The organism is Floridaenema fluviatile BLCC-F154 (assembly GCF_041929135.1).
Classification (GTDB): domain Bacteria; phylum Cyanobacteriota; class Cyanobacteriia; order Cyanobacteriales; family Aerosakkonemataceae; genus Floridanema; species Floridanema fluviatile.
Genome location: NZ_JBHFNS010000050.1, coordinates 1 through 54932, shown reverse-complemented (window position 1 = coordinate 54932; position 54932 = coordinate 1). Strand labels below are relative to the sequence as shown.

The following is a 54932-nucleotide window of genomic DNA, read 5'->3' as shown; positions in this document are numbered from 1 at the left end:
TAAGTTGTTTTTCCGAAAATTTTAGTTTGTTTTAATCATCAGAAACTATGTCACACTTTAGCCAAATTAAAACTCAACTCCGTAACCTTGCTTCCCTGGAAACTGCTTTGACAGATTTAGGGATTGATTGGAAACCAGGCCCTTGTCCAGTGCGTGGTTATCGCGGTCAAAGTATTAATGCTGAGATTGCGATCGAACAGGAAAATGGTTACGACATTGGCTTTAGATGGAATGGCAACGAATATGAATTAGTTGCCGACTTACAGTATTGGCAGCAACCTATCACTGTAGATCGATTTTTAAATAAAATCACTCAGCGTTATGCTTTCCAAACTGTGTTGAGTGAAACCGCTAAGCAAGGTTTCCAAGTTGCCGAACAACAAAAAAATGAAGATGGTTCGATTCGCTTAGTAGTACAACGTTGGAGGGGCTAATGTCCGACTTTTCTCCCGGTTTAGGAGATAATGACGGCGTAGCTCGATCGGGTCTAGAACCAGAGTTAGGTGGTTTTTTAAGAGATGAACCCGAACGCTCTGGTTTTGAGCCAGAACTTGGTGGTTCAGTCCGGCAAAAGGGTGTTTATGTAGATGAAGTTACCTGCATCGGTTGTAAGCATTGTGCTCACGTTGCCCGTAATACCTTCTATATAGAACCTGATTATGGTCGATCGCGAGTGGTGCGACAGGATGGCGACTCGGAAGAGTTGGTTCAAGAAGCAATTGATACCTGTCCTGTCGATTGTATCCACTGGGTAGACTACACAGAGTTGAAAAAACTGGAAGCAGAACGCCAATACCAGGTTATTCCAATGGTAGGGTTCCCAGTAGATCCGGCAATGGTTACAGCCAAAAGCCGTCAACAAAAGCGCAGGTCAAAAAAGCACTAAACTTTGTTTCTCCTGCTTTCTTGGTTGCAGAATATAGTAATTAGGGCTGTTTTGAGCAGCCTTTTTTGTTGAAAGCAGAAGGCAGAGGAGAAGAAAGGGGGAAGGGGGAAAGTTTTCCTATTGCCAGCAGCTTTTTAGGAATTTGGTATAAGATATTTTTGGAAATAGTAAAGTCTAAAATCTAAACTCTAAAATCCAAAATCTAAAATCAAATGGGTATTAGTTTTGAAATGCGAGTTTCTGTACCGGAAGATGTTTTAATTCGGGAATTGGATGGGGAGTCAGTGATTCTAAATCTGAAGAGCGAACGTTACTTTGGTTTGGATCGGGTGGGGACTCGGATCTGGGAGGTGCTTTCTAGTTCGGAAACGATCGCCGCAGCCTATCAAACTCTACTATCAGAATATAATGTAGTTCCTGAGAAGCTAGAAACTGATTTGTCTAATTTGCTCGAACAACTGGTACAGCATGGGTTAATTAATGTTAGCAATTAATAGTTGGCGTAAGTTAAAATCACTTTCTTGGTCAGAACTGATATTGCTGATCCAGGCATTTTTGTTACTGCCATTGGTAGCTTTTGGGATTAAATGTTTTGGGTTTAGACGGTTGTATGAGAAAATTGCTAATTTTAGCTTTAGTCAAACTCAGGTAGAAAAAAAAGATGGTATTAAGCAAGCTAGGGCGATCGCTAAAATCATAGAAGTTGCTAGCAGATATGGATTATACAAACCTAATTGTTTACAGAAATCTTTGCTGCTTTGGTGGTTATTGCAGCAGCGAAATATAGTAACTGAATTGCGAATTGGGGTGAGGAAAAAAGCAGAAGTTTTAGAAGCTCATGCTTGGGTAGAATATCAAGGTTGTGTTTTGAACGATCGCAGCGATGTTGACCAAGTTTTTGCACCTTTTGCTGGGGCAATTCTGCCAGTTGAGGTAAAAACATTATGAGTGGTATTGTGGGAATTATTAACCGCAATGAAACCGCAATTGACCGGGATTTGTTGCAGCAAATGACCGAATTTATGAGCGATCGGGGGCCAGATGCTCAAGAAATTTGGCTGGATGGCAATGTGGGTTTTGGTCATACAATGCTGCAAACTACTAGAGAGTCTTTAGAGGAAAAACAACCTTTTAGTTTAGATGGGAAAGTTTGGATTACTGCTGATGCTAGAGTTGATGGTCGAAGCGAGTTAATTGAAAAGTTAAGGATTAAAGATAACATTACCGATGTAGAATTGATTCTGCGTGCTTATTTGGTTTGGGGGGAAGATTGCGTTCAATATTTGTTAGGTGATTTTGCTTTTGGGATTTGGGATGAACGAGAGCAAAAGTTATTTTGTGCTAGAGATCATTTCGGGGTAAAACCTTTTTATTATGCGGAAGTTGGGCAGAGTTTAATTTTTAGTAATACGCTGAATTGTTTGCGAGTTCATCCGGGGGTGTCGGATGAGTTGAATGATTTGGCGATCGCAGATTTTTTACTATTTGGTTATAATCAAGAACTGGCGACAACTAGTTTTGCAGATATCCAACGTTTACCGCCAGCGCATTACTTGATTTGGTCACGGGAAAGACTACAAATTAAACGTTACTGGACATTGCCCACTGATGGTTATATTCGCTATAAACGAGCAAGTGATTATGTAGAACATTTCCGAGAATTGATGGAAAGGGCGGTGAGCGATCGACTTCGCACCAATCAAGTTGGAACGTTCATGAGTGGAGGAATGGACTCCTCAACTGTGGCAGCGGTGGCAAAAGAAGTATTGTTAAAACAATCTCAATCTTTTGATTTTAGAGCTTATACTGTTGTTTATGATAGGTTAATTCCCGATCGCGAACGTTACTATTCAGGATTAGTAGCCGAAAAATTGGACATTCCAATTAACTACTTAATTGCTGATAATTACAAACTTTTTGAGCGTTGGGAACAACCCGAACTGCATCTACCCGAACCAAGTTTGGCTCCTCTTTTAGCCCTTTCTAGGGATCAATTCCGACAAGTAGCCACACAAAGCCGAATTGTGCTTGATGGTAACGGAGGCGATCCAGTTCTCTATGGTTCAAGTTCCTACTTTTTTATGTTGCTCAAGCAACTACAATTAGTTGAATTAGTAACAACTGTGGGGCAGTATTTCTGGTTTCACAAACGTTTCCCTCCCATTGGGTTACGCACTCAACTAAAGCGAAAGTTAGGAATGTGGCATCCTTGGCAACCTCCCTATCCGCAATGGCTTAACCCTGAATTTGCTAAGCATTTAGATTTATCTAGTCGTTGGGAAAAGCACTATTGCCAAAAGGAAACGGTGCATCCATATCGTCAAGAAGCTTACCAAACTTTAATGTTACCTACCTGGACATTATTGTTTGAAAGTTGCGATCCGGGAGTAACATTAATACCTGTGGAGGCTCGATATCCATTTTTCGATTTACGGTTGATTAATTACTTGTTGGCAATTCCCCCGATACCTTGGTTTATTCATAAACATTTGACAAGGGTAGCGATGCAGGGAATTTTGCCGGAAGCTGTAGTCAAACGTCCCAAAACACCTTTAGCTGGCGATCCTTTTGCGGTACTTTTAAAACAATCGAATTCAGAATGGATAGATCGGTGGAAAATAACACCAGAGATGTCTAAATATGTGGTTCGAGATGCTGTACCCAAAATTGCGGAAAAGGAGGATTATAGTAATGAAGTTTGGCTAAATTTGCGTCCCTTAAGTTTGGCTCATTGGTTACAACAACTAAAACCTGTCAAAATGAAATCAGTAACGGAGGATTATTATGAAATCTCATCAGGAAAACTTCACTAAAAAAGACTATTCCAGCCCTAAATTAGTTTGCTATGGTGACATTCGCCAACTGACTAGGGGAGGACAAGACGCACCTGCTTTTGATAGTCCTAGAACAAATCCACCTGTGGCTGGTAGAAGTTCTGGTGGTACTTAATTAAAACTTAATTAATAGACTTATTGTGGCGTTTTTTTATTGTGCCTTTGGGTTGTATTTAAGCTGCAATCAACCCATTCCTGGCTTAGTTGCTTTACCTGTTAATTTGCGGAAAGATGTGCAGGTATATTTGGGTTTTTTGCCGCCTTGGTTGAAGCAATTCCCGGAAGAAGAGCAGCAAGTGTGGTCTGTGAGTCAGTACAAAGATGAGCACGATCGACCTATTCTTAAAGTTTGGTTATTAGCTGATGGTGCTTATTTCCGATTGCTTTATCACGATCGCACAGAGTTTATTATCGATCGAAAAGGTAGCGAAGTTTGGGCAGTTTGGTCTGATTCTTCAAGTTTAGAGGATACTGCTACTTATTTGTTAGGGCCAATTTTAGGTTCTATTTTGCGGTTGCGAAATGTGGTTTGTTTGCACGCTAGTGCTGTGGCGGTTGGGGATAAATGTTTTGCGATCGCAGGTGCTTCAGGTGCAGGAAAATCGACTACGGCGGCGGCTTTTGCTGAAGCTGGATTGCCGATTTTATCTGATGATATAGTGAGTTTATGGGAGCAGGAAAAAAGTTTTTTGGTGCAACCTGCTTATCCGAGATTGCGTTTATGGTCTAGTTCGGTGCAAACTTTATATGGTAAGTCGGATGTTTTGCCTTGTTTAACACCAAATTGGGATAAACGCTATTTAGATTTAACTCAGCAAGGTTATAAATTTCAGCAACAAGCGTTACCTTTGGGTGCTATTTATATTTTGAACAGTCGTACAAATAACCCAACTGCACCTTTTATAAATACTGTTCCGGCTCATCAAAGTTTAATTAAGTTGTTGGCAAATACTTATGCTACTAGTTTTTTAGATAAACAGTTACGCGCTCAAGAGTTCGATGTATTAGGAAGAGTTGCCGCTAATCTGCCAGTAAAGTTAGTAACTCCCCACACAGATAGTAAATTTTTGGGTAAACTTTGCGATTTAATCTGGGAAGATTTTCAAAGTATCGATCGTTGATTTAATCAATCTAAAATCAAATGGCTAGTAACTGGAAAGTTTTCCGGCAAAAATTAGGTAATAGTTGGAGTCAGTTGCCTTATTTGGGGCGATCGCTCACTTTAGTTTGGCAAGCTGCGAAAAAATGGACAATTGTTTGGGCAAGTTTGTTAATTATTCAGGGTTTATTACCAGTTGCTACTGTTTATTTAACTCGGCAATTAGTTAATAGTTTGGTAGCTGCTTTAGATGTTGGTGTTTCCAGGGAAAATGTAATTCCAATTTTAATTTTAGTTGCGTTAATGGGGGGAGTTTTATTATTAACGCAAGTTTTGGGAAGTTTTTTAAATTGGGTGCGTGTTGTTCAGTCGGAATTAGTTAAGGATTATATTAGTGCTTTGATTCATAAAAAGTCGATGGAAGTTGATTTTGCTTTTTATGAATCTGCGGAATATTTCGATCGCCTACACCGCGCCAGACAAGATGCCTTTTTTCGTCCAACTGCGTTATTAGAAAATAGCGGAAGTTTGGTACAAAATGGTATTACTTTAATGGCAATGGCAGCAGTTTTAACTCAATTTGGTGTTTGGATACCTGCGGCTTTATTAATTAGTACTTTACCCGCTTTTGCCGTAATTTTAAATTACAGTAAACAGAATTATAACTGGTGGATGAAAGCAACTGCTGATGAAAGACGTAGTTGGTATTATTATTGGTTATTAACCGAAAAAGATTCAGCAGCGGAATTAAGGATTTTTGAATTAGGCGATTATTTTCAATCTGCTTATCAGAGTGTACGGCGTAAGTTACGATCGGAAAAAGTTAAGTTAGCAAAGAATGAAAGTTTAGCGAATTTGGGTGCTGGTGCGATCGCTCTTTTAATTACCGCCATTGCTTTAACTTGGATGCTCTGGCAAGTATTACTAAAACGGCTAACTTTAGGAGATTTAGCCTTATTTTACCAAGCTTTTAACCAAGGTCAAACATTAATGCGAAACTTGCTGCAAAACTTAGGTCAAGTTTACAGCAATATGCTATTTTTAGGCAATCTTTTCGAGTTTTTAGACTTATCGCCTCAAGTAATAGATCCTCCGACACCAAAGTTAGCACCCACAAACTTAAACCAAGAAATTAAATTTGAAAACCTTTCTTTCTGGTATCCAGGTAGCAACAAAGCCGCTTTAGAAAATTTTAATTTAACTATTCCATCGGGAAAGATTGTGGCAATTGTCGGCGCAAATGGTGCGGGTAAAAGTACCTTATTAAAACTGCTTTGTCGCTTGTACGATCCGCAACAAGGAAGAATAACTTGGGATGGAATTGACTTCCGCGATCTGTCAATTCAAAACTTACGAAGATTGATTACTGTTTTATTTCAAAAACCAGTTGATTATAATGCTTCTGTTGCTGAAAATATTGCTTTGGGTGACTTGTTAGCTATTGCTAAATTGCCAGAAATAAGTAATGCTGCTGAAGCTGCGGGAGCAGCAGAAATTATCGATCGTTTACCTGAAAATTACCACACACTTTTGGGTAAATTATTTACAGGTGGTGTGGAACTTAGCGGTGGTGAATGGCAAAGAATTGCTTTAGCAAGGGCTTTTCTCCGTCAGGCTCCTTTAATTATTTTAGATGAGCCAACTAGCGCAATGGATTCTTGGGCGGAAGCAGATTGGTTAGAACGTTTTTGTCAATTAGCTAACGGAAGAACCGCGATTATTATTACTCATCGCTTTACTATTGCTAGACGTGCTGACATCATTCATGTTATGTCAGATGGTGAAATTGTCGAATCGGGGTGTCATGATGAGCTATTAGCTCTTGGATGTCGATATGCTCGATCGTGGAAAACTCAAATGCAGGTAAATTAAAAATTAATGAAAAATCTAAATGCCGAACTTAAAACTTCTTTAGCTATCAGTTCTCCGCCTTTAATCACTTTAATTTTACGGGGAAGATGGGATAAAACGGCTTTACAAGTGGCGCGAGAAATAGTAATAAATACTGATTTTGAGTGGGATAATTTCAGGAGATTTGTAGATAATGAATCTTTGACTCCGCTGCTTTATCGAATTTTGCGAAATGAAGATTGGTTGCCGGAAAATATACAAACGGAATGGCGAAATGCCTATTATAAAAATGCTTGCCGCAATACTTTGTTACTACGAGAATTGGGTAAGGTTTTGCAAAGTTTGGCTGATGTGGGAGTAGATGTAATTGTTCTTAAAGGTGCAGCTTTGGCGGAAAAAGTTTATGGTGATATTGCTGCTAGACAGATGGTAGATTTGGATTTACTAATTAAACCGGAAGATTTAGCAATTGTTAGACAAGTTGTGGCGAATTTGGGTTATAAACTTGCGGGTGTGGAAATGCAATCTGGGTTTAATGAAGAGTTTCGCAATGAGGAAATTCATTGGAAGCAGGGATTAATAAATGTGGTTTTAGATTTGCATTGGAAATTAGTTAGTCCTGCTTATTATCAACGGACTTTTTTAACTGATTGGTTTTGGGAAACGGCAATAAAAACTAAAATTAGTGGTTCTCCGGCTTTGATTTTAGGTAATGAGGCGCAAATTGTTTATTTATCTGCTCATTTAATGTTGCATCATGGGGGAAATAGTTTGCTTTGGTTCCATGATATTGCTGAGGCGATCGCTTTTTCCCCTACAGCAATCGATTGGGATTTAGTTATTAAGAAGGCACAAACTTACAATTTAGTATTATCAGTTCAACAAGTTTTGTTGCGGATAGCTGATGAATGGAAAGTGGAAATTCCGGGAAAAGTGCGATCGCAATTAGCTATTTTAAAACCATCTTGGGCAGAAGTTAGAGCCTATTCTTGGCAAAATCAAATAATGGCTTTACGTTTATTTGATGATTTAGCAGGTGCAAAAGATTGGCTAACTCGTTTACATATTGCTTGGGATACATTATTTCCCAGTCGCGCTTATATGCAGCATCGTTACCAAATTCCTCATCCTTTATTAATTCCTTTTTATTATCCCTATCGTTGGTTACGAGGTTTAAGAAAAGTTTCTAGTTAATTTTTTTTCTAAGTTTGTTGTTAAGACTTAGGGTATCATCCCATTATTAACGAGTAGGGTGCGTCAGACGGTAAAGCCTATGTAGAACGGAAAATATCTAAATCTGACGCACCCTACAATATGACTTTTAAATGCGTAACAGCTTACTCCCGGACTTTAGTCGTTTTCTTTAAGCTGAGTAGGACTAAAGTCCCTACAACAAACGAGATTAAGATTACTTGAGTGGGTGGTGTTCTGTTAATATTTTTTCTACTCTGGCTTCATCGATTCTGGCTGTTAGTTTTGTGGCTTCATGATTGTCTCTTGTGGTTTTAGCTAAGGTAAATGTGGAACCGATCGAAAATAGTAAACCCATCCCCATATAACCTTTTACCCAATTGTTAACTGGTAAATAAATTATCCCGATTGTGGTTGCGGAAAGAGAAAGAATAAAGGAAAGCCAAACTTGAATAATCCAAGCGGTTGTATCTTTTTGATTGTTAATTGGTTGTTGCATAATATCTCCTCTAATTATGATGAAAATTTCGCTTAATCTGCTATTATTTAGATCCTGTAATTAGTTTGTGACATGAATAGATTTGCAGTGACAGTTTGTTAACTGGATGTAATAAAGCAGAACTTATTAACAGTAAATCAAGGTTTTATCAGCTAACTTGCTGCTAAAAATTGGGACAGTTCTATAACTGACACAGGAATCAAGAATTTCTTAGTTATTTGTTGCGAAAAACATATTTTTGTAAAGAAAAGCAATTTCTTGTAGATAATTTTGGAGAAGAGAGGCGATCGCACCAAATTCATTTTACTAATAAGGTATTTTCTCCTAAGTAATTATGAGGAAAATTGTCTTACACTATATAGTAGTCTGTCTTTTGGTTGCAAATATGATTACTTACTTAGGCAACCTGGGTAGTGGGCAACAAGTTTACGTTGAAAATCAGGGAACGCAAACTATAGTCACACTTTTCAGCAGTACTCCAGGACAACAACAAAGTCAAAGCAACAGTTTTTCAACAGGTTCTTGGGTACAACCGCCAGCTTTGTTTCGCACTGCATCTGGCGTAGTTTTGCAAATTCAAACTCAATCAGGGAATCATTTTGTGCGTTTACAAACTAGTGGAATGAGTAGCTTAAATGAAACTCCTTCTTTGAGTAATGCAGAAAATATTCCCCTGCAACAAACCGAGAAAAATCCTGCACCAACAATGCCACCGATGCAACCAATTTCACCCATGAAACCAATGGAACCTATGAAACCAATGGAACCGATGCGAATGGGTGATATGGAAATGCAAATGTCGCCAAGAATGCAAATGCGAATGGGAAATATGGAGTTACAAATGCCGCCGATGGGAACAGAAACTCCAGCAAAAGGTAGCTTTTGTACGCAGTGTGGTAATCAACTAAGTGCAGAAGATAAATTTTGTGGGAAATGCGGTCATCAAGTTAGATAGGTTGGATACATTCTGGGCGATCGTTTTTTGGATTGTTCACCTCCGTACTCACAGGATAAAAAATCATTTTTTCGCTGGGATAAGGTTGTAACAATTCGGTTTTTCCCCTTTCTGGATCTAACCATTTTTCGTAGTCTTGGGAGTCAATGATTACTGGCATTCGATCGTGAATTGAACTCATTAATTCATTGGCTTCTGTGGTAATAATTGTACAGGTTTCTACTGGTTCACCCTCCCCTTTTTCCCAATGTGACCACAAACCCGCAAAAGCAAAAGGTTCGCCATTTTCCAAGCGGAAATAAAAAGGTTGTTTTTTGCCGTTTTCGGTGTGCCACTCATAAAAACCGTCAGCTAAAATTAAACAGCGCCGCTTTTTAAAAGAGGCTCGAAATGCTGGTTTTTCGGCAACTGTTTCGGCTCTAGCGTTAATTAATTTGGCTCCCATTTTCGCATCTTTCGCCCAACTGGGAATTAACCCCCAACGTAACATTTTAAATTGGCGTTCCAAGGTTTCTGAATTTACGAAAATTGTTGCTACTTGTTGAGTTGGCGCAATGTTATATCTGGGAGAAAGGGGAGAAACTTCTTTAACTTGAAACTTGTCAGCTATGGTTTCAGCTAATTGGGTAAAACTGTATCTGCCACACATAAAATTTGGGTAATTGCTATGTATAAATTATACGAGTTTTTCTCTTCCGGCAACTGCTACAAAGTCCGACTTTTGTTGAATCAATTAGATATTGCTTTTGAAAGAATAGAAATTGACATTCTGCAAGGGGAAAGCCGAAATCCTGACTTTTTAAGCAAAAATCCTAATGGAAGAATTCCCGTTTTAGAAACGGAAACCGGACAGTTTTTAGCAGAATCAAATGCCATCCTGTTTTACTTGAGCGAGGGGACTAATTTTTTGCCAACTGACTCTTTTGAAAAAGCACAAGTGCTGCAATGGTTATTTTTTGAACAGTACAGCCACGAACCTTATATTGCTACTTCTCGATATTGGATTTCTATCTTAGGAAAAGCGGCAGAATACCGGGAAGCACTCAAGCAGAAAAAAGCTGGGGGCGAGGCTGCATTAAGAGTAATGGAAAGGCATTTAACTGAACATAAATTTTTTGTTGGTGAACGTTATACTATTGCTGATATTGCTTTGTTTGCTTATACTCATGTAGCTGATGAAGGAGGTTTTGATTTAGCGGAATTTCCGGCTATTCAAGATTGGATCGAGCGAGTCCAAGAACAACCAAAACATATCGGCATCACACAACAATTATAGCAAAATAATTTTAGGAATCGGTGTCTATTTCTACTAGCTTGGTTCTTGAGGATAGACCTGATTTAATGGTAATTTGAGATTGGGAAACGTTAAACTTTTTTGCCAAGAGTTTAATTAATTCTTCATTGGCTTTACCGTCAACTGGTGGGGATTTTAAATGTACGATTAGGCTACCATCAGCCTGTTCTTGAATGTTTTGCTGTTTAGAGTTTGGTTTAACTTTAACTTGTTTTTTCATTATTGTTTCCTTTCTGCCACAGTTGACGCAACCACAACCAACCGAGAAAACTACCTATTAAGTAGTAAATAAAGTCTTGCCAGTCAAATTGGGTTCCTAGTGTCAGTCTGCCTAAAAAGGTGTAGCGGAATCCTTCTAAAAATGGCGGTTTCCACAGTTGGAGAATTTCTATTATACTAGTAAATATAAAAACCCAAAAGGGAATTTGTTTGATTGCTGAATGAGTGGTGAAGAAGAAAAAGAGTATTAAACACCAAAAAATTTGGTAGAAAATATCTCCAGCATAATTGTTAACCCAAAATTGAGCAGGGCCACTATAAATTTTAGTGAGTAAACCTAATGGAGTAATAATTAGTAGCGAAATTAAAGTTAAGCGGCGGATTTTGCTTTTGTTATAAGTCAATTTTTTACCTCTCTAAGTGAATCTAGACAAGCAAAAACCTATCTGATTTATATCTTATCACTCAGATAGGTGTGGATTTTGAGAGGCAAATTCTAATGATTGAATTGGAAAATTTTTTATGATTGATTACGATCGCCATACCCAATCACAGCTATTTTGTGGCGATATACCAATTCTCCACCGTACCAGCCAGAAAGACCGAGCAATAATGCCACAATAATCGAAATAACTAATCCTGTGGGTACGATCGAGCCAGCGAAATTTCCCCAGCGCAATCCTAAGTTAACAATTGTTAGGGTTAAAGCCACAATGTTGAGGATCATGTGTGCCCAACCTGCGCTATGACTGCGGACTTTTCGGATGCCAAAAAAGTCCATTAATCCTGTAGCTGCTGCTAGCAAACCAGTTAATATTCCCGCAGCTATTAGCCAAAAAGAACCTCTTGCCCAAAACAAATCTTTGGTGAATAAATAGACTAGATCGCAGACTGGCACTGCAACTAAAAAGGCAATTGGTAAAGTGACAATTACCGGATGTAGGGGATGTCCTGCGATCGCTACTGTACTCGTAACACCAGTATCTTGATAGTCTGATTGATGGCTTTCAATTAGTGGAGGAAGATTTGGAGTTTGTGTCATATTTCTCTAAAGTTGTTTGGTTTGCCTAATTTTAGGTTTTCGCTATTTGAGTATCTGAAGTTGCTTTTGCAAGACAGAATATCTCAGTTAAAAACTTTCTGAGGGTAGTTTTTTTGAGTTGTATATATCACGAATCTTACAGCTTAAATCTATATGATTAGGGGGAAAACTGTATCTATCTCACGAAATAGATGATAGAGAGATTTTATCTATCTCTCAGTAGAATGCGATCGAAGATTAGAGTTTTTGATGATTTACATATTAGATGTGTTCTGAAAAACATTAGAATTATTTATTGTTAATCAAGATTAGAGGTTAAAGAGAATTTAATTAGTTTTAACTCCGTCAAAAGAGAGATGAAATTGCTGTCTTGCCATTGCAGGATCAAAATAGGTTAGTTTGACAATTTTGAGAGAATAAACACAGAGGAGAACAATATGGTATCGACTCTTGACGACACCAAACGTACTGCTATTGCTACTAAATTAGCAGATATGAAAGCTATCCAAAACTTAATAATCAGCAATGAGCAAATGCTGCTGAATGCTTGTGGAGATCAAGAAATATGCAACCGAGTTCGGGATATGCTGAATGATGACCAGAAAAATCTGGGCGTATTAGATACAGTAATTGTGCAATACGGTGTCAAAGCAGAGCCGAAAAAAACCACACAAGAACTGGTGGAGAAAACTCAGAAAATGATGCAAGGTTCTGAGTTAACTCTTTATGAAAAGTTTGCCCAACATGAACTTTTGAAACACGCTCAAGTATCAAAAGGATTGTTAGTTCATAAAGCAGCACAAGTTGTTGGTGCTGATATTGAAGCAGCAATTACTCCTTTAAATACGATCAATTTTGAAAATCGCGCACACCAAGAACAATTGAAAGGTATTTTAGAAATTTTGGGCGTGCGGGAACTGACTGGAAAAGATCCCGATCAAGGTATTTGGGCGCGAGTTCAAGATGCGATCGCTGCTTTCTCTGGTGTTGCTGGTAGCGTGCTCACCCAAAATTCTGGGATGTCTGATATGACAATTGAGCAAATTATTCGCATGGATCATGCTAAAGCTAACACCTTGTTTATGGAAATTGACGGCGCAAAAGATCCCCAAAAAGCGCAAGAATACTTTGGTCAACTTTACAAAGATTTGATCGCCCACGCTAAGGCGGAAGAACAAGTTGTTTACCCAGCAATACGTCCTTATTACCAAAAAACAGAAGACTTGTATCAAGAGCAAGCTGAGCAAGAAAAAATGCTCAATCAAATTAAGTCAATGAGTCCAGCTTCACCTGCTTTCAAAGATCAAGTTAAGCAGTTAAAAGACATGACTCAGCATCACATTAATCAGGAAGAAAATGAAATGTTCCCGAAAATTCGGGATAATTTCAGCAACGAACAACAGCAGCGGATGGCAAGTGAATTCAAATCTGCTAAGAGCAAATTGCAAGACCAAATGGCGGCAATGAAATAATTCGATCGAGCTACACAACAAGTAAACTAAATCTAGGCGGCTTAATCTATGAGCCCCTAGATTTTTCTGTCGTTTTGTCATTAGTCATTTGTAGTAATTTTCAGATATTTATTTTCCCTATTTAGCATTTTTGATCAATCGAGAGAAGGATGAATTAAGTTGAGCTTCTATGACATTCTCATGGTATGGACTAGTTCCATAATTAACGAGAAAGGAAACACAACATGGTTAAGAGTTTAGATGATGTAAAACGTTCTGCTATTGCTATGGAATTGGCAGATATGGCAGAAATTCAAAAGTTGCTGATTGCTAATGAGCAAAAATTTATTTCCGAAATTTCCGATCCTGATGTTCGCGATCGCTTCCAAAAAATGCTAGCTGACGATCGGAAGAATATGGGAGTTATAGAAACTGCAATGGTGCAGTATGGTGTGAAAGCGGAACCTCGCGATGTCACCAAGAAAATGACTCAACAAGTTCAGCAATTAATGTCTGGATCGGACTTAAAATTGTTTCAGAAAGTAGGACAGCACGAACTTTTAAAACATAAGCAAGTAATGGCTGGGTTGTTAATTCACAAATGCTCTCAAGTTGTGGGTGCTGATGTGGCAATGGCGATCGGTCCTTTAAACGCTGTTAACTTTGAAAATCGCGCTCATCAAGAACAACTCAAAGGAATTATTGAGCTTCTTGGTACTCGCGAATTAACTGGAAAAGAACCCGAACAAGGACTTTGGGGAAGAGTACAAGATGCCGTCGCCGCTTTATCAGGTGTATTTGGTAGCGCCGTTACCCAAAACTCTGATAAACAAGACATGGACATCCGCGATTTAATCAGATTAGATCACAATAAGGTGAATACAATTTACACCGAAATGGGTGCAACTGAGGATGTTTCCAAACTACAAGAATTATTCGGTCAAATGTACAAAGATCTTTTGGCTCACGCCAAAGCCGAAGAACAAGTAGTTTATCCAAAAATTCGCTCTTTCTACGGTAACGACGACACCCAAGAACTGTTTGATGAACAAGCAGAAATGGAAAAAAGATTGAATGAAATTAAGTCGATCGATCCTTCTAACTCTCAGTTCAAAGAGAAAATTAAACAGTTGATGGATATCATCGGCGATCATATTCGCCAGGAAGAAAGTACAATGTTCGCTTCAATTGGTAAAAACCTGAGTGAAAAAGAGCGCGAACAATTAGCTACTGAATTCAAATCAGCTAAGAGCAAGATTCAAGATAAAATGGCTGCTTCCATGAAGAAGTAATTAGTCGCTCTTTATAACAATTTGATTTCCCACCATTTAATAAGTGGTGGGTTTTTTCTGAATAATTTCGTAGGGTGCGTCAGAATATTTAATCTAGTTTAAATTGCCTAAAATTTTCCTGTCTGAAGCATCTGACAAACTAATTATAATAAATGGTGCGTTACGCTTTCGCTAACGCACCCTACGGATAGAGAGATTGAGTTTGATAATTAGTTTAAGAGTTGACGACTACGCCACCGTTGGGATGTAAGATTTGTCCAGACATATAAGAAGAGTCATCTGATGCTAAAAAGACGTAGCAGGGAGCGACTTCTTCTGGTTGTCCAGCACGTTGCATGGGTACTTGTTTGCCAAAACTAGCAACTTGTTCTTCCGGGAAAGTAGCGGGAATTAAAGGTGTCCAAATTGGGCCAGGTGCAACACCGTTAACGCGAATTTTCTTTTCAGCTAGGGATTGAGAAAGCGATCGCGTAAAGGCAACAATCGCTCCTTTAGTAGAGGAATAGTCTAGCAATTTTTCATTACCTTTATAAGCGGTAACGGAAGTAGTGTTAATGATAGTGCTGCCTTCTTTCATGTGTTTGATTGCAGCTTTGGATAGGTAAAACATTGAGAAAATGTTGGTGCGAAAAGTGCGCTCCAACTGTTCAGCAGTAATATCTTCTATGCTGGGTTGAGGATGTTGTTCAGCAGCATTATTAACCAGAATGTCGAGTTTTCCTAACTCATCAACTGTCTTTTGTACTGCTGCTTGGCAAAAGCTTTCGTCGCCGACATCACCAGCTAAAGTAATGCACTTACGACCTTCTTGTTCTACTAATCTTTTTGTTTCTTTAGCGTCGTTGTGTTCATTTAAATAGGCGATCGCCACATCTGCGCCTTCCTTAGCAAAAAAAATCGCCACTGCGCGACCAATTCCACTATCACCACCAGTAATTAAAGCTACCTTATCCCTTAACTTTCCACTACCCTGATATTTAGCATCATCAGATTTAGGTTGCGGAGTCATTTTTGACTCAATCCCAGGTTGTTGTTCCTGATGTTGAGGTGGTTGTAATTGTTCCTTCGTTGGCATAATATTCTCCTAGAGAACCTTCAAAAATTTGCAGCCCAAATTGACAGCAACCCAAAATTAGAATTGCATATTGAAACTTCGGAAATAATTAGAATTCAGACTAATCCAAATAGCGCGTTTGCTGCTAGGAATCGCTCTGAGGGAAACTTTAATTTCCTCCTAGCAGCAACTAAGTGGAGGAAGCGACAAAAACTCCACGTCGCCCTATAAATTTTGAAACTTTTACACCGTCCGTACATCTGCCGTCGCTCTCCTTCGATGTACAGCAATGGGACACAGCGATGAAACTCCCATCCGATGCAAAATTTTGCACTTTCAGCTATGCTTCAGGTTAACAATTACCACTTTTTGGTTTATCAACCTACAGGTAGAAAATGCTAAAATCCCAACTCAACCTTTGGTTGCATTACTGGTAGGAAGAGGTTGCTTATTTAACTCATGAATTGGTGGGCCATTTAACACTTCGCCTGTAGTACTAAAACGTCCTCCATGACAAGGACAATCCCAGGTTTTTTCGGCATTGTTCCAGTTAACAATACAACCAGCATGAGTACAAACAGGTGATAAAGAAGACAAATTACCTGTTTCATCGCGGTAAACTGCATATTTCTGACCGTCGATTTCCACAATTCTTCCTTCTCCTACTGGCACTTCGGAAACTTGTTTAACATCAGATTTAAACCTATCAGCAACAAAGTGTTTGGCGACACCTAAATTTTCTGCAACGAATCTTTGTGCGCCAGCTAAAAGATTTGCTCGGTTAGGATCGTAAACTTTGCTCCAAGGATTTTTTCGACCTAAAATTAAATCACTTATTAACATTCCGCCAACAGTACCGAAAGTCATGCCGTTACCGGAATAACCTGTACTGATGTAAATGTTGCTGTTAGCAGCAGTTTTACCAATGTAAGGCAAACCATCTGCGGGTTCATAATATTGGGATGACCAATGATAGTCGATCGATTCTACATCGAAACGAGCTTTAACGTAAGTTTCTAACTGTTCGTAACTTTCCTGATTATTCACCACTGTTCCGGTTTTGTGATCTGCACCTCCGACAATTAAAATGTTTCCGTAACTGCGAGTGTAATGATAAGGTGAATCAGTGTCCCAAAATAATCCTACTGGTACTGGAGAACGCAATTTTACCCCAATTACATAAGAACGATAGGGAGCGAGTTTGGTAGCCATTGCATACAAATCTGGCAAACTGGAGGTATCATGAATTGGCGTGTGAGTGGCAATAATTACATTTTTTGCGGCGACAGTTCCATGTTCGGTGTAAACATCATTAACTGGATTACTGTTGATTTTAGTTACAGGTGTTTCTTCAAAAACAAAACTGCCGTAGCCGTTCACTGCTTTTGCTAATCCTTGTAAATATTGCAGGGAATTAAACTGTGCTTGATTGGGAAATAATAGCCCAGCTTTTACGGAAATTGGTAAAGGTACATCAGTAGTTAAAGAAGTTTTGATACCTAATTTTTTTGTAGCTTCTGCTTCTTGTTCGATTTCCGAAATGTCTTGCGTATTTTCGGTGTAAAGATATCCGTCTACTCTTTGAAAGTCGCAATCAATGTCTTCTTGGCTGACAAATTCGGCAATTTTTTCGATCGCCACCCGACTAGATTCCGCTACTATTTTTGCATCACTTTCCCCTAAAGAAGAAATCATACTTTTGTAGCGTTCGTCAGCAGCTTCCGTGATATGTGCAGTGGTGTATCCAGTTACGCCACTACCGATTTTTCCTGCTTCTAAAACTGCCACAGTTAAACCTGCACGCTTTAGTAATAAAGCCGCTGTTAACCCAGTGATTCCCCCACCAACTATAGCGACATCTACAGAAATGTTACCCCCTAAAGGTGGAAAATTTGTAGTTTCTGTGGTATCTATCCAAACAGATACAGAGTTTCCTAATGAATTCATAATTTTTATTCCAATTAGTCCTCTATCTGGGATAACGTTTTTTCTGTCAATCTGGGATCTGTTAATAGGAAGAAAAACAATCTATCTTTTCGCAGATGTTAACTGAAAACTACAAATTTTACCTTCAATTAACGCTAAATTTTCGTTAGTAATTCGGCATTTTGTTGGGGAGAAACTAAAGTATTGGCGCATAATATACCGGAAGCAGCAACAGCAGGAACACCAATTCCCGGTAAAGTGCTGTCACCAACACGATATAATCCGGGAATCGGAGTATTAAAACCGGGAAATGTGCCTTTACCTGCGGCAATTGCTGGGCCATAAGTTCCCTGATATCGGCGTAAGTAATAGCTGTGAGTTAGGGGTGTACCAATTAGTTCTAAAACAATCCGTTCTTGCAAGTCGGGAATGATTTTTTCTAAGGCGGTGAATAGGGGTTGCGATCGCTCTTTTTTCCTTTTTAAATAATGAGTATCCCTCTGCCAATTCTCGAAAGGTTCCAAAGTATAAGCATGAACCACATAATGTCCCTCTGGGGCTAAATTTGCGTCCCAAACCGAAGGAATCGAAATCATACAAGTATTACCCGGTTCGGTAATATCTTTTTCGTTATCGCGAACAACAACATGATGCCCAGTTAAATTCTCTAAACCCGCTGCCTTAATCCCTAAATGTAAGTGCATAAAGCTACCAACCGCAGGAGTTTCTAAGGATTTTTGCCGATAATCTGCGGGTAAATCTTCAGGACGCAATAACTTATTGTAAGTATCCCAAATCGTGGCGTTAGAAATCACAATTCCGGCTTTAATAACCTCCCCATTTCGCAATTTAACACCGCAAACTTTACCAGATTCTAAAAGTATTTGCTCAACATGAGCATTTAATTTAACTTGACCGCCCCAACGTTCTAAACCTCTGACTAAAGCATCAATAATTGCCCCACTTCCACCAATAGGATAATCAACTCCGATATGGTTTCTTTCTCCCAACATAAAAGCGACTTCTGGGGCGATCGTTCCTTCAGCTTTTAACCCCGAAAGTAAGAAACATTCTAAATCAATTAATCTTCTCACCCAAGGATCTGTTATTTCTTGATTCATCACCTCACCAACAGAACCTTGAATAATTCCTAATTGGGGCAATAGTTTTAATAGAGAAGGTAAATATTTGACCAATAAAACTGGAATCATTTGTAAATCTGCCCTTAAAGCTATAGTTGGGATGTCTTTTAAAGCTGTATAGAGAGATAACAAACGTTTTTCAAATCTAGCTAATTCAACTGCACCTTGCGGCGTAATTTTCGCTAATTCCTCTCGGTAATGTTTCGAGTTACTATAAACCGGAAAAGTGAATTCAGGGAAATGATAATGCCCTAAAGGATCGTAACTAATTGTGGGCAAAGATTCACCTAAAACCGCTAAAACTTGCCTTAACGGGTTCAGACTTTTGGGATTATTTAAACCACAATAAAAAGAGGGACCAGAATCAAAATGAAAACCTTTGCGGGTAAAACTGTGGGCTGCGCCACCCGCTATGGCGTGACTTTCGCAAATTAGGACTTTTTTGCCGTAACGTGCCAGTAAAGCGGCTGCGGTTAACCCGCCAATGCCGCTACCGATGACGATCGCATCTAATTGCTGTTGCTGCATTTTACTCCTGAAAAATTAGTGATTATAAATCAGGGTTAATTACCTCCTTAATATACTTAAAACAAATTAACTTTGAGTTGATGCTTGGTTGTTGGTTAGTAAATTCGATCGATCGAGCAACGAAACAAGGCTTTCTTTCATTCCCGAACAATCACAACCTTTAGAAATAACAATCACTCTAGGTACTAGCTAATTTGCTGTTAAATTTGGGAGCGATCGCCCGATAAAATTAACCTAGTCAATCTCTTTTTTTCAGATATTTTGAATGAAAGTTTCCGTCTCTTTATCGTAAGGAAATCCCGGAAACAGTTCTGGTATTATTCGTTTCGCTTGATTCCTGAACTCGACAATATCCAGGCATAAATTCATCACCGCTACAACTGTCAGCTTTTGCAGTTAAATCTGTACTTGAGATACCGCGCCTATTGTTAAAAATAAAGGTTCCCCGGAAGGTTTTTGATTCACCAGCAGCAAGTTCCGAATCAGTAAAGGGATACCACATATTCGACTCTCCGGGAACTTTAAAACTACCAACAAATTCTCTATCTTCTGCGGTATAGTCTATTGCTAATTTAAAACGATTAGCACTCGCCTGTCCTCTATTTTTAACTGTGACAGTAACCGGAATTTCAATTCTTTGCCCCGATCGTCTGGGAGTTCCTACATTAAAATTTTCAATGATTAAATCCGGGGATCCTGAGAGAGGAATTGGTCGAGGATAAATTGTAGGTCGAGGAAAGGGAGTAGATCGAGGAATTCTTGGGATATTAATCTGAGCTATAACCGGACTTGCTATTACAGCCCATAAGCCTAAAAGACTAGCTAGCTTGATAGTAAAACCCATATTAACCTCCTATTTCAAGAAGTATCTGCTTCTAAACTAGGAATTAACCAAAGCAGCACAGGATTACTTCCTTTTTTGTGTTTCAATGTCATTTTTGGGGATAGTTATTGCTAGTTAAAAGCTTCTACATATTCCATTATCTCTCAACAGGCGGAAGTTCTCTTCCTCCTTTAGTCAGAAGATGGAGAAACAAGATTGCTGCTGTTTGCCTTTTGGCAGCAATCTTGTCTGGTTTAGCGATCGCACAACCTAACTAACTGATTAAACTTTGAGTGTGGAAACAATCCAACTAATGCCATCAATTAAATAGTATGCAGCAATTAATATTAAAGCCAAGCTACCAAGGTGAGTAATTTTTTCGGAATATTGCAATAAACCGCGAGTTTGTTTAGCTAAACCTGCGAACAAACTGGCGAAGAAAATTACTGCTGTGTAACCGAGCGCATAAAAAACCATTGCTAAAGTTGTTTGCCATTGTGAACCCGTAGCAGAGGAAGCAGCTAACACCGCAAACATAATCGGACTAGTGCAAGGAGAACTAACTAAAGCGAAGGTTAAACCAACTCCATAAGCTCCAAAAAGAGGAATATTAAAGTTAGTTTGCGGCAAGGGTAAGCGGATAATTCCTAATAGTGAGAGTGCCATTAAAATAATGAACAATCCCACAGTTACCTGGACAAAACCCCGATATTTAAGTAAAATAATTGTGGCAAAAGAAGATAGTATCCCAAATAAACTGAGCATTGTTACTACACCTAAAACAAATGCTCCGGCTTTGGTAAAAGCATCCCAGCGTGAGTTAATTTCACGAGTTCCTATATAGCTGAGATTGATGGGAAGTAAGGAGAGAATACAAGGAGAAATACTGGCAATTAAACCGCCAGCAAAGGAGAGAGAGAATAAAATTACAGGATTCTTGGTGTTTTGTTCGCTAAACCATTGCTGATAGCGATCGCCTATTCCTAGAACAAAATTGTCGATCGTTTCCGGTAAACTATTTTCACTGAAAAATTGACCAGCTAAAATTACCAGAACTGTCAACCCAAACAATAACCCAAATAATAACCAACCGGAAAATTTAGGTTTAGTGAGTTTTCCCGTAAACCATTTGTTAAGTGTCATATACTAATTTCCTGAAGTTTTAAAATTACGAGGACCCTGATAACCAGAAATATTAGCCAGTTCTTTTAAAGGCATAGCACCTTCATATAATTTGCCATTAATTTGCCAAGTTGGTAACATTCTAATATCAATTCTGTCGCAAAGTTCTGTTTGAGGATTTTTCCCACGAGGGTCACATTCAACACGCACACTTGCTTTAATAATTTGAGTTGCTTGCGTGCCAAATTGTCGCTCTTGCCAATTACAAGTTGTACACCAAAAAGTGCTATACATTTTCGCACCTTTCTGTTTTAAATGATTCGCCAAAGCAACTTCTGGAACTACATTAGAATTAGCAGGTTTTGCCGCAGGTGCAGGTTTTTTAGTGGGAGTTGATTTAGTTGTAGCTGAGACTGTTTGAGTAGGAGTTGGCGCTGTTTGAGCTTCTACTTTCTGGGAGGTATTAGTTGAAGAACAACTAGAAATAAGTGCTAGCGAGGCGACAATCGCTGTTGGCAAGCTAATTTTGATAAGTTGCATGACTGTCATTGATTTCATAAGTTTGGCAAATCGGAAGTTTTCCGTAGTAGTTACAAGCTTAATTTTCCAGCTTACAGCAGTTTTCACTCAGGTTTACCTGTTTTACCAATCTTTCTGAGCTTTGTTTCCTAATCAGGAAGTAATTTCCCATGTAGCTGACTCTTCCTTGGTTTTAATCGGACAATCCATTTATGATCGAAGATATGAAAAAACTTTTTCAGCTTGAGTCATGAAACGCATTGTTCTGATTGCTGGGTTTGAATCTTTCAACGCTAATTTATACCGCCAAGCTGCGGAGTTAGCGGTTGCACGCTGTCCTGAGTTAGAGATTCGGGTGTTTAGCGATCGCGCCTTAACCACAGAACCCGATAAAGTAGAAGCAGCATTACAAGGGGCAGATGTCTTTTTTGGCAGTTTGCTATTTGATTATGACCAAGTTTTATGGTTACAAGAAAGAGTTAAAAACATTCCAATTCGCTTAGTTTTCGAGTCAGCTTTAGAATTAATGAGTTTAACTCAAGTTGGCGCTTTCAAAATTGGGGATAAACCCAAAGGAATGCCCAAACCAGTTAAATTTATTTTAGACAAATTCAGCAACGGAAGAGAAGAAGACAAACTAGCAGGTTACATCAGCTTTTTGAAAGTTGGCCCAAAATTATTAAAATATGTCCCAGTACAAAAAGTCCAAGATTTACGCAACTGGTTAATTATTTACGGTTATTGGAACGCTGGCGGAACCGAAAATGTTTCTTCAATGTTCTGGACGCTGGCAGAAAAATATTTAGGGTTAAAAGTTGGCGAAATACCCCCACCAATAGAAACCCCAAACATGGGTTTATTACACCCAGATTATCAAGGATATTTCACATCTCCACGCCAATATATTGATTGGTATCAACAAAAAATAAAAAATTTACCCAATCCCCAATCCCCAATCCCCAGTTCCCAGTCCCCAACAGTAGGAATTCTACTTTATCGCAAGCACGTTATTACTAAACAACCTTACATTCCCCAATTAATTCGTGAATTTGAAAAAGCAGGATTAATACCATTACCCATTTTTATTAATGGTGTCGAAGGTCATGTTGCGGTTAGAGATTGGATGACAACTGCTTATGAAACCGCCCAAAGAAAGCAGGGAAAAATTGAAACTCTTTCCTTATCAGAGGAAGCAGTAGAAGTTGATGCTATTGTTTCTACTATTGGGTTTCCGTTAGTTGGTGGGCCTGCTGGTTCAATGGAAGCGGGACGACAAGTAGAGGTAGCAAAACGCATTTTAACTGCGAAGAATGTACCTTATATTGTATCAGCACCTTTGTTAATTCAAGACATTCATTCTTGGACTCGTCAAGGTGTTGGGGGGTTACAAAGTGTAGTTTTGTATGCGCTTCCTGAGTTGGATGGGGCGATCGATCCTGTACCCCTTGGCGGTTTAGTCGGAGAAGATATTTACCTGATTCCCGAAAGAGTAAAACGCCTCACCGGAAGGTTGAAAAAATGGATTGAGTTACGTCAAAAACCCGCATCAGAAAGGAAAATCGCCATTATTTTATATGGGTTTCCGCCCGGATATGGCGCAGTAGGAACCGCTGCTTTGTTAAATGTCCCCAAGAGTTTAATTAACTTCCTAAACGCACTCAAAGAACAAGGTTATAATGTGGGAGAAATTCCCGAAGATGGCGAAGAATTAATTAATTTAGTGAAGGAAGCAGATACCGAAAAAGTAAGTCGGGAAGAATTTATTCACGCGAATAAAGTTCATGTTAGCGTTTTAGAAAAATGGTTGGGATATCTGTTAACAAATCGCATTGAAAAACAATGGAAATCTCTCACTGAGACTGGAATCAAAACTTATGAAGATGAATACCAAATTGGCGGAATTCAATTAGGAAATATTTGGATTGGCGTGCAACCACCTTTAGGGATTTCCGGCGATCCAATGCGGTTAATGTTTGAGAAAGATTTAACGCCACATCCGCAATATGCAGCTTTTTATAAGTGGTTGCAGAATGAGTTTGAGGGGGATGCGATCGTACATTTCGGAATGCACGGAACAGTAGAATGGTTGCCCGGATCGCCATTAGGAAATACAGGATATTCTTGGTCAGATATTCTCTTAGGAAACCTGCCACATCTATATATATATGCTGCTAACAATCCCTCAGAATCAATGTTAGCAAAACGACGCGGTTACGGCGTACTAATTTCTCACAACGTTCCCCCTTATGGGCGTGCAGGTTTGTACAAAGAACTAGTTAATTTGCGCGATTTAATCTCCGAATATCGGGAAGATCCACAAAAGAATTACGTTCTTAAAGAAGCAATTTGTAAAAAGATTGTCGATACAGGTTTAGATGCAGATTGCCCATTAGAAGAAGCAAGAAAATTAGGAATTGCCTTCACCCCTGAAAACGTCAGAATGTTTAGTGCTGATGTTTTTAATCATTATTTGGTGAAACTTTACGAATACCTGCAAGTTTTGGAAAATCGCCTCTTTTCTTCCGGTTTGCACGTTTTAGGAGAACCGCCGAACGAAGAGGAAATGACAGCTTATTTGAATGCTTATTTTGGGGAGGAGAGGACTGAAGTCCCCACAACAGACATGAATCAAATTCGGGAGTTGTTGATGCAAACAACCGATGAATTAACTAACTTATTGCGGGGATTAAATGGTGAATATATTCCCCCTGCGCCCGGTGGTGATTTATTAAGAGATGGTGCAGGAGTTTTGCCAACTGGCAGAAATATTCATGCTTTAGATCCTTACAGAATGCCTTCACCTGCTGCTTACGAAAGAGGGCGAGAAATAGGTCAAAAAATCATCGCCCAAAACCTCAAAGAAAACGGACAATATCCCGAAACAATAGCGGTAATGTTGTGGGGATTAGATGCCATTAAAACTAAAGGTGAATCTCTAGGAATTCTCTTAGAATTAATAGGTGCTGAACCAATAAAAGAAGGTACTGGGCGCATTGTTCGTTACGAATTAAAACCATTAGCAGAAGTCGGACATCCTAGAATAGATGTATTAGCAAATCTTTCCGGTATTTTCCGCGATAGTTTTGTGAATATTATCGAATTGTTAGATGATTTGTTTCAACGTGCAGCTGATGTTGATGAACCAGAAGAACAAAACTTCATTCGCAAACACGCTTTAGCATTGCAAAAACAAGGTGTAGAAAATGCCACTGCACGCTTATTTTCTAATCCTGCGGGTGATTATGGTTCTTTAGTAAATGACCAAGTTACTGCTTCAAATTGGGAAACAGGCGATGAATTAGCAAACACTTGGCAAGGGCGAAATGCTTTCAGTTTTGGTAGAAAAGATAAAGGAGAAGCGCGAACCGAAATCCTCAATCAATTGCTACAAACAACCGAAAGAGTTGTGCAACAAATCGATTCCGTTGAATATGGTTTAACTGACATTCAGGAATATTACGCTAACACTGGCGGATTGAAAAAAGCAGCAGAAAAACAACGAGGAAAAAAGGTTAGTGCGAGTTTTGTCGAAAGTTTTTCTAAAGATACAACTCCCCGCAATTTAGAAGATTTGCTGCGAATGGAGTACCGCACAAAATTATTAAATCCCAAATGGGCAGAAGCAATGGCAGATCAAGGTAGTGGTGGTGCTTATGAAATTTCCCAACGGATGACAGCGTTAATTGGTTGGGGTGGTACTGCTGATTTTACTGATGATTGGGTTTACGATCAAGCTGCCGAAACTTATGCTTTAGATGCAGAAATGGCGGAGAAATTACGCAAGGCAAATCCCGAAGCTTTCCGCAATATTATCGGCAGAATGTTAGAAGCAAATGGGCGTGGTTTTTGGCAACCAAGTAAAGATAAGTTGCAAAAATTGCGGGATTTGTATGATTTAACAGATGAAGAATTGGAAGGTGTTACAGTTTGATAAGGAGGAAATTGAATGATGATTAATCCATTAGTAGAAAAAGAACTTATAGCTCAACTTAATAAATTGAGTGACGAACAACAACAGCAAGTGCTGGACTTTGCGCGATTTTTAGCGATGAAAAACCCGGTTGGTGTACCAGGTAAAGAGTTGCTGAAATTTGCAGGTACTATTTCCCATGAAGATGCAAAAATTATGTTAGAGGCAGCAGAGGAAAACTGGGGACAGGCAGATTTGAAAAGTTGGTGTGAATGAGTAGTAGATTCCTGTTAGATACAAATATTGTCATTGCTTTACTTCAAGGAGACGCTCCAGTTCAGCAATACTACGCGGAAGCTGAAGCTATCTTTGTTCCAAGTACCGTAATAGGTGAACTTTATTATGGTGCTTATAAGTCTGGAAGAGTAACAGAAAATTTAGCCCGGATAGAGGAGTTTGTAACTACTAATAATGTCCTGATGTGCGATACAGCAACAGCAAATTACTATGGGCAAATTAGAAATCTTTTACGACTGAAAGGGCGACCTATACCTGATAATGATATTTGGATTGCTGCGGTTGCTATGCAGTACCAATTAACTCTTGTATCTCGTGATGCTCATTTTCAGGAAGTTGATGGATTGCTAGTAGAAATGTGGTGACAGACTTAAGTTTAGGCAAAGTCAACTAATGACAGATTGCTACTAGAAATATAATTAGAGATAGCCAAGTCAGAATCCAATACTGCTCGGTTAAGCATTTTTTGGCATGGAGGGGCGAAGCATTTGGACAGAAAATCTAGGGTTTGACGCGATAAATTGTCGCCCAAATGCTTCGCCCCTACCCTTAACCGAGCAGTATTGGAATCTATGTAACTTGGCTATTGAATTTATTGTTTACTCACAGAACAAATTAAGTTAGGAATTTTGAGAAATCCACTCTTGAAGTTCACTATTAGTCATTTGGTTGACGTGCCGAGGAGTGTGTTTATTTTGGCTTTTAGCTATGCCGATAGCTTTTCCCCTTAGAAACTTTAGAAGTTTAATTTGTTCTTCATCAGTTTCTTCAGCATTTGGGATTCTATAAAATTGCTCTACTTCCTCCTTAAGCGCTTTAGCTTGTTTAGCTATTGATTCCAGATTTTCAGCTAAGATGCTTAATTCTGGAACAATGTTTTGTTTGGACATAATTTATAATTTTTGCTAAGTTTGTTTGTTGGCTAAACAGATTACTTAGCTTCCTAACTGGTACTTAGGGAATTACTATTAATAATCTGAATAACCAATTATTATTACAATTACAGACTTATCTATAGAAAGTCAACAAACAAAAATAAGCGGTTTAGCACTAAAAACCTGCTAAATCGCTGCTTATCTTTATATTTCATCGGATAACGCTATAGGAAGCGCTATATCTTTTTACAACGCCCTAAGTACCAGTTAGGACTTTACGTAATCGGTTTAGCTAACAAACAAACTGTTGAAACCACTTGTCACCCTCTAGGGTGTCAGTTGTGTGTTGATTCGACACACAGTTAATATTATAGTACTGTTACAATATTGTAAATACCGCGTATACGCGGTATTTTTAAGGATGCTTTTCGGCAACAATAGGAAGTTGACAAGTCCTAAACACAGTGCCAACACTACCCAATCCTCTATTCTGGCGACACAAGAAGTCTTTACCTTTCCGCACTTTAGCAAAACATCCGGCAATGTCAAACACATTTACTGCAATCTTTGAAAAAGTAGACGATTGGTATATTGGTTATGTTGAAGAGTTATCTGGTGCCAATGTACAGGAAAAAACTTTGGAAGAAGCAAGAGAAAGCTTACAAGAAGCTATAGAATTAATCCTAATATCTAACCGCGAACTAGCTGAAAGAGAACTTTCTGGTAGAGATGTAATCCGCGAACAGATCAAGGTGAATATTTAGTGAAACGAAGAGAACTCATTCAATATTTAGAATTAAACGGCTGCTTGTTTCTTCGTGAAGGTAAAAAACATACCGTTTACTATAACCCATTGAATCGCAAAACATCTGCTATTCCCAGGCATACTGAGATTATTGACGTTCTTGCTAGGAAGATTTGCAAAGATTTAGAAATACCTCAACCTTAGAAAGGCTAAAATTTTGTACTTTGTTACCATATTCAATCATACAAACCGATCGCTTCCGACTCAGCAACCAACTCATCCATTCCTTTCATTTGTTCGGCACGCATTTGTTTTTTATAATTAATTACATCTTCATAAAGCATTCTGCGAGTATTTCTCACTATCTTATAGGGAATTTCTCCTGAATCTAGTAAATTCCAAAGATAGCGATCGGAAACACCCAGGATTTCTGCTGCTTGATAGATTTCTAATTCCCTCGTATAGGGTGTAATCTTTACAGGTTTTCCCTTCGCTGTATGTACTAAAATTTCTAGGAGTAGCTGCATTGCTAATGCAGGTATTTCCACAACTTTACCATTATTTTCATCTTCGATTAGGGCGATCGCACTTTCCTTTTCTTTCCCTTGCAAATATTCCGCTAAAATCTCACTGCTAACCTGTGCTAGATCAATGTCTGATTCACTAGGTAAAATCGGATCGTCAATGCGATATTTGGGTAATTTCATAATAATTGTTACTTGTGAGTCAAATCACAGCTATAACCTTAACTGCAAGTATACTCTAAAAACAAAACCCTCTAATTTAAATACTATGCCTATTTCCTTCCCGGATGAACCTGTTCCCCTAGAAATTTGTGACGATCGAGTAGTACGAGTTAAGGGAACGCGAGTCACTCTTGATACTATTGTTGCTACTTTTAATCAAGGGAAAACTGCGTCAGAAATTGCCGATCAATATCCATCTTTGCAATTAATTGATGTATATGCGACAATAGTTTTTTATTTACGATATCGCCCTTATGTTGATGCTTATTTAGAAGAACGGCAACAACAAGCTAGGGAAATTCGTCAATTAAATGAGGCTAAATTTGCCGATCAGGGTGTGCGCGATCGCCTTTTAGCACGTCGGAGTTAATCATAAAATATGCTGCGATTTGTCGCTGACGAAAACTTTAATTACCACATCATTAAAGAGTTACGAAATCGTCAACCAGAATTGGATATTGTCTGTCTGCACGCTATTGGTCTGGCGGGAATAGACGATGCTAAAATATTGCAATGGGCGAGTCAGGAAGGGCGCATTTTATTGACTAATGACGTAACCACAATTACTCAATTTGCTGAGCAAAGAATTGCCCAAGAGTTACCAACTTCGGGAATATTTGTGGTTAGCGTTGATGAGATAAGCGATCGCACAATAGCAGACATCCTCCTCTTAGCAGAATGCAGCAATGAAGATGAATGGGAAGGGCAAATACATTACTTGCCATTATCCTCAAATTTTACCTGAATAATCGCCGGAAAGTACCAATGGGAATTGCCCAACTTAAAGATTCCATTCTTTGAAAAACTGCCGTTGATGGCATTGTACCATCAGCAAATCTGTAAACGGTAATGCCTTGAGGAGGAAATTTCAATCTGCCATTAATCCCAATTAATCGCCCATTTCGATCTAAAACAGGGCCGCCACTCATACCATTTTCTACTTCGTTAGTGTAACCTAATTGGTATCCTCTGGGGAGCGATCGCCCAGAAATCATTTCCACATTTCCCCTAGTTAAACGAAAAGCTCTCATTCCCCAATCACGGGTGCTTTCTATTGCTTTCGGATTAATCCAATACCAATTCGGAAAACCTGCCGCATATACCGTTTCTCCCATTGCTAAAACATCAGAATTACCCATTTCTACTACTTGGTAAGATTGCGGACTAGTAAACTGCACTATTGCTAAATCATTGTCTCCAAATTGAGGATAATTTAACTTTTTAGCGGCATAAGTTCGACCATCAGAAGTTAAAACTGTATAATTATTACTATCTTTTTCATTTAGGACATGATCGCAAGTTAGAACTGTGTAAACTTGCCCTTGACGGTTAATAATCACTCCAGAACCAGCACTAGAATTAGAGAAAATTCTCACAGTAACTTGCCTTGCTACTTCCGGTACAGAAACATTATTTACTGCTAGGTTTTGCGCTGCTGACAGAGTTTTAGCAGGTAATATTTCTGTGGGTAAAGGAGTTTGGAGAAAAGCGATCGCACCCAAGCGCCCAGCTAAAGATTGATGAAAAACCAACCAAAATAACAACCACACCACGATCGTTTAATTCCCTAAAGAACATTTTTAAGATATCAAAAAATCACCAACCTGGAAAGCGTAAAACCTTCCAGGTAAATCTGTATTTAGCTATGGTTTCCCATTAACCCTAATTAAATTCCATTATCTACTGGACGAGGACGAGAAAACGGATTTTCGGGGCGAGAAACTGGCGGTTGTGGGCGAACAACAGGCGTTTCATCATCGCCATATTTGTCTTCAAAAGCTTCATTAACAACTCTTTCCAAACTAATCCGTTTTGGCGTAGATGATGGACGACGATTAAATCCTTGCGAAGGAGCAAAAGAAACTACTGGGACACCAGAACCACTGACTCCAAAGTTTAATAAATTCTCCAAAGCTGCATTAGGATTGCTAGCGTTGCGACTATCTAAAGTGAGAAGTAAATTTCTCGAATCACAACCATATTGCCCACCATTAGTGTAACAAATTACAGGTAAATTATTGACTCTGCCAGTTGTTAGTTGTAAATTAGTTAGTCGTCCGCCATTGTCGTAAACTGCTCTGGTTAGGCGATCGGACACAATGCGACAACGATTTTCTGGAGTATATTGACTACCAAACTCAAAAGTTCTCCAAAGAATCAAAGGTGCAGTAACTCTATCTCCTCTGCGAGCAATTGTTGCGTAATTTCTACCTTCAGTAACACATTCAAAAGTAGTAGTTAAATCTTCCGGTTGTGGATTAGGTACGACACTTCCTTCTGGCAATCTTTCTGCTGGTACTGTTTGTTGAGCTTTTACCGGATTTGTCATAGCAAAAGTACCAGATAAAGCGAGAGTAGATAGAAAAATTTGCGTCAATAATTTAAATTTCATGAGAAATACACCAGTAACTATTTCATTCATCTATGTTGATTTCTTTGACTTGCTAATTTGGCTGAATGTTCCACAATCAAAAAATTCTTTTTGGTTCGTTGTCAGCACTTCAGTGCTAGAACGCTGAAGCGTTCACAACCAACTTACAATCATTTTTAAATGCCAATCAGGATAAACCCTCTCACTCAGGGGGTAAAATTTGGTCAGAAAGGTATTGCGAGAAAATGGATTACAAAACAGCCCGAAATTTCCTGATTAATCAAGGAACCGCCCTGGAAACCCAGCGAAATGGTGATGATTTTCTGATGCGCCTAAGTCAGGGGAAGTCACCAGTACCAGGACAGGTGACTTCTATATTATTAGCGTTAAAAATGGTGTTCGATGCTTTGAAGGACGAACCTAATTTAGACAAAGAATTGGTGTATGCCTTGCATTTGTTGAGTTTCGAGAGTCGTCACTTTTACGAGAAGGGACTTCGCGACGGCGTAGAGTGGCCTTTTTTGCTCAATGAAGATTTAAACCGGATTGATGTCGCCGTTAGAGGTATCTTTTCCGGTACTTGGCAAAGTTAGGCAGAGGTGGGGAGGTGGGGAGAGTTTTGAATTTTGAGTTTTGAATTTTGAGTTAAAGAATCCCCTTATCCCCTTGTCTCCCCTGCCCCTCTGCCCCTCTGCCCCTCTGCCCCTCTGCCCCTAACGGTTGCGGAGTTGTGCTTCTAATTTGTCTACATCACTTTTGAGGAGAATGGTAACTTTGCCCATGATTGGTTTACCGTCTTGGGGTTGGGGAAATTCTACCCAGTAGGCGAAACGCGATCCTAGTCTGATTTCGCCTTTGAGTGCTTCTTGTAAGGGTAAGGTTAAGGTGCGTGCTTGCTGTACCATTGCGGGGTTTGGGTAAGAGTAAATTACTCTTGCTTGTTTAAAGTCTTGGTAGATCTCTAAACCGTAGATGCTGCGTAATGATTCTTGTAAACGGTTGAAGTTGACACCGTTAATCATGTCAAAGAGGTTGATTCTTTCGGTGCGAACTATGCCGGGATCTGCTGATGGTGTTGCTAAACCTGGGGCGAAGACGGAAGCTTCAAAGGTGAATCTTTGGGCGGGGGTGTCGGTTCGGTGTACTAGGAGTGTTTGTCCGCTATAGGGACTTAGGGTGGGATTTTTTTTGATCCAAGCGGCAACTTCTGCGGTTGTTTGCCCTGGTAAGGCGTTTGCTGTTTCGCTAAAAAGAGCGATCGCCATCCCCAACCCTAACATTAATAAACCCTTAGCTTTCATAGTCAAGATAAAAATAGATTTTTGCTCTGCCACTAGGATGGCATATTCGGCAACATTGCTACTTTAATCGACTTGCGATTCTTCATATCTTGAAACACCTGTTCTAAATCTTTCAAGGGACGATGTTCGCTAATTAGTAATTCAAAGGGTATGGTGCGACTTGCTAGAAGTGCGAGTGCTTCTTTGACATATTTGGGTGTGTTGTGAAATACACCTTTTAAGGTTAGTTCGCTGTAATGCAGTTGTTCTGTATTAACTGTGATTGTGGTATCTCGCGGACAACCTCCGAATAAGTTAACGGTAGCACCGGGACGGGCGCAAGCGATCGCACTTTCCCAAACTGCCGGAACTCCCGTTGCTTCAATTACTACATCTGCACCCCATCCTTCCGTCAGTTCTTTAACTACTGTGGGAATATCGGTTATTTGATGATGGTTAAATGTTTGGGTTGCGCCTAATTTTTTGCCGATTTCCAACCTGCGATCGTTGCCACCGAAGAGGAAAACTTGGGACTGGGTACTGGGTACTGGGTACTGGGAGGAAGAGGTAATTAAATTATCTTCCCCTTGTTGGGCGATCGCTGCGACGAACATTAGACCGATCGCGCCATCTCCAATTACTACTACGCGATCGCCCTTTTTAATATTCGACCTTGCTACCCCATGCAACACACAAGCTAGAGGTTCAGTCATCGATGCCAAAGCATCGGGCAAATCATCGGGAATTGGTAATAAATTATGTTTAACAATTTGGGCTGGAATTTTCAAATATTCGGCAAAAGTGCCATTATTCCAAGTCAAATTTGGACAGAGGGAAAATTCTTGGCGTTGACAAAAGAAGCAATTCATGCAGGGGGCTGAGTTATTGGCGACTACGCGATCGCCAACTTGCCAACCTCGAACATCTTTGCCGATCGCAACAATTTTACCTGCTGCTTCATGACCAAATAAAGTTGGTGGTCGCAACATTTTCGCATGACCACCTCTCCGCCATACTTTCAAGTCGGTGCCACAAGTTGTGGCGACTCCTACTTGAATGATGATCTCTTGGGAATCAGGGATGGGATCTGCTACTGATTCCAAACGTAAGTCTTCTTGACCGTAAAGTACCGCACCTAACAAAACTTTAGGAACCCACTGCCGTGAGCGGACGCGACTGCTGTCCTACTTTATCACGACGGAGCATCACCATTGAAGTCAGAGAAGGCACTTCTTGATAGCAACTGCTGCAAAACCAATAAACACCTTGATGGCGAACGTGGCGCAGCAGTGGACTGCCACAAAATGGACAAGTATTACTGCGACTATTCATTGTATTTGCCTCTCTTCAAAAAATTAGTTAATTAAATCGCTGGATAAACCTGGATGAAATGAAATTGAATGAACCCGACCATTTTTAGTGATATTCCTGCTAATTTATTTTCCGAATTGGTCGCTTCATAACTTAACTCACCGCCTAGATTAAGCTTTTTAAAGTTTTTCAAAAAATCGTAATAAATTCTCCATATTTTTATTGAGACTGTGTAGTTATACCAAGAGTTTTCTTCTCTTTCTGTTTTTTTCAGGAAGATGTGATTAATCCGAGCAACTTCATCTCCTTGTTTACTAACCACTCAATGAACGGCAGAGAATTTGATTACTTAATTTAGTTTAAAAGACCGTAATTAGGGAATCCATCTATCTTTAGGATAATTTAAAGTTTGCTGATCCTTTACGTAAACTCTCTTATTCTGATATGATTTTAATTGATCCCCATACATTCTTCTGTAAGTTTACTTATACATAAATGCTAATTTTTGCATAGCTCCTCATGGTATTTACCCAGTAACGTGACAAATAGATATTCTGGTATAAGTATGTTTACGCATTTCTTTCTTTTGGTTGATACTAGTAAAGTTGCTAATAATATGTTATCTAAAATTTTCCGCCTTAATGGACTTGACAAAATTGCTTTTTTATGATATAGAATTAAATGTTGTGTCTCTAACTAAAGAGGAAGTCTAGCAGCTACAACAATAAGAATACTTGCACCTAAAGAAAGATTAACTAATTAGTTGAGAAAGATTTTTTTATTTTTCGATTAAAATTATAGATCTCAAGAGATTCTCAACATAAGGGTAATGGGGATAAAAATCATCTTAACCAGTTTTCCAGAGTGCTTTCTGGGAGTGTAAAGCGAAACAGTTAATTTTATCAGTACAATCAAAGGGAATTGCGATCGACAAAAAACCAAAAAAACAATAATTCTGCTGTAGGCAGAGAGGCATTCCTACAGCAGAAAGCAAAAAATATAGACTCTTAATATACTCAGCTATCCAAAATTCATTTCATCCCTGGGGGAAGACAGAGCAGAAGAACTGTCACTTGTCTCCCCTATTTCTAATATTCCCTCTTTTCCGCAGAAGTTAACACCAACGGGAATTTTTCATATAACTTAAAATTTTTTCTCGGGGGAGAAGGGGAGATGGGGAGGTGGGGAGGTGGGGGGAAACTTGAAACTGACATCTTTCCTAGTCCCCAGTCCCCAGTCCCCAGTCCCCAGTCCCCAGTCCCCAGTCCCCAGTCCCCAATTAATACTCAGGAATGGAAGGATCAACTTCGCGACTCCAAGCAGTGATGCCGCCTTTAACGTTAGTGCCTTCGATTCCGGCTGTTTTCAAAATACCCAAAGCTTTTGCCGATCGCCCACCCATTTTACAATGAGCAATTAAGCGATGACCGTTGAGTAATTGTTTCACTTTCTCCACGCCGGGACCACTTTCAATTTCTGGTAAAGGCACTAAAACCGCACCGGGAATTTTGGCGATATCGTATTCATTAGGATTACGAACATCAATCAAAACGAAGTCATCAGTGCCACTATCAAGCAGTTGCTTTAACTCTTTGACTGTCATTTCTGACATTTCCATCTGCTGTTTTGCCTCCTCTGCTTTAGCTTGGGTAATGCCGCAGAATTGTTCGTAGTCTATGAGTTTTTCAATCACGGGACGAATCGGATTTGGGCGCAGTTTCAACTCGCGGAATTTCATTTCCAAGGCGTTGAACAGCAACAATCTTCCATTTAAGGTTGTCCCTTTGCCGATGATAATTTTGATAGTTTCTGTGGCTTGAATTACACCAATAATTCCGGGTAAAATCCCTAAAACGCCGCCTTCGGCACAAGAGGGAACCATTCCTGGCGGTGGGGGTTCGGGGTACAAATCGCGATAATTTGGGCCACCTTCATAGTTAAAGACAGTAGCTTGTCCTTCAAACCGGAAGATTGAACCGTAAACGTTTGGTTTGTTGAGTAATACACAAGCATCGTTAACTAAATACCGGGTGGGGAAATTATCTGTTCCATCCACTACGATGTCGTAAGGTTCAACGATATCTAGGGCATTTTCGGCACTAATGCGAGTTTCGTATAAATCAACCTGACAGTTGGGGTTAATTTCTAAAATCCGGTTTTTGGCGGATTCAATTTTGGGTTTTCCTACCCAGGATGTTCCGTGAATGACTTGGCGTTGTAGGTTGGAACTATCGACTATATCAAAGTCAACTATTCCCAGTCTGCCAATTCCCGCTGCTGCTAGGTACAACAGTAATGGGGAACCTAGTCCACCTGTACCGATGCAGAGGACGCTGGCAGCTTTTAGGCGTTTTTGCCCTTCTAGCCCTACCTCCGGTAAGATCAGGTGGCGGGAGTATCTTTCGTATTCTTCTTTGGATAATTGGACTTGATCCAAATTAGGATTGAGCATGGCAATCTTTACAGCAAAAAGCAGATCTAAGATCTTATCTAAAAAGTATCCTTCCTGTCCTTCCTGTCTTCGTGGTTTTTACACTTTGTCTTAAACGTTGGTGAGAATTGCCTCTTCCTGAAACTGATGCGCGTCATCTAAACACCAACTTCTCACTTCATGAGCTTTGCCTTTTGGCACGGAGACGATTATATAAGAGTATACTTGCCAAGCGATCGCTCGATCCATTTCCGATGGGATCGCCGGATGGTCTGGGTGCGAGTGGTAAAATCCCATAATCTGTATTTGTCGATCGCGTGCTGCCTTTTGTGCTTTGACGATCTCTTGTGGTGCGATCGCAAATGTCCTCTGTTTACTCCTGATTCCTCCACTCCCCGGAAACTCTGCCCATTTCTCTTCTGACCAAGCATTAACCGTTTCCCAGACTTCCACGACTGTTTTCCCTTCTTCTCCGATTTTTCCTAACACGATTCCGCAACATTCTTCGGGATACGTTCTTTCGGCGTGTCTGCTTATCGCTTGTAAATCTTCGGGGGAAATTTGAATCATTTTTTTTACAAATTTGATTTAACTTTTGGACTGTTTCCTGATATAATTAATTTAGTTTTGATTCTTATATAATGGGATATTTACAAAAATAAAAAAGTTATAACTATCCCATTATTTAAAGTGTATCACCTAGCGCCTGGGAAAAACTGTATCCCCTGTAACCAAAATTCGCCGCCCCAAAAATTTAACAAAACTTCAATGAATTGGTTTAACACCGAGATAGAGTTCACCTACTTTGGGGTCGTTTAGTAGTTGGGTACCGGGGCCGGTGAAGCGATCGCGACCTGCCTCCAAGACATAACCGCGATCGGACATTTCCAAAGCTTTTCTAGCATTTTGTTCGACGAGGACGATCGCAGTTCCATCGCTATTAATTTGACGAATTTGCTGAAAAACATTATTAACCAAAATGGGAGACAAAGCTGCCGAAGGTTCATCTAATAATAGTAAACTAGGTTGTAACATTAAAGCCCGACCCATTGCCAACATTTGCCTTTGTCCGCCGGAAAGAGTTCCTGCCCGTTGGCGACGACGTTCAGCTAAAACGGGGAAAGAGAAGTAAATTTTATCTTTTAATGGTTGCAGGGAGTCATTACGAATAAAAGCCCCCATTTCCAGATTTTCTTCTACTGTTAAACTGGGAAAAACGTTAGCAATTTGAGGAACGTAACACATTCCTCTTTGCACAATTTGATCTGATTTCAAACCACCAATGCTTTCGCCTTTAAAAGTAATTTTTCCTTGGTGGGGAGTCAGTAACCCAAAGATAGTTTTAGCTAAGGTAGATTTTCCGGCCCCATTAGGACCGATGACGGCGACTAATTCGCCTGGGTAAATTTTAAAGTTAACTCCTTGCAGAATGTCTAAGTCTTTGACATATCCGGCGTAGACGTTTTCTACTTCTAATAGTGGGTTACTCATTCGATTTTAGGTTTTTTATGGAACCACGAAGACGCGAAGGACACGAAGGAAGAAGAAGAGGAGGTTTTGAAGCAGATTATTGAGGTGTTTTTTGCAGTTCTGGGCGTTCTTCGGGAACTATAGCACCTTCTACCGGGCAAACTTGTAGGCAGATGCCACAATCGATGCAGGTGGAGAAGTCAATCCAATACCAATCTGTGCCTTTGGCGTTTTTGCCTGGGCCTTCATGGATGCAAGCTACGGGACAAGCGTCTACGCAGTCAGCAACGCCTTCGCAGGTATTTGTAACAATTGTGTGTGGCATTCTCTCTCTTGTAAAATTCGACAGACGAGTTTGGTTAGCACTTTTTGGTTAAACTAACAATTAAGAATTGTAATGCTTTTTGGGTTAGAGTGTTTCGATCGCTGGGGAACCGGACTCTTTTACCCAAGCAATTTGGGAGATGCGACGATAGCGGGCATATTCCCGAATTTGTTCTGGGTTACGTCCGCCCAAGTCTAATTCTACTTGTACCAAGTCTTTTGATTGGCGCAAACTATGGGCGTAAGTGAATGCTGCGGGAAAAGCGGAAGGTGTTTCGGCAACTACTAGACATTCGCTAGTTGGTGTTTCTTGGGGTAACTGTGCGGTGGGGAGTAAAACTTGGTATAACTCTTCAATGTTTAAGCAAAAACCAATACCGGGAACGTTATGTCCTTGGGGATGGTAGAGAGATAACAGGTGGTCGTAACGTCCTCCTTGTCCCAAGATATTTTTTCCGGTGTCTGTTTCGCCGACGACTTCAAATACTATGCCTGTGTAATAGTTAAAAGTTTGAATTAAGCTTAAGTCGAGTGTGACTTGGCAAGTAAGGTTTGTGTTTCCAGCTAAGTTAGGCAAACCTTGTTCTAGTAAGTCTATTAAAGATTTAAGATTATTAAGTGCTTCTTCTCCAGCCGGGTCTAGTTGTAAGTTAGCGACTTTTTGGAGAACATCGGCTGGTTTTCCCCGTAAGTCGAGTAACATTAAGGCGTGTGCTTTAAGTTCTGGTTCGAGGGGGAGAGTTTCTAGGGTAACACGATCGAGATGTGCGATCGCTATTCTGACTTTCTCCTGAATTTTCCCTGGAAAAGGTGCTAGCAAACTGCGAGTTAGTCCGGCTTCGCCCAAAACTAAATGCCAACCATTTAACCCCAACTCAAACAAACATTCTGCCAGCAACAGTAAAATTTCGCCATCTGCTAGTAATCCACCACCGCCAATTAATTCGACTCCGGCTTGGTAGAATTCTTGCTGTCCGCTGTAGCTACCTTCTTTTGCCCTTCTAAATACGTTGGCGTTGTAATAAAGTCGCTGGGGATAACTAACTCCTGCCATGCGGGTAACTGCGGTTCTAGCGATACTAGCAGTTAATTCTGGGCGCAGTCCTAAATTTTCTTCTTCTGTGCCTGCTTGCAATTGTAAGACGGTGGAGCGGTCGATCGCACCACCTGCCATTAAAGTATCCAACCGCTCAATTGTCGAGGTAATAATCTGATGATAGCCACAGCGATGGTAAACCTGCTGTAAACGGTTTTCAATCCAACATTTTTGAGCTACATCGAGGGGCAATAAATCCCGTGCCCCCGCAGGTGGTTGATACACCATTATTTCTTCTTCCCGCCAAACAATCCAAATAAACCGCCGCCTGACTTACTTTCAGCTTTTTTACCGGCTGCTGCACGTAAATTAGTACGTTTTTCGATCGTATCGATGCGTTTTTTCACTTCTAAAGCTGTTGGCTCTTGAGGATTAAATTGCAAGGCGCTTTCCAAGTGAATTTTTGCCATTTTCGACTGATCTTGATTTAAGTAAGCCATTGCCATTAAAGCATGAATGCGGCTATTTTTCGGCTCCATTTTCAGAGCATCTCGCAATTCTAAGATAGCTTTGGCGGGATAGTTCTTTTCGATATATTCTTCAGCACGACGGCAGTAAGCTTCCATAGCTGAATTTTCCACTTTAGGTGCTTTCTTTTCTCCGGTTGGGGGTGGTGGGGGTACTTTACCTGCTGTGGGGTTAGTTTTTGCTGGTGTGGTGACGCTAGGAGTTGTTAATTTAGTCACTTCTGGTGGTTTAGTGACACTTTGACCTTGGCTAGACTTACGTAGTAAGTACACTAAATTTAGTTCGCTGATTTGGGCTGTATTTTGGAGAATTTGGTCTATTGATTCATATTGTTTTTCAACTAGTTTATGCAATGCTGTTTTATACTCATGTTCCAAGTTAGTGGATTTGTATAGCTGTTGGGCTAGTTCACTTTGCAGGTCTACTTTCTCTCTTTCTTGTACTAACCGTTTTCCCATGCGGGTTAACAATACGTTATGTTCGGCGCGACTTTGATCGTTAAACAGTTGTTGATATGCTGGACTAACTAATTTGGCAAAGAACTGACTGGCTTGTTGTTTGCTGGCTTCGCTGTCAGCGGTGCAGCTGTCTGGATGGAGGCGACGGGAAATTTTCAGATATCTTTTTCTCACTTCGTTAGCTGTAGCATCCAATGGTACGCCTAAAACTGCGTGATGGTCTGCACAGTCGAACTTGAATAATCCTTGTTCAATATTAAGTGCCATAATTTACTGTTCCAGAATTTCGTTCTATAAATCTAGTGTACTTCCTAACATCAAAGGATGTAATATCTCTGAGATAATTTTTGTCGGTGTAAATTAAACATTTGTTGTTAAGTGTTTTCCCCAATCTGATAAAGGATGCACTTGCATAAGTTCGGTACTTAGACTGTTGTGAATCAAACCGTTTGTTGCTAAGATTCTTCCTGATTTTATTTGTAAAGGACTGCCATTGTATGCAGTTACTTTGCCTCCTGCTTCTTCTACTAGAACTATTCCGGCGGTAATATCCCAAGGAGAAAGTCCTCTTTCCCAGTATCCATCTAAGCGTCCACAAGCTACATGAGCTAAATCTAGGGATGCCGATCCACTACGGCGCACGCCTTGGGTAAGATGGGTAAGATGACAGAATTCGGCATAATTATTGTCATTTGTCTGACGACGATCGTAAGCGAAACCTGTAACTAATAAACTTTTACTTAGTTCTGTTGTTTGAGAAACTTTAATTGTCCGACGGTTCCGGGTTGCTCCTAAACCTTTTGCTGCACGAAATAGTTCATTATGAAAGGGATCAAAAATTGCTCCTACTTGGGGAATTCCGTCAATTAAAAGTCCAATTGAAGCGGAGAAAAAGGGATATTGGTGGGCAAAGTTTGTGGTACCATCTAAAGGATCGATCGCCCACAGATACTTATTTTCTTGTTCTCCTAACTGTCCCGATTCTTCTGCTAAAATTGCATGATTGGGAAAGTGGCGATGTAAAATTTCCAAAATTACTGCTTCAGCTGCTTTATCAGCGGCGGTTAACAAATCTCCGGGACGACCTTTTTCTTCGATGCTTTCTAAGTTGCCATAATAAGTTTGCAAGACAGCACCCGCAGCGAGAGCGGCTTCTGTGGCAATATCGAGAAAGGTTTGTAACTGTTCAGGGGTAGGTGAACTCATTATCTAATCAGGAAGTTAGGTATGGAAAATTACTAATAATATTATGTAGCCTTGAGAAAAAGTATCGGCTATAAAGGATAAAATGAGCAAGTAGTTTAGCCAAAAAAGTTTATTCTTTCCTGATTAGGATAGCGGGGCTGCTGATTCTAGTCAGGAAAGTAATTTTTGCTTTTTTCCCACCCTGATGTGAAAGGCTCAATTTTGGGTAGTTAATTAATTACCTGTATTGTTGCCGAAATTGTTCTGGAGGTAGACGCAAGGGTTGATCTGGGTTCCATATTCCTAATCCCATCACTCTAGCGTATTCTTGAGCTTGTTCTAGTCGTTTGTCGTACTTGCGGTTAAGCGATCGAGGTCGAAATAAAGCCCGACCTTCTTTGAGCAATTGTTCATTTAATAGCTTACCATCTTGCCAGACATAAGCTAGTTGTCGATCGAATTTATCTTTTGGTTCCAAGTCAGACTCCAGCAACACAGGTTTTTCGGCAATCATTTCCTGTAATCTTTCTCTAGCGATTTCTCCCCAAGGTCTTTGGCGTAGGTCTGGTGCTGACACGCCGATCAGTTGTACTCTTACATTTGAGTCAGTTAGTTTTACTTCTAAGGTTTGTCCGTTAATAACTCGTTCTACTGACAAGATAACTCCTTGGGGAGTACTAGTAGACTGACATCCCCCCAAGAGTATGAAACAGAAAACAGTCACCAAGCTCAGGAAGAGAGTAATTTTAGTCTTCATCCAAAGGCAAACCGACTTTAACTTTACCTTTGCCAAAATAGCGACCAAACTGGAGTTCGTAAACTTCGTCTTCATCTTGCGTTTCCACTTCTAAGTCTGAGCGAGCGTAACTCACACAGAGGAGAGCGTAACCTTGTTTTTGTAATTCTAGGGATAGTCCCATTGCTTCGGGTTGATAGATGTCGCCAGAAATCACTCGTACCGCGCAGGTGGTACAAGCGCCGTTGCGACAGGAGAATGGTAGTTCGACAGCTTGGTTTTCGGCGCTGTGGAGGATGTAGCGATCGTCTGGGACTTCGATGGTATGATAGGTATTCTTTTGGCGATCGTGAATCCGAATTTTATATAAGCGAGACATTACAAACATTTGAGCAACATCATATATCTTAAATTGAGCCAGGGGCTCTCGCTACATTTGGTCTGGGGAGCAGAATTATTTTTCTAAAAAAACCGATCGCAATTATAGACTCTTGAGTAATTTATGCTAAGATAGACAAGCTTGTGAATTCGGTGCGAAAAAAAACCAAAGCACAGCCTTGGAGAGGTGGCCGAGTGGTTGAAGGCGCAGCACTGGAAATGCTGTTTGGGGGCAACTTCAACGAGGGTTCGAATCCCTCCCTCTCCGTTCCCAGTAAGAGTTTTAGAGTTTATCCTTTAAACTGGATGGATGGTAATAGTAACAAACAGAGATGCCCGCAAAAAATAAACAGACAAAGGCTCCCAAAGGTACAGTCGGAGTAGAAAAGTTTCGAGGTAAGCTGAGACTAAGGCTACCGAGGCAAATCTTTGGTGGTAAACAGAAGTACATTTCTACTGGATTAGAGGATACACCAGAGAATTGGAAAAGGGTACAATCTAAAGCTTGGGCGATCGAAGAAGATATTGCCACAGGAAATTTCGATCCAACCTTAGTAAAATACCGTCCTCAGTCTCACCTAAGTTTAGCAAAGCCTTCCGAAAATTTCATAGTACCTCTGAATTTAAATGAGTTGTGGGAGAAGTACACCGAATTTAAATCAACGCAGGTAGAGGAAACTACTTTAAGGCTCAATTTTAACCGAGTTGCATCTCATATTAATAAGTTACCGACAAAGTTGTTAAAGGATAGTACTGAAATCCGGGATTATTTAGTAAGTAAAAACAGTCCTTATACTGCCAAAAGGATTTTAATGCAAATTAATGCTTGTTGTAATTGGGCTGTAAAGTCTGAATTAATAGAGAGTAATCCTTTTCAGGGTATGGCGCAAGAAATTAAAAGTCCGAGAAATAGTGCTGACGGGATTGATATCGATCCGTTTACTGCCCAGGAAAGGGATATAATTATCAATACTTTCCGGGAACACCCAATTTATCATCATTATACTAATTTTGTGCGATTTTTATTCATGACAGGTTGCCGAACTTCGGAAGCTGTAGCCTTGAAATGGAAACATATTAATAGTGATTGTTCCAAGATTACTTTTTCCGAAGCAGTTGTCAGTATTTCCAGCCAAAAAATTCGTAAAGGTTTAAAGACAGAGGAAAGGCGTGATTTTCCTTGTAATAAGTCAATGCAATCTTTATTGTTAAGTATCCGTCCTGAGAATTACAAGAGTGAGGATTTAGTTTTTCCTTCAGTTTCAGGAAAAGAGATTAATTCCCATACATTTCATGCTTTTGTTTGGAAAGGTTCGGTGAATAAGGGTAAAAGATATATAGGGATTGTGCAAGGTTTAGCGGATGAGGGAAAAATTGAGCGTTATCGACCTCAATATCAAACCCGTCACACTTTCATTACTTTAGCATTAGAGAATGGGTTAGACGTGAAAGACGTGGCTCGTTTAGTGGGAAATTCGCCGGAAGTAATTTATAAACATTATGCGGGGAGGAAAAGAGATTTAATGGTTCCCGAATTTTAGCCTTGGCAAATAAATTCATTTGTACTATTCTAGTAATCAGATGAAGAGAAAACTTGCTTCAGGCAAACGTTTGAGGCAGGTTGAGTTGTGACTATCCTTTGACTATCGCCATTGAGTAAACAGGCTAAAATTCCCCGGATTAGTTTTGGCTGTAATTCTTGCTAGTAAAGAGATGTAGTAGTTGATGGGGGTAGATGTAGGTAGCCCATCCCCTGCTGTCTAGGGAAAATTAACCAATCCACATTTCTAAAGTTAAGGACTGGGTGAATTAACACTCAGTCCTTAATACTATAAAGTCCAAGTTTTCCGCAACTTACTTACTAGCAGCAGGCTGACTTGGGGGAGTTTTTGGTTTCAAATTTTGGGCGCTAATTCCAATGACCCAAACTGTTACTAATACCACACCAAGAATTTGGTAAAGTTGCAAGTTTTCTTGGATAATCAAGAAAGCTAACATGGTAGTTAAAGCTGGGCCACTAGCACTAACCACGGAAGCTAAAGGTGGACCAATTAAGGGGACACCAAAGTTGTTTAGGAGATAACCACCAAGGGTAGTAGTAGCTAACACTAAGGTCCCAATTAATAAGCTAGGCCACATCTCCGGCTTAACTTGATATCCGAAAAAGGGTAGGACGATCGCAGACAAAAACAAAATTGTGCTAAAGTTAACCACACTAAAGGGAATTGGGTGCATCCGACTGACTTTAATCAGCACTACATACACCGCAAAAGCTATACCAGATAAAATCGCGGTTGTGACTCCCAAATTCACATTTCCCTTCGCCCCGCTGGTGAAGCTGGGAATAGTTAAGAAACCACCGATGTAAATAGAAACTGTGGCTAAAACCAGTAAAAATGTCGGTTTATCCCGGAAGATTAACCAAGACAACAAAATCGTAACTGTCGGATAAACAAAGAAAATAGTTGTTGCTACCCCGGTGGGAATGTTTCCTAAAGCAATATAGATAAAAAATTGGGATAGGAACAGACAAAAACCACTCCCAATTACGCTTAACAGTCTACTAAACTGACTTTTCTGCCCTAAATGCTTGATATCTCGCCAAGTGTTGTTGTAAAACAATGGCGCGACAACAAAAGCCATTAAAGGTGCAACTAGGAGCATTCGCAACAACAAAATTAATAAAGAGTTACCAGGGCTAGGAGTAATAAACCCCCCAACTTCTTTAAATATGCCAAAGATATTTCGCTCCCTTAATAACACCCTGACAACGATGTTTTGTAAGGAAAACATCAAAGAAGAAATTAAAACTAAAATCACCCCTAATTTAAAATTTGCTGTTTGGGGAGATGGTGCGGTCGGAGTCGCTGGGGCAGTTGGTGCTAGACCGACTGCGGGTGGCTGCTGGCTACTACGACCGGGCAAAGTCGCCGGACGACGACCCGGTGTGATTCTGGGTACAGAAGAAGTTCTCTCTGGTCGGTAAGTTTCCTGAAGTTGTAGCCGCAGACGAGTTACTAAGGCTTCTAAAATAGCTTCCCCTTGCTGTTCTAGGCTTTGCATCCGACCTAGCTGTTGGGAGAAGTTACTTTGATAACTGTTGATGTCCTGTTGTAATGCCCTTAAAGTAGAATTCAGCGTGGAGTTTAAGGCCGCAAGTAACTCGTAAGAGTTTTCGTCTCCACTACTGGACTCAGAAGCATTTGCTGCTAGAAGGTTGAGTTGTTGTTGTCTTAACTCTTCTTGCAGCTGGGTAGCCAATATCTGTGCCAGCTGTTGTGTCCAGACTCTTTGCTCGGCTGTCTGCTGTTCGGATTGTAGCTGTTGATACTGCGATCGCATTTGCTCAATCTCAGTATTTAAGCGAGATTTCTCACTTTCTAGCTGGTTGACATCTCGCCGCAACTGCTCTACTAAACCTTGTTGAATGTTTTGCAGTTGCTCTGTCAAAAGCTTTAGTGATTCCTCTGCGGTTTGCGGGTTGCCTTCACCCTGAGTTTGCCTTTGGTTTTCCAATTGCGCCATTAGCTTCTAACCTCTTGCCAATTGGCTATAAAATAACATTTATTGCTAGTTGTATTTCGCTGTTGTTCACTACATCCACTGCCAATTAAAGCCCAAAATATAGAATATATCCACACAAAACTGGAAACCTACTGGGTAAACACCTAAAACTGGGTTCCCTACAGAAACCACCACAGGCTTTTCAGGCAATTAGTTTTTCATCCAATTTGCTGATGACACTTTTCTCAACAATTCTCGTATCCGTAAGTACCAACATCTACAGGCAAGTATTTCCAGCCAACTAGAGGAATTTTGCTCTGGATAGCAACATGAAAATTTTATCAAGCTAACAGGGAAATTTATCAGCAAAATTACGGGGAAAAATAAAAACCATAAGCTAAGATCAAAATCATACTTAAGTATCGCTTAAGTGAAAACACGGTTATTGAGTTAGTTGGAGAATTATGACGGTATGGCTGCACTCAACCCAGAGGATTATAAATCAGTATCTCCTCAGCCTGAAAATCCCTTCGGGAGGAGAACAGTCTCCTCAATGTCACGGAACCAAACATTAAGTTACGTTAATGTTTTGGAAGCGATCGTCATCGAAGAGGTAGAACGGCAAATAGAGAAATTTCCACCTCATCTCGCTAAATACATCAATCCAGCCCAAGTAATTGCTTATGCACTAAATCGTTTGCCTTCACTTTATGCTACTAGTGAAGAAGGTTGGCGTAAGCAGCAGCTAAAAGCAAAAACTGAACTTAAAGACCGGATTATTATGGCAGTACGTCAGGGATTGGCTGCTGTACAAAAAGATCCTTTGAAGGTGACAACTCCCTTGAAAATACGTGGCAATTTGGAGATTAATTCCCGAAATCGCAGTAAGTAACTATTCTCGATCGCCAAAATATTGACTGTGAGATGACAATGGGCAAAGGATTTTTGCAACAATTCTTGTGAAAAATTTACTTGACATTAAAAACTGTTTTTTTGACTACTCTTTATCTACATAATAATTAATATAAAATTTGTTGCTAGAGAATTGACTACTATGGGAAAAATTAGGTAGGATTCAACACGATAGAGTCTGGGCAAGAATTGCACAGTCGAAAAAATCCCGTGAATTTTAAAATTCAGAGGTTAATATTGTCTAGGGTGTCAGGGTGTGAGTTGCGTAAAATTTGATTGAAGAGCAAACTCTTGCGTTACTCTGTAGAGCCTTTTTTTAATTAAGTGTTTCCCTATGAAAACCATCACCAATAAAAGCGTAATTTATCGTAATGCCATTGAACCAATGGTAGTACAGGAAGTAGAGTATCAGTTACGGCAATTACCACCAAAGATCCTCAAATATATCGATCCCATACAAGTTATAGCTTATGCCTTGAATCGATTGCCCGCCTTATATGCTACTAGTGAAGAGGGTTGGCATTGGCAACAAGTAAGGGCAAAAACTAAACTCAAAGGGCAAATTACTACAGCTGTGCGTCAGGCATTAATAGCAGTACAAACAGATCCACTAAAAGTTTCCACTCCTTTAAAAAAAGGAGTACAAAAAGAAGTGGAAAACGATCCAACTTCATGTTATATGCAGGATAAACAGTTTTCTGTTGGACAGCAGGAGATGAAAAAGTATTAGTAAGTTAGCGGATTCTGATACTAGAACTACGATCGCCTAAATAAGCAAAATTTAACTCTTCTCCAGCTTCTAAAGCGGCTCTAATTGCCGTTTTATCAGCTTCTACATGGGATTTTTGAAATTTTTCTGGTAAATCTGTGGGAGAAATCCCATCATCTAAAATTAAAGGTGGTTTACCACCACTTTTGGTTAAAGATAATTTATAACGTACAGTTTCTACAGTTTTTAACTTGTGGATTTCAAAAAACCATTTGAGTCTTTCTTTGAGCATTTCGGCTTTTTTTTCGTCGCTGGCGGCTAATTCGGCTAATCTTTTGGCTTCGGCTTTACGAACAGCGGCTCTAGCTTGTAATTCGGAAATTAAAGCAGCATAATTATCGAGTTTGCGATCGCGTTCTTCTCCCAATCTCTCCAGCCATTCCCCAATTAATTTAGCACTCTCAACATCGTCTCCTTCTACTTCATCGAGTAAAGTAGATAGCTCATCAATATCTGCGGAAATACTAAATAAAGTCCGCGGTTGTGCAGTGACATTTTGTTCTGTCGTAGTTTCCATCGCCTTGATTCTCAATTAGCCATTACCTTTGTTGCAGTATAGTATATCTGTAATCAAACCAAAATGTTATGATGCCCAAATCATCGCAACTTATTCGTTTAACTTTAATCTTATCTATAACTGCTTTGCTCACTTCTGTGGTGCTTAACGTAATTTTATTTATTGCAGCAAGACATTTTTATTTACTCTTAAATCAAACTCGCTTAGATCCTTTAGGTTGGCAACGTTTTTCAGACAAATCCCAATCAGTTGATTTGAGTAATAATTCTCAAACAAAAGTAGTTTTTTTTGGCGATTCACGAGCCGAGGAATGGACTTTTCCGAGTGAAATCAAAGGTTTTTACGTTTTGGGACGTTTGGCAAAGCAAGTTTTACCTTTGCGTCCGCAAATTATTATTGTTCAAGTTGGGATTAATGATTTAAAAACTATTCCGCTATTTCCCGATCGCCAAACCAGAATTATCGATATTCGATAGCTATGCAATATTAGAAAAATATCGGAAAAATAATTACTACCGAGACACCTTACACCTGAATAGTAAAGGTTATGAAATTTTAAATCAAGAGCTAACCAAGCTGTTAACAAAACTTCAATAAAACCTTGGCAATCTCTGAACTAAAGAGTAATCTAGTACTGAATAAGCTGGAATTATAAAAATTGCTTATTCAGTAGGGAATATTTTATGAATGAAAAAACCAAAATACTGTTCATCGGTCTGGATGCAGCAGACAAAGATTTGATTACTCAGTGGGCTAATGAAGGCTTACTTCCTACTTTTAAATCGCTGTTTGGCAAAGCAGCTTGGGGAATTACTAACAATCCAATCGGACTTTATGTTGGTGCGATTTGGCCTTCTTTTGCCACCGCAGTTGACGCTGCCAAACATGGTTGCTACTGCTATAGTCAAATAAATCCCGGTACTTATATCACTACTAATTATAGTGTATTTGACTTGAAAGGAGAAATGTTTTGGGATACTTTGAGTCGTGCAGGTAGGAAAGTTGCAATTATCGATCTTCCTAGAACTCCTCCGACAGAAAATGTCAATGGTATCCAGGTAGTTGACTGGCTAACTCATGACCCAGATATTATCGATCGACTGTATACTTGGCCGCGATCGCTAGCCCCAGAAATAGAAGCAAAATATGGTAAAGATCCGATAGGATATTGTAATCGATTGTCTCGGAATGTCGAAGGATACCAACATTTTCGCGATGATTTAATCAGCAGATCTCAAACAAAAGAATTACTTTCTCGTGACTTTTTAAATCAAGGAGAATGGGATTTATTTCTGACAGTTTTTAGTGAAAGTCATTGTGTCGGACATCAATGTTGGAGTCTTCACGATCCGACTCACCCCAAATCCGATCGAGCGATCGCAGATGCAGTTGGCGATCCGATTAAAGATGTATATATTGCCCTTGATGCCGCTGTAGGTAGACTGTTACAAGAAGTAGGAGAAGAAACCACCGTTTTTGTTCTCGCTAGTCATGGCATGGGGCCACATTATGACGGTACATTTATGTTAGATGACATTCTTTGCCGTCTAGAAAATGTCAAAACTCCTACCGTAGGCATTCAAATATCTAAAGTCATCAATTCTTCTTGGGAAGAAACACCTATTTTACGACAGGTTTTGCAACCTCTCCGTAATTACATCTGGAAACCTTTACGAAATCGCTTTTGGAAGAGTGATAAACCAATTCGGATAGCTTTGCAAGAACCAGATAATAGCAATCGTAAATGTTTTACAATTCCTAATAACGATACCTACGGAGGAATTCGGATTAATTTGGTCGATCGGGAACCAAATGGTAAAATTAACCCAGGCGCAGAGTACGAAGCTTTCTGCCAACAATTAACCGAAGATTTGCTGGCTATTGTTAATGTCGATACTGGTAAACCATTAGTTTCTAGGGTAATCCGAACCGCAGACTTTTATCAAGGAAAATATTTAGACCATCTCCCAGATTTGATGATTGAATGGAACAGGGAAGCACCAATTACTAAAGTTTATTCTCCCAAAATTGGCACTCTGGAAAAAAGTTTTCCCGGTGTTCGTACCGGAGATCATAAAGCAGAAGGAATTGTGTTTGCAATGGGGCCTTCAATTGAACCAGGTCAGGTAGAAGATGCAATTTCCGTGATGGATTTTGCCCCGACAATTGCTTCTTTATTAGGAGTGACGCTGCCTAATGTAGACGGAAAACCGATCGCCTCTTTTACGAAAAAAGTATTGGTAAATAATTAGTCGTTTGGCAGTTGGGTTTGTTTCCATAAATCCAACTTCCTGGCTACGATTTTTTACCAAAAACCTCAACAAATTTGGCATCTAAGGAAGTTTTAATAAAGAAAAAAGGACTAACTAAACTACTCAAATAAAACTCCCGTTCGCCAGCTGCGATCGCATCAGTTTGAACTTGTGTCCCATACTTTAACCAATGCTGTAAGTAGCGACGCAGACCACCCAGGATAATTTTCCCCATTATCACTGGTTTTTGCCATTTTTTAGCATTAATCATTCGTAAATGGCAAATAGTTAAACCACAACCCCGAATCAGAGACAGTAAATAATCTTTTTCTAATCGCCTTTCAGGAATTTGATGATCGGCGTGCATGGCTGGATTATACCAAATTTCCCAGCCAGCTTTGTGCATATATAGCAATACTTCAAAATCTTCACCTGCTAACATCTTCCCCCCCACTCTCCCAATGAGCATACTGCGCTGGGGAACACATTCACACCATGCTTGTTTGCGAACAACTAATGCCGCACCAGGAGGTAAACTTAAATTATCAGGATCGTAAAGATGCAGTTGTTCACCCCTTTCTCTAATTGCGAAAAAAGATTGAATTTGGGAAAAATTTTCCGGCGGTTTCACTGCAAAATTACCACGTATTTGACCACCGAAAGCACCTGCTTGAGGATGTTCTTTGCCAAAGGAATAAGCTGCCGCTACCCAGTGATTATCCGGTAAAATATCATCATCCAAAAATCCAATTAATTCGCCCCTTGCTGCTAAAATACCTTCCCATCTAGCAAAAGCTAAACCTTGTTCTGCCGCAAAAGAATATCTTAATGTAATTTTATCGTTCCAGTTTTCTTGATACTCTTGAAAAACTTCTTTTGTCTTATCTTTACTGTTATTATCAATAACGATAATTTCCCAATTTAAATGTTCCGTATTCCTTTGTTGGCGCAGTCGATCTAAAACCAGAGGTAAACGATTGGCTCCATTATAAGTGGGAATGACTATTGTAAAATCCATAGAAGTAAATTATCTGGTTTTTAAAGATACTTGCTTTTTTAATTGCAATTCAGCCAGGTTTTTTTCAGTGACATTAGCTGTATTTTTAGAGCTTAAATACTGCTTTTTCCAGAGGAAGAAAGGACTAATTAAGCTGCACCGTAATAACTCAAATTCGCAAGCTGCGATCGCATCCTCTTTCATCGCCCTACTATTCTTCAGCCAGCATACTACCAAACGACGGAAATCATTGACAAAATACGCAGGAATTAACAAAGGTTTTTGCCAATCTTCTAACCTCATCATTCGCAAATGATGGCGACTCAAACCAACACAACGAGCTACCGATATCAGATAATCTTTTGACAATCGCCAACTCGGAATATCATGATAAATTACCATTTTTGGGTTATACCAAATTTCCCAACCCGCTTTTTGAATATACAGTACAGCCTCTAAATCTTCGCTAGCTAATCCTACCTCTTTTCCTTTATGATTGAGAAATAAACTATTAGGAACATTTTCCCACCAAGCTTGTTTGCGAACTACTAAACCCGCACCTGCTGGGAGCAACTTCTGCCGCATTTCGTAGCGATGCGCCCGATTTCCTCGATTAGTAATCGCAAAAAAACCAGCTATTTTGGCAAAGTTTTTCGGTGGTTCTACTTCAAATTTACCCTTTACTTGACTACCATAAGCACCCACATTTGGATGCGTTTTTCCGAACTCGTAAGCACTTACTACCCAATCAGACTCCGGCAAATTATCATCATCTAAAAAACCAACAAATCTGCCGCTAGCTTCTTGCACTGCTCTATTTCTGGCAAATGCGGCTCCTTGTTGAGTTTCACATACATATTTTAATGGATAAGCTGACGACCAAATTGTTTGATACTCTTGCACCAGTTTAGCAGTATTATCTTGGCTGTTATTGTCAACAACAATAATTTCCCAAGACAAGCCTTCCGTGTTTACCTGTTTTTGCAGTCGGCTTAAAACTGCTGGTAATCTGGCGGCTCCATTATAAGTGGGAATCGCCACGGTAAAATCAATCATATTACAATTTTTTTTGATTAATTATCGGATTTAAGCGTTCTGACTAATCAAATAACTATTATTTTTAATACCAAAGATAGAGATATTTTGGGTCAGTATATGCACGGATTTTACTAAATCTTGATATCTACCTAGCGTTTAAATAACAAATGTAAAATTAATTTAAAGCACTGAAGGAACAGATCCTTCAGTGCTCTTAAGGTGAAACTTTAGCCACCAGTTAAATTTAACATCAGAATAATAAAGGCAGATGGAACAGCTGCCTCTGCTAGTGGAGGGGAGGTAAGACCAAAGACCGGACGCAAATCCGTTCTCAGGCACTCCCCTGTGAAACTAGAAGCCCCAACTATACCGTTAGGTTGTTGGGGTAGTTCACACTTGCACCATGCCACCAGCAGCTTGAAAACGAGCACGAGCTCTTTTTAAAGCTTGGGTAGCTTGAATTTTTTCCTGGCGATTTTCGCTGTTTTGCACTTGGTTAAAGCGTTCTTGCGCTTTGGTGTAATCAGTACGAGCTTTTTCCATATCAATAGAATCGCTGCGTTCTGCACCATTAACCAAAATCGTTACTAGATCGTTTTCGACTTCAGCAAAACCACCCATTAAAGCGATCGCTACCCAGTTTTTATCCGGGCGAACTCGCATAACTCCAGTATCCAAGGCCGTCAAAAGTGGTGCGTGACCACTTAAAATACCTAATTGTCCCGTAGTGCTGGGCAGAATAATTTCTTCCGCAGTAGAATCCCAGACAGTTTTATCTGGTGCAATCACACGAACTGTTAAAGTCATTTCGATTTGCGATTTTAGATTTTCGATTTGCGATTTTGATTATCAGGGCAGAGATAATTTTTCCCTGCCCTAAATCCTAATTACTTAGCTTTGAGTTTTTCGCCTTTAGCGATCGCTTCTTCAATGGTACCAACCATGTAAAAAGCTTGTTCCGGCAACTCATCCAACTCACCAGAAAGAATGCGTTGGAAACCCTTAATCGTATCTTCCAACTTCACATACTTACCTGGAGAACCAGTAAACACTTCTGCCACAAAGAAAGGTTGAGACAAGAAACGCTCAATCTTCCGTGCCCGTGCTACAGTCAAACGGTCATCTTCCGACAACTCATCTAAACCGAGAATCGCAATAATATCTTGCAACTCTTTGTAACGTTGCAGAGTAGATTGCACAGCACGAGCAGTTTTGTAATGCTCTTCACCCACAACACTGGGTTGTAACATCGTAGAAGTAGAATCCAGAGGATCTACCGCTGGATAAATTCCCTTAGATGCCAAACCACGAGATAATACTGTAGTCGCATCCAAGTGAGCAAAAGTAGTTGCAGGTGCCGGGTCAGTCAAGTCATCTGCTGGTACGTAAACTGCTTGAATCGAAGTAATCGAACCTTCCTTAGTGGAAGTAATCCGTTCTTGCAACTCACCCATTTCTGTCGCCAGAGTGGGCTGATATCCTACCGCAGAAGGCATCCGACCTAACAGCGCCGACACTTCCGAACCAGCTTGTACAAACCGGAAGATATTATCAATGAACAGAAGTACGTCTTGCTTGTTCACATCCCGGAAGTATTCAGCCATTGTCAGAGCACTTAAGCCCACCCGCATTCTCGCTCCAGGTGGCTCGTTCATCTGACCGTAAACTAGAGCTACTTTAGAATCAGCGATATTTTCTTCGTTAATAACTCCAGATTCTTTGAATTCATTGTAAAGGTCGTTACCTTCACGGGTGCGTTCGCCCACACCACCAAATACTGACACACCACCATGAGCTTTAGCGATGTTGTTAATCAGTTCTTGAATAATTACGGTTTTGCCCACACCCGCACCACCGAACAAACCAATTTTGCCACCCCGACGATAAGGTGCCAACAGGTCTACAACTTTGATGCCAGTTTCAAAAACTGAAGGAGAGGTTTCTAAGTCAACCAGCTTGGGTGCTTCGCGGTGAATAGGAGAGGTTTCTGTAGTATTTACAGGGCCTAAGTTGTCTACTGTTTCGCCCAAAACGTTGAAAATCCGACCCAGAGTAGCCGCACCAACGGGTACACTGATGGGAGCGCCAGTATCTACTGCTTCCATACCGCGGATTAATCCGTCGGTAGTACTCATGGAAACAGCACGAACTTGGTTATCGCCCAACAATTGTTGTACTTCGCAGGTTACAGATACATCTTGTCCAGCTTCGTTCTTGCCTTCGATTTTCAAGGCGTTGTAAATTTGCGGCATTTTGCCGCTGGAGAACTCAACGTCTACAACGGGACCAATAATTTGGGTAATCCGCCCGGTATTTGTCTTTTCTGTGGTGGCTACCATGCGTGCGCCTATCTCAATAAGGGAAAACGTCTTAACATTTAGCAATGCCATCCTTTAGCGTACCACTGAATGCGATCGATCTACTTACGGAGTAAGATTGAGACAAAACTCAGATCCCGATCGTCTTTTTGCCACAGTAGGATGAAATGGGTATCAAGCCATCACAGGAAGAAACAATGAACCTTCCACTCATCGACCTTTACCAAACCGACTTTTATGCTTGGACACAAACCCAAGTAGAGTTATTGCGTCAGCACCAATTAGATTGTCTGGACATCGAAAATTTAATTGAGGAAATAGACTCTTTGGGTAAACAACAGCAGCAAGAGTTAGTCAACCGTTTGGGAGTTCTACTTGGACACTTGTTGAAATGGGAGTATCAACCTAACAAAAGGTCTAGAAGTTGGGTAGCAACCATTCGGGAACAGCGGAGAAAAATTGATAAGTTACTCCAGAAAAATCCTAGCTTGAAACCTTACCTAGAAGAAGCAATCCCAGAAGCTTATCTAGATGGAATTGACTTGGCTGTGCGGGAAACATTAATCTCATATCAAACATTTCCCGCTTACACTCCTTACACCTGGGAACAAATAAAAAACCCGGATTTTCTGCCAGGGTTTCTCAGCGAATCAGATCGAGACTTGCTAAATTAAGGTTACCGAAAAAATTGGGTCTAAAGCCCCGTCCTTGCAGGACGGCTTTATTTATGATAGGATATTTGCGTAGGATTTTTCCACGCAAATGATTGTCCTAGAGTTTAAGGCTAAAGGAAAAACAACTCAATACACTGCTATAG

General features: G+C 39.9%; 62 protein-coding genes, 1 tRNA gene and 1 pseudogene (1 of these 64 running past the window's edge). 30 read left to right on the top strand and 34 right to left on the bottom strand.

Features of this window, described 5'->3' with window-relative positions; translation table 11 throughout:
- The 10 genes from ACE1B6_RS12190 to ACE1B6_RS12145 all read left to right on the top strand — a co-directional run.
- Positions 1-3, top strand: partial view of a DUF2997 domain-containing protein gene (locus ACE1B6_RS12190; RefSeq protein WP_413257503.1) — the final stretch only. Its footprint begins 207 nt before the window's first position; 3 of the gene's 210 nt are visible here — the last part of the coding sequence; its start codon lies off the left edge, out of view; its stop codon occupies positions 1-3.
- A 44-nt stretch (positions 4-47) separates the two neighbouring features.
- Positions 48-434, top strand: a complete 387-nt coding sequence (locus tag ACE1B6_RS12185) for a DUF1257 domain-containing protein (protein WP_413257502.1) — start codon at positions 48-50, stop codon at positions 432-434.
- Complete coding sequence (locus ACE1B6_RS12180) at positions 434-886, top strand: ferredoxin (RefSeq protein ID WP_413257501.1); 453 nt, start codon at positions 434-436, stop codon at positions 884-886. Before ACE1B6_RS12185 ends, ACE1B6_RS12180 begins: the two co-directional genes overlap by 1 nt.
- Positions 887-1098: 212 nt before the next feature.
- On the top strand, positions 1099-1380 hold the full coding sequence (locus tag ACE1B6_RS12175; RefSeq protein WP_413257500.1) for a PqqD family protein: 282 nt from the start codon (positions 1099-1101) through the stop codon (positions 1378-1380).
- Positions 1367-1834, top strand: coding sequence for a lasso peptide biosynthesis B2 protein (locus ACE1B6_RS12170; RefSeq protein WP_413257499.1), 468 nt, complete (start codon positions 1367-1369; stop codon positions 1832-1834). The genes ACE1B6_RS12175 and ACE1B6_RS12170 overlap by 14 nt, the downstream gene beginning before the upstream one ends.
- Positions 1831-3699, top strand: coding sequence for an asparagine synthase-related protein (locus ACE1B6_RS12165; RefSeq protein ID WP_413257498.1), 1869 nt, complete (start codon positions 1831-1833; stop codon positions 3697-3699). Before ACE1B6_RS12170 ends, ACE1B6_RS12165 begins: the two co-directional genes overlap by 4 nt.
- Positions 3671-3835, top strand: coding sequence for a hypothetical protein (locus tag ACE1B6_RS12160; protein WP_413257497.1), 165 nt, complete (start codon positions 3671-3673; stop codon positions 3833-3835). Before ACE1B6_RS12165 ends, ACE1B6_RS12160 begins: the two co-directional genes overlap by 29 nt.
- 25 nt (positions 3836-3860) lie before the next feature.
- Complete coding sequence (locus ACE1B6_RS12155) at positions 3861-4841, top strand: hypothetical protein (RefSeq protein WP_413257496.1); 981 nt, start codon at positions 3861-3863, stop codon at positions 4839-4841.
- A gap of 20 nt (positions 4842-4861) precedes the next feature.
- Positions 4862-6691 carry an ABC transporter ATP-binding protein gene (locus ACE1B6_RS12150; protein WP_413257495.1) on the top strand — a complete coding sequence of 610 codons (1830 nt, stop codon included), beginning with the start codon at positions 4862-4864 and terminating at the stop codon, positions 6689-6691.
- Between the two features lie 6 nt (positions 6692-6697).
- Positions 6698-7864 (top strand): nucleotidyltransferase domain-containing protein, encoded by a 1167-nt coding sequence (locus ACE1B6_RS12145; protein WP_413257494.1) that lies wholly within the window; start codon positions 6698-6700, stop codon positions 7862-7864.
- A gap of 214 nt (positions 7865-8078) precedes the next feature.
- Here the strand turns inward: ACE1B6_RS12145 and ACE1B6_RS12140 are convergent, their stop codons facing one another.
- Entirely contained in the window at positions 8079-8360 is a 282-nt protein-coding gene (locus tag ACE1B6_RS12140) for a YiaA/YiaB family inner membrane protein (RefSeq protein ID WP_413257493.1), read from the bottom strand.
- 385 nt (positions 8361-8745) lie between these two features.
- Here ACE1B6_RS12140 and ACE1B6_RS12135 point away from each other — a divergent pair, with 385 nt between their 5' ends.
- Positions 8746-9315: a zinc ribbon domain-containing protein gene (locus ACE1B6_RS12135; protein WP_413257492.1), complete on the top strand. Its 570-nt coding sequence runs from the start codon at positions 8746-8748 to the stop codon at positions 9313-9315.
- On the opposite strand, the gene ACE1B6_RS12130 is transcribed toward ACE1B6_RS12135, so the two are convergent.
- A complete protein-coding gene (locus tag ACE1B6_RS12130; protein ID WP_413257491.1) occupies positions 9308-9964 on the bottom strand; it encodes an SOS response-associated peptidase in 657 nt (218 codons plus the stop codon). The two genes, ACE1B6_RS12135 and ACE1B6_RS12130, sit on opposite strands and share 8 nt — an antisense overlap.
- A gap of 18 nt (positions 9965-9982) precedes the next feature.
- On the opposite strand from ACE1B6_RS12130, the gene ACE1B6_RS12125 reads away from it, so the two are divergent.
- Positions 9983-10591: a glutathione S-transferase family protein gene (locus tag ACE1B6_RS12125; protein WP_413257490.1), complete on the top strand. Its 609-nt coding sequence runs from the start codon at positions 9983-9985 to the stop codon at positions 10589-10591.
- A gap of 10 nt (positions 10592-10601) precedes the next feature.
- Here the strand turns inward: ACE1B6_RS12125 and ACE1B6_RS12120 are convergent, their stop codons facing one another.
- From ACE1B6_RS12120 to ACE1B6_RS12110, 3 genes are all read right to left on the bottom strand, one after another.
- Entirely contained in the window at positions 10602-10829 is a 228-nt protein-coding gene (locus ACE1B6_RS12120; RefSeq protein WP_413257489.1) for a DUF167 domain-containing protein, read from the bottom strand.
- A complete protein-coding gene (locus ACE1B6_RS12115) occupies positions 10813-11232 on the bottom strand; it encodes a ribosomal maturation YjgA family protein (RefSeq protein WP_413257488.1) in 420 nt (139 codons plus the stop codon). Before ACE1B6_RS12115 ends, ACE1B6_RS12120 begins: the two co-directional genes overlap by 17 nt.
- Positions 11233-11348: 116 nt before the next feature.
- Positions 11349-11870, bottom strand: a complete 522-nt coding sequence (locus tag ACE1B6_RS12110; protein ID WP_413257487.1) for a DUF2231 domain-containing protein — start codon at positions 11868-11870, stop codon at positions 11349-11351.
- Between the two features lie 437 nt (positions 11871-12307).
- Here ACE1B6_RS12110 and ACE1B6_RS12105 point away from each other — a divergent pair, with 437 nt between their 5' ends.
- Entirely contained in the window at positions 12308-13342 is a 1035-nt protein-coding gene (locus tag ACE1B6_RS12105) for a hemerythrin domain-containing protein (protein ID WP_413257486.1), read from the top strand.
- Between the two features lie 224 nt (positions 13343-13566).
- On the top strand, positions 13567-14613 hold the full coding sequence (locus ACE1B6_RS12100) for a hemerythrin domain-containing protein (RefSeq protein ID WP_413257485.1): 1047 nt from the start codon (positions 13567-13569) through the stop codon (positions 14611-14613).
- Positions 14614-14827: 214 nt separating this feature from the next.
- Here the strand turns inward: ACE1B6_RS12100 and ACE1B6_RS12095 are convergent, their stop codons facing one another.
- The 6 genes from ACE1B6_RS12095 to ACE1B6_RS12070 all read right to left on the bottom strand — a co-directional run bounded on the left by ACE1B6_RS12095 (position 14828) and on the right by ACE1B6_RS12070 (position 21835).
- Positions 14828-15688 (bottom strand): SDR family oxidoreductase, encoded by an 861-nt coding sequence (locus ACE1B6_RS12095; RefSeq protein WP_413257484.1) that lies wholly within the window; start codon positions 15686-15688, stop codon positions 14828-14830.
- A 390-nt stretch (positions 15689-16078) separates the two neighbouring features.
- A complete protein-coding gene (locus ACE1B6_RS12090) occupies positions 16079-17614 on the bottom strand; it encodes an FAD-dependent oxidoreductase (protein WP_413257483.1) in 1536 nt (511 codons plus the stop codon).
- Between the two features lie 134 nt (positions 17615-17748).
- A complete protein-coding gene (locus ACE1B6_RS12085) occupies positions 17749-19263 on the bottom strand; it encodes a phytoene desaturase family protein (protein WP_413257482.1) in 1515 nt (504 codons plus the stop codon).
- A 283-nt stretch (positions 19264-19546) separates the two neighbouring features.
- Positions 19547-20107: a CARDB domain-containing protein gene (locus tag ACE1B6_RS12080; protein ID WP_413257481.1), complete on the bottom strand. Its 561-nt coding sequence runs from the start codon at positions 20105-20107 to the stop codon at positions 19547-19549.
- A 261-nt stretch (positions 20108-20368) separates the two neighbouring features.
- Positions 20369-21229, bottom strand: a complete 861-nt coding sequence (locus tag ACE1B6_RS12075; protein ID WP_413257480.1) for a cytochrome c biogenesis protein CcdA — start codon at positions 21227-21229, stop codon at positions 20369-20371.
- Positions 21230-21232: 3 nt separating this feature from the next.
- Entirely contained in the window at positions 21233-21835 is a 603-nt protein-coding gene (locus tag ACE1B6_RS12070) for a hypothetical protein (protein ID WP_413257479.1), read from the bottom strand.
- A 142-nt stretch (positions 21836-21977) separates the two neighbouring features.
- On the opposite strand from ACE1B6_RS12070, the gene bchH reads away from it, so the two are divergent.
- From bchH to ACE1B6_RS12055, 3 genes are read left to right on the top strand one after another with little or no spacing between them, the layout of a single operon-like run.
- Entirely contained in the window at positions 21978-25658 is a 3681-nt protein-coding gene (bchH, locus tag ACE1B6_RS12065; RefSeq protein WP_413257478.1) for a magnesium chelatase subunit H, read from the top strand.
- 15 nt (positions 25659-25673) lie between these two features.
- On the top strand, positions 25674-25913 hold the full coding sequence (locus ACE1B6_RS12060; RefSeq protein WP_413257477.1) for a DUF2281 domain-containing protein: 240 nt from the start codon (positions 25674-25676) through the stop codon (positions 25911-25913).
- Complete coding sequence (locus tag ACE1B6_RS12055; RefSeq protein WP_413257476.1) at positions 25910-26299, top strand: type II toxin-antitoxin system VapC family toxin; 390 nt, start codon at positions 25910-25912, stop codon at positions 26297-26299. The genes ACE1B6_RS12060 and ACE1B6_RS12055 overlap by 4 nt, the downstream gene beginning before the upstream one ends.
- A gap of 255 nt (positions 26300-26554) precedes the next feature.
- On the opposite strand, the gene ACE1B6_RS12050 is transcribed toward ACE1B6_RS12055, so the two are convergent.
- A complete protein-coding gene (locus ACE1B6_RS12050) occupies positions 26555-26824 on the bottom strand; it encodes a hypothetical protein (protein ID WP_413257475.1) in 270 nt (89 codons plus the stop codon).
- 449 nt (positions 26825-27273) lie between these two features.
- Here ACE1B6_RS12050 and ACE1B6_RS12045 point away from each other — a divergent pair, with 449 nt between their 5' ends.
- The gene (locus ACE1B6_RS12045) at positions 27274-27573 is read left to right on the top strand and encodes a type II toxin-antitoxin system HicB family antitoxin (RefSeq protein WP_413257474.1); all 300 of its coding nucleotides are present in this window, start codon (positions 27274-27276) and stop codon (positions 27571-27573) included.
- Positions 27573-27758 (top strand): type II toxin-antitoxin system HicA family toxin, encoded by a 186-nt coding sequence (locus ACE1B6_RS12040; protein WP_413257473.1) that lies wholly within the window; start codon positions 27573-27575, stop codon positions 27756-27758. Before ACE1B6_RS12045 ends, ACE1B6_RS12040 begins: the two co-directional genes overlap by 1 nt.
- 32 nt (positions 27759-27790) lie before the next feature.
- On the opposite strand, the gene ACE1B6_RS12035 is transcribed toward ACE1B6_RS12040, so the two are convergent.
- Positions 27791-28261, bottom strand: a complete 471-nt coding sequence (locus ACE1B6_RS12035) for a helix-turn-helix domain-containing protein (RefSeq protein WP_413257472.1) — start codon at positions 28259-28261, stop codon at positions 27791-27793.
- 85 nt (positions 28262-28346) lie between these two features.
- On the opposite strand from ACE1B6_RS12035, the gene ACE1B6_RS12030 reads away from it, so the two are divergent.
- Both ACE1B6_RS12030 and ACE1B6_RS12025 read left to right on the top strand, forming a co-directional pair.
- On the top strand, positions 28347-28670 hold the full coding sequence (locus ACE1B6_RS12030; RefSeq protein ID WP_413257471.1) for a DUF433 domain-containing protein: 324 nt from the start codon (positions 28347-28349) through the stop codon (positions 28668-28670).
- A gap of 9 nt (positions 28671-28679) precedes the next feature.
- A complete protein-coding gene (locus ACE1B6_RS12025; protein ID WP_413257470.1) occupies positions 28680-29045 on the top strand; it encodes a DUF5615 family PIN-like protein in 366 nt (121 codons plus the stop codon).
- On the opposite strand, the gene ACE1B6_RS12020 is transcribed toward ACE1B6_RS12025, so the two are convergent.
- The gene (locus ACE1B6_RS12020) at positions 29038-29853 is read right to left on the bottom strand and encodes a S1 family peptidase (RefSeq protein ID WP_413257469.1); all 816 of its coding nucleotides are present in this window, start codon (positions 29851-29853) and stop codon (positions 29038-29040) included. The two genes, ACE1B6_RS12025 and ACE1B6_RS12020, sit on opposite strands and share 8 nt — an antisense overlap.
- 113 nt (positions 29854-29966) lie before the next feature.
- Positions 29967-30722: a COP23 domain-containing protein gene (locus ACE1B6_RS12015; protein ID WP_413257468.1), complete on the bottom strand. Its 756-nt coding sequence runs from the start codon at positions 30720-30722 to the stop codon at positions 29967-29969.
- 194 nt (positions 30723-30916) lie between these two features.
- On the opposite strand from ACE1B6_RS12015, the gene ACE1B6_RS12010 reads away from it, so the two are divergent.
- On the top strand, positions 30917-31264 hold the full coding sequence (locus ACE1B6_RS12010) for a Dethiobiotin synthetase (RefSeq protein ID WP_413257467.1): 348 nt from the start codon (positions 30917-30919) through the stop codon (positions 31262-31264).
- A gap of 120 nt (positions 31265-31384) precedes the next feature.
- Here ACE1B6_RS12010 and ACE1B6_RS12005 read toward each other — a convergent pair whose 3' ends face one another.
- The 13 genes from ACE1B6_RS12005 to ACE1B6_RS11945 form a co-directional block, all read right to left on the bottom strand.
- A complete protein-coding gene (locus ACE1B6_RS12005; protein WP_413257466.1) occupies positions 31385-31972 on the bottom strand; it encodes a hypothetical protein in 588 nt (195 codons plus the stop codon).
- A 32-nt stretch (positions 31973-32004) separates the two neighbouring features.
- The gene (locus tag ACE1B6_RS12000) at positions 32005-33093 is read right to left on the bottom strand and encodes a zinc-dependent alcohol dehydrogenase (protein WP_413257465.1); all 1089 of its coding nucleotides are present in this window, start codon (positions 33091-33093) and stop codon (positions 32005-32007) included.
- A gap of 4 nt (positions 33094-33097) precedes the next feature.
- Entirely contained in the window at positions 33098-33283 is a 186-nt protein-coding gene (locus tag ACE1B6_RS11995) for a hypothetical protein (protein WP_413257464.1), read from the bottom strand.
- Positions 33284-33314: 31 nt separating this feature from the next.
- Complete coding sequence (locus tag ACE1B6_RS11990) at positions 33315-33584, bottom strand: hypothetical protein (RefSeq protein WP_413257463.1); 270 nt, start codon at positions 33582-33584, stop codon at positions 33315-33317.
- Positions 33585-34541: 957 nt separating this feature from the next.
- Complete coding sequence (moeB, locus tag ACE1B6_RS11985) at positions 34542-35714, bottom strand: molybdopterin-synthase adenylyltransferase MoeB (RefSeq protein ID WP_413257462.1); 1173 nt, start codon at positions 35712-35714, stop codon at positions 34542-34544.
- Positions 35715-35804: 90 nt separating this feature from the next.
- Complete coding sequence (locus tag ACE1B6_RS11980) at positions 35805-36263, bottom strand: M67 family metallopeptidase (RefSeq protein ID WP_413257461.1); 459 nt, start codon at positions 36261-36263, stop codon at positions 35805-35807.
- Between the two features lie 195 nt (positions 36264-36458).
- Positions 36459-37184 (bottom strand): ABC transporter ATP-binding protein, encoded by a 726-nt coding sequence (locus tag ACE1B6_RS11975; protein WP_413257460.1) that lies wholly within the window; start codon positions 37182-37184, stop codon positions 36459-36461.
- Between the two features lie 76 nt (positions 37185-37260).
- On the bottom strand, positions 37261-37488 hold the full coding sequence (locus ACE1B6_RS11970; protein ID WP_413257459.1) for an indolepyruvate ferredoxin oxidoreductase subunit alpha: 228 nt from the start codon (positions 37486-37488) through the stop codon (positions 37261-37263).
- 84 nt (positions 37489-37572) lie between these two features.
- A complete protein-coding gene (locus tag ACE1B6_RS11965) occupies positions 37573-38811 on the bottom strand; it encodes an ATP phosphoribosyltransferase regulatory subunit (protein WP_413257458.1) in 1239 nt (412 codons plus the stop codon).
- The gene (locus ACE1B6_RS11960) at positions 38811-39776 is read right to left on the bottom strand and encodes a DnaJ domain-containing protein (RefSeq protein ID WP_413257457.1); all 966 of its coding nucleotides are present in this window, start codon (positions 39774-39776) and stop codon (positions 38811-38813) included. Before ACE1B6_RS11960 ends, ACE1B6_RS11965 begins: the two co-directional genes overlap by 1 nt.
- Before the next feature lie 93 nt (positions 39777-39869).
- The gene (locus tag ACE1B6_RS11955; RefSeq protein WP_413257456.1) at positions 39870-40715 is read right to left on the bottom strand and encodes an inositol monophosphatase family protein; all 846 of its coding nucleotides are present in this window, start codon (positions 40713-40715) and stop codon (positions 39870-39872) included.
- Between the two features lie 217 nt (positions 40716-40932).
- A complete protein-coding gene (locus ACE1B6_RS11950) occupies positions 40933-41352 on the bottom strand; it encodes a thermonuclease family protein (protein WP_413257455.1) in 420 nt (139 codons plus the stop codon).
- Between the two features lie 88 nt (positions 41353-41440).
- On the bottom strand, positions 41441-41809 hold the full coding sequence (locus ACE1B6_RS11945; RefSeq protein WP_413257454.1) for a 2Fe-2S iron-sulfur cluster-binding protein: 369 nt from the start codon (positions 41807-41809) through the stop codon (positions 41441-41443).
- Between the two features lie 180 nt (positions 41810-41989).
- Between ACE1B6_RS11945 and ACE1B6_RS11940 the strand changes: the two genes are divergently transcribed.
- A tRNA-Ser gene (locus ACE1B6_RS11940) sits at positions 41990-42076 on the top strand.
- Between the two features lie 64 nt (positions 42077-42140).
- Entirely contained in the window at positions 42141-43349 is a 1209-nt protein-coding gene (locus ACE1B6_RS11935) for a tyrosine-type recombinase/integrase (protein ID WP_413257453.1), read from the top strand.
- A gap of 313 nt (positions 43350-43662) precedes the next feature.
- Here the strand turns inward: ACE1B6_RS11935 and ACE1B6_RS11930 are convergent, their stop codons facing one another.
- Positions 43663-45333: an EamA family transporter gene (locus tag ACE1B6_RS11930; protein ID WP_413257452.1), complete on the bottom strand. Its 1671-nt coding sequence runs from the start codon at positions 45331-45333 to the stop codon at positions 43663-43665.
- Between the two features lie 532 nt (positions 45334-45865).
- Here ACE1B6_RS11930 and ACE1B6_RS11925 point away from each other — a divergent pair.
- Positions 45866-46204: a late competence development ComFB family protein gene (locus tag ACE1B6_RS11925; RefSeq protein ID WP_413257451.1), complete on the top strand. Its 339-nt coding sequence runs from the start codon at positions 45866-45868 to the stop codon at positions 46202-46204.
- A gap of 354 nt (positions 46205-46558) precedes the next feature.
- A complete protein-coding gene (locus ACE1B6_RS11920) occupies positions 46559-46954 on the top strand; it encodes a late competence development ComFB family protein (protein ID WP_413257450.1) in 396 nt (131 codons plus the stop codon).
- Between the two features lie 4 nt (positions 46955-46958).
- On the opposite strand, the gene ACE1B6_RS11915 is transcribed toward ACE1B6_RS11920, so the two are convergent.
- A complete protein-coding gene (locus ACE1B6_RS11915; protein ID WP_413257449.1) occupies positions 46959-47510 on the bottom strand; it encodes a siphovirus Gp157 family protein in 552 nt (183 codons plus the stop codon).
- Between the two features lie 68 nt (positions 47511-47578).
- Here ACE1B6_RS11915 and ACE1B6_RS11910 point away from each other — a divergent pair, with 68 nt between their 5' ends.
- Positions 47579-47986 carry a hypothetical protein gene (locus ACE1B6_RS11910; protein WP_413257448.1) on the top strand — a complete coding sequence of 136 codons (408 nt, stop codon included), beginning with the start codon at positions 47579-47581 and terminating at the stop codon, positions 47984-47986.
- A gap of 207 nt (positions 47987-48193) precedes the next feature.
- On the top strand, positions 48194-49762 hold the full coding sequence (locus ACE1B6_RS11905) for an alkaline phosphatase family protein (protein WP_413257447.1): 1569 nt from the start codon (positions 48194-48196) through the stop codon (positions 49760-49762).
- Positions 49763-49805: 43 nt separating this feature from the next.
- Here the strand turns inward: ACE1B6_RS11905 and hpsE (ACE1B6_RS11900) are convergent, their stop codons facing one another.
- Both hpsE (ACE1B6_RS11900) and hpsE (ACE1B6_RS11895) read right to left on the bottom strand, forming a co-directional pair.
- Positions 49806-50780 carry a hormogonium polysaccharide biosynthesis glycosyltransferase HpsE gene (gene hpsE, locus ACE1B6_RS11900; protein ID WP_413257446.1) on the bottom strand — a complete coding sequence of 325 codons (975 nt, stop codon included), beginning with the start codon at positions 50778-50780 and terminating at the stop codon, positions 49806-49808.
- Between the two features lie 9 nt (positions 50781-50789).
- Positions 50790-51815, bottom strand: a complete 1026-nt coding sequence (gene hpsE, locus ACE1B6_RS11895) for a hormogonium polysaccharide biosynthesis glycosyltransferase HpsE (RefSeq protein ID WP_413257445.1) — start codon at positions 51813-51815, stop codon at positions 50790-50792.
- A 231-nt stretch (positions 51816-52046) separates the two neighbouring features.
- On the opposite strand from hpsE (ACE1B6_RS11895), the pseudogene ACE1B6_RS30075 reads away from it, so the two are divergent.
- Positions 52047-52241 (top strand): annotated as a pseudogene (locus ACE1B6_RS30075) (hypothetical protein); the annotation flags it as partial.
- Here ACE1B6_RS30075 and atpC read toward each other — a convergent pair.
- Positions 52188-52604: an ATP synthase F1 subunit epsilon gene (gene atpC / locus ACE1B6_RS11890; protein WP_413257444.1), complete on the bottom strand. Its 417-nt coding sequence runs from the start codon at positions 52602-52604 to the stop codon at positions 52188-52190. The pseudogene ACE1B6_RS30075 and the gene atpC sit on opposite strands and share 54 nt — an antisense overlap.
- Before the next feature lie 80 nt (positions 52605-52684).
- Positions 52685-54136: a F0F1 ATP synthase subunit beta gene (gene atpD / locus ACE1B6_RS11885; RefSeq protein WP_413257443.1), complete on the bottom strand. Its 1452-nt coding sequence runs from the start codon at positions 54134-54136 to the stop codon at positions 52685-52687.
- A 176-nt stretch (positions 54137-54312) separates the two neighbouring features.
- Between atpD and ACE1B6_RS11880 the strand changes: the two genes are divergently transcribed.
- A complete protein-coding gene (locus ACE1B6_RS11880) occupies positions 54313-54789 on the top strand; it encodes a DUF29 domain-containing protein (RefSeq protein WP_413257442.1) in 477 nt (158 codons plus the stop codon).
- Positions 54790-54932: the final 143 nt, after the last annotated feature.

What these genes read in the sequence shown, in the direction of transcription:
- ACE1B6_RS12185 (WP_413257502.1), top strand. Translation starts at nt 48, where the DNA reads ATGTCACACTTTAGCCAAATTAAAACTCAACTCCGTAACCTTGCTTCC.
- ACE1B6_RS12180 (WP_413257501.1), top strand. Translation starts at nt 434, where the DNA reads ATGTCCGACTTTTCTCCCGGTTTAGGAGATAATGACGGCGTAGCTCGA.
- ACE1B6_RS12175 (WP_413257500.1), top strand. Translation starts at nt 1,099, where the DNA reads ATGGGTATTAGTTTTGAAATGCGAGTTTCTGTACCGGAAGATGTTTTA.
- ACE1B6_RS12170 (WP_413257499.1), top strand. Translation starts at nt 1,367, where the DNA reads ATGTTAGCAATTAATAGTTGGCGTAAGTTAAAATCACTTTCTTGGTCA.
- ACE1B6_RS12165 (WP_413257498.1), top strand. Translation starts at nt 1,831, where the DNA reads ATGAGTGGTATTGTGGGAATTATTAACCGCAATGAAACCGCAATTGAC.
- ACE1B6_RS12160 (WP_413257497.1), top strand. Translation starts at nt 3,671, where the DNA reads ATGAAATCTCATCAGGAAAACTTCACTAAAAAAGACTATTCCAGCCCT.
- ACE1B6_RS12150 (WP_413257495.1), top strand. Translation starts at nt 4,862, where the DNA reads ATGGCTAGTAACTGGAAAGTTTTCCGGCAAAAATTAGGTAATAGTTGG.
- ACE1B6_RS12145 (WP_413257494.1), top strand. Translation starts at nt 6,698, where the DNA reads ATGAAAAATCTAAATGCCGAACTTAAAACTTCTTTAGCTATCAGTTCT.
- ACE1B6_RS12140 (WP_413257493.1), bottom strand. Translation starts at nt 8,360, where the DNA reads ATGCAACAACCAATTAACAATCAAAAAGATACAACCGCTTGGATTATT.
- ACE1B6_RS12135 (WP_413257492.1), top strand. Translation starts at nt 8,746, where the DNA reads ATGATTACTTACTTAGGCAACCTGGGTAGTGGGCAACAAGTTTACGTT.
- ACE1B6_RS12130 (WP_413257491.1), bottom strand. Translation starts at nt 9,964, where the DNA reads ATGTGTGGCAGATACAGTTTTACCCAATTAGCTGAAACCATAGCTGAC.
- ACE1B6_RS12125 (WP_413257490.1), top strand. Translation starts at nt 9,983, where the DNA reads ATGTATAAATTATACGAGTTTTTCTCTTCCGGCAACTGCTACAAAGTC.
- ACE1B6_RS12120 (WP_413257489.1), bottom strand. Translation starts at nt 10,829, where the DNA reads ATGAAAAAACAAGTTAAAGTTAAACCAAACTCTAAACAGCAAAACATT.
- ACE1B6_RS12110 (WP_413257487.1), bottom strand. Translation starts at nt 11,870, where the DNA reads ATGACACAAACTCCAAATCTTCCTCCACTAATTGAAAGCCATCAATCA.
- ACE1B6_RS12105 (WP_413257486.1), top strand. Translation starts at nt 12,308, where the DNA reads ATGGTATCGACTCTTGACGACACCAAACGTACTGCTATTGCTACTAAA.
- ACE1B6_RS12100 (WP_413257485.1), top strand. Translation starts at nt 13,567, where the DNA reads ATGGTTAAGAGTTTAGATGATGTAAAACGTTCTGCTATTGCTATGGAA.
- ACE1B6_RS12095 (WP_413257484.1), bottom strand. Translation starts at nt 15,688, where the DNA reads ATGCCAACGAAGGAACAATTACAACCACCTCAACATCAGGAACAACAA.
- ACE1B6_RS12090 (WP_413257483.1), bottom strand. Translation starts at nt 17,614, where the DNA reads ATGAATTCATTAGGAAACTCTGTATCTGTTTGGATAGATACCACAGAA.
- ACE1B6_RS12085 (WP_413257482.1), bottom strand. Translation starts at nt 19,263, where the DNA reads ATGCAGCAACAGCAATTAGATGCGATCGTCATCGGTAGCGGCATTGGC.
- ACE1B6_RS12080 (WP_413257481.1), bottom strand. Translation starts at nt 20,107, where the DNA reads ATGGGTTTTACTATCAAGCTAGCTAGTCTTTTAGGCTTATGGGCTGTA.
- ACE1B6_RS12075 (WP_413257480.1), bottom strand. Translation starts at nt 21,229, where the DNA reads ATGACACTTAACAAATGGTTTACGGGAAAACTCACTAAACCTAAATTT.
- bchH (WP_413257478.1), top strand. Translation starts at nt 21,978, where the DNA reads ATGAAACGCATTGTTCTGATTGCTGGGTTTGAATCTTTCAACGCTAAT.
- ACE1B6_RS12060 (WP_413257477.1), top strand. Translation starts at nt 25,674, where the DNA reads ATGATGATTAATCCATTAGTAGAAAAAGAACTTATAGCTCAACTTAAT.
- ACE1B6_RS12055 (WP_413257476.1), top strand. Translation starts at nt 25,910, where the DNA reads ATGAGTAGTAGATTCCTGTTAGATACAAATATTGTCATTGCTTTACTT.
- ACE1B6_RS12050 (WP_413257475.1), bottom strand. Translation starts at nt 26,824, where the DNA reads ATGTCCAAACAAAACATTGTTCCAGAATTAAGCATCTTAGCTGAAAAT.
- ACE1B6_RS12035 (WP_413257472.1), bottom strand. Translation starts at nt 28,261, where the DNA reads ATGAAATTACCCAAATATCGCATTGACGATCCGATTTTACCTAGTGAA.
- ACE1B6_RS12030 (WP_413257471.1), top strand. Translation starts at nt 28,347, where the DNA reads ATGCCTATTTCCTTCCCGGATGAACCTGTTCCCCTAGAAATTTGTGAC.
- ACE1B6_RS12025 (WP_413257470.1), top strand. Translation starts at nt 28,680, where the DNA reads ATGCTGCGATTTGTCGCTGACGAAAACTTTAATTACCACATCATTAAA.
- ACE1B6_RS12015 (WP_413257468.1), bottom strand. Translation starts at nt 30,722, where the DNA reads ATGAATGAAATAGTTACTGGTGTATTTCTCATGAAATTTAAATTATTG.
- ACE1B6_RS12010 (WP_413257467.1), top strand. Translation starts at nt 30,917, where the DNA reads ATGGATTACAAAACAGCCCGAAATTTCCTGATTAATCAAGGAACCGCC.
- ACE1B6_RS12005 (WP_413257466.1), bottom strand. Translation starts at nt 31,972, where the DNA reads ATGAAAGCTAAGGGTTTATTAATGTTAGGGTTGGGGATGGCGATCGCT.
- ACE1B6_RS11995 (WP_413257464.1), bottom strand. Translation starts at nt 33,283, where the DNA reads ATGAATAGTCGCAGTAATACTTGTCCATTTTGTGGCAGTCCACTGCTG.
- moeB (WP_413257462.1), bottom strand. Translation starts at nt 35,714, where the DNA reads ATGCTCAATCCTAATTTGGATCAAGTCCAATTATCCAAAGAAGAATAC.
- ACE1B6_RS11980 (WP_413257461.1), bottom strand. Translation starts at nt 36,263, where the DNA reads ATGATTCAAATTTCCCCCGAAGATTTACAAGCGATAAGCAGACACGCC.
- ACE1B6_RS11975 (WP_413257460.1), bottom strand. Translation starts at nt 37,184, where the DNA reads ATGAGTAACCCACTATTAGAAGTAGAAAACGTCTACGCCGGATATGTC.
- ACE1B6_RS11970 (WP_413257459.1), bottom strand. Translation starts at nt 37,488, where the DNA reads ATGCCACACACAATTGTTACAAATACCTGCGAAGGCGTTGCTGACTGC.
- ACE1B6_RS11965 (WP_413257458.1), bottom strand. Translation starts at nt 38,811, where the DNA reads ATGGTGTATCAACCACCTGCGGGGGCACGGGATTTATTGCCCCTCGAT.
- ACE1B6_RS11960 (WP_413257457.1), bottom strand. Translation starts at nt 39,776, where the DNA reads ATGGCACTTAATATTGAACAAGGATTATTCAAGTTCGACTGTGCAGAC.
- ACE1B6_RS11955 (WP_413257456.1), bottom strand. Translation starts at nt 40,715, where the DNA reads ATGAGTTCACCTACCCCTGAACAGTTACAAACCTTTCTCGATATTGCC.
- ACE1B6_RS11945 (WP_413257454.1), bottom strand. Translation starts at nt 41,809, where the DNA reads ATGTCTCGCTTATATAAAATTCGGATTCACGATCGCCAAAAGAATACC.
- ACE1B6_RS11935 (WP_413257453.1), top strand. Translation starts at nt 42,141, where the DNA reads ATGCCCGCAAAAAATAAACAGACAAAGGCTCCCAAAGGTACAGTCGGA.
- ACE1B6_RS11930 (WP_413257452.1), bottom strand. Translation starts at nt 45,333, where the DNA reads ATGGCGCAATTGGAAAACCAAAGGCAAACTCAGGGTGAAGGCAACCCG.
- ACE1B6_RS11925 (WP_413257451.1), top strand. Translation starts at nt 45,866, where the DNA reads ATGTCACGGAACCAAACATTAAGTTACGTTAATGTTTTGGAAGCGATC.
- ACE1B6_RS11920 (WP_413257450.1), top strand. Translation starts at nt 46,559, where the DNA reads ATGAAAACCATCACCAATAAAAGCGTAATTTATCGTAATGCCATTGAA.
- ACE1B6_RS11915 (WP_413257449.1), bottom strand. Translation starts at nt 47,510, where the DNA reads ATGGAAACTACGACAGAACAAAATGTCACTGCACAACCGCGGACTTTA.
- ACE1B6_RS11910 (WP_413257448.1), top strand. Translation starts at nt 47,579, where the DNA reads ATGATGCCCAAATCATCGCAACTTATTCGTTTAACTTTAATCTTATCT.
- ACE1B6_RS11905 (WP_413257447.1), top strand. Translation starts at nt 48,194, where the DNA reads ATGAATGAAAAAACCAAAATACTGTTCATCGGTCTGGATGCAGCAGAC.
- hpsE (WP_413257446.1), bottom strand. Translation starts at nt 50,780, where the DNA reads ATGGATTTTACAATAGTCATTCCCACTTATAATGGAGCCAATCGTTTA.
- hpsE (WP_413257445.1), bottom strand. Translation starts at nt 51,815, where the DNA reads ATGATTGATTTTACCGTGGCGATTCCCACTTATAATGGAGCCGCCAGA.
- atpC (WP_413257444.1), bottom strand. Translation starts at nt 52,604, where the DNA reads ATGACTTTAACAGTTCGTGTGATTGCACCAGATAAAACTGTCTGGGAT.
- atpD (WP_413257443.1), bottom strand. Translation starts at nt 54,136, where the DNA reads ATGGTAGCCACCACAGAAAAGACAAATACCGGGCGGATTACCCAAATT.
- ACE1B6_RS11880 (WP_413257442.1), top strand. Translation starts at nt 54,313, where the DNA reads ATGAACCTTCCACTCATCGACCTTTACCAAACCGACTTTTATGCTTGG.